The following is a 57671-nucleotide window of genomic DNA, read 5'->3' as shown; positions in this document are numbered from 1 at the left end:
GCGAGGCTGTGCTCGTTGCATTCGCCCGTGGCCGCGAGCGGCTTGCCGATCTTCGCGAGGCCTTGCGCATCGGTTTTTGCGGTGGCGATTTCGTCGCCGTTGCAGTCGGTCACGCGAATGTCGGCGTTGGCGACGGGCTTGCCCTTGTCGAGCGTCGTGACCCACACCACGCTGTTCTCGCGTCCCTGTTTGAAGTGCACGCCGAGATTGGTGACGAGCACCGACGTGCGCACGTACATCGCCTGATTCTTGCCGAGCAGCGACGCGCCGAGCGCGGGCGAACTCATTTCGACGACATAGAAACCGGGTTTCGTGAGCGGAATGCCGACGACCTCGAACGGCCGCAGCGCTTTCGGATCGGTGGCGGGCAGCGTGAGCGTTTCGACGCCGCGCTGATTCGCGAGCATCGACAGCGAACGGATGTCGATTTGCGGATCTCGGGACGACGAGCCGTCGCTATTCGGGATGATGACCGGCTTGATGCCATTGTTCAGCATCTGCGGCATGCGCTCCTCGATCGACGAGCGCGACATCGAAATGCCGTCGAACATGTCGACGGCGCGCATCCATCGGCGAATTTCGGTGTCGGCGTCGAGCTTGAGCTTCGTGATCTGCGACGTGCCCGAATTGAGCCCTTGCACATGCAGGTCTGCTTCGACGTGACGCAGCGTGACGGGCAGCATCGCGGGCATGTCCGGCTCGGCGAATCGCTCGATGATGCCGAACGTGCCCGACGAGAACTTCGCGAGCGGCGGCATCGCGGCGGTCGCGGTCTTGAGCGGAAAGAGATCGGCGTTCGCGAGCGTGCGGCCGCTTACATCCTTCAAATTCACCGGGGCGTCGATGGTGACATCGGCGCGTTCGGGCAGCGGCGCGGCGAACTCGACGGCGCTCACTTCGGCGTCCTTGTCGGACGCGTCGAAACTGGGCGACGCGTTGCCTTTGGGTCCGTGCAGAACGAACTTCTGCGCGTCGGCGCGGCTGATCGGCGCGCTGAAGTTCAGGCGCAGCGGGCGCAGCGGCGTGCATGGCGCTTTCGCGTTCTCGCGCTCGCACGAGAAGCTCGCCGTGAAGGGCTCGCGCACGGTGAAGTCGAAGCGCTTTTCGACATCGCTGGCGATGCCGCTCGGCCCCGTCACGCCCGCGCCGTACACGAGTTGCATCTTCGTCGCCGACGGCAACGTTTGCTGGCACGAGAGCGTGAGCACGCGATCGCTTTCCTTCTCCAGCCGAAAGTGTTTGAGCAGAGCGGCGCGGGTGGCGTCATCGACCGTGCGCACCGGTATCCGGTTGCCGAGCGCGTTCGATTCGCACCAGACATGCTGAAGTACGGAGGCTTGCGTCGCGGGACCGTTCAGGCGCAGCACGAAAGCCTGATTTTCTTCGATGTCGCCGTAGCCGGGCATGACGCGCGTGACGAACGGACCGCCCGTCTGGAACGCGAAGTGGCGCGGGCCGGAAAGCGCATTGCCGGCGACCGACTTGAGGCCGTCCGCGAGATCGAGCGCGCAGGTCACGCCAGGCGGCAGATCGTGCTCGAAGTCGAAGGCCCAGGTTTTGGCGTCGATCCAGCGCGGCGAACCTGCCGTATCCGAAGCGCTTGCGCCGCTACAGGTGAGCTGACCGGGCGCGGGCGCCGCCGCATTGCCGAACGCGATCATCGGTTCGTCGAATTTGGCGACGACCTGCCGCACCTGCGCGACCTTGCCTTGCGGCGACACGCTCGCGATGCGCGCGGCATCGGCTCGATGAAACGCTGCGCTCAGTCCGAGCGCGGCGATCAGCGTGGTTGCGGCCAGAATCCATTTTTTTTGTGACGTTGTAATGCGGCTCATCCACTCGCTCCGAGTTTTCCTCGACGCGAAATTCTACTGGAGCCTTACGTCGATCTTTCCGGCGATGCGAGTTGCTGATGTTTTTCTACACAAACATCGCATCGGATGCGAGCGGGTCAGGTCGGATCGACCTTGTTCAGATGCCGCGAACTTATGCGCCGCCAATAAAGGAACAGGCCGACGCCCGCGACGCCGAGACTCGCCGAATTCGCGATCCAGAAGCCGCGCGCGCCTTGCAGCCATTCGGGCACGCCGCCGCCCACGTCGAAGCCGAGCAGATAGCCGCCGCCGAGCCCGATGCCCCACAGCGCGATGGCGTAGATCACCGTCGGCACGAGCGTCACCTTGTACGCGCGCAGCACGAACGCGGTGGTGATCTGCAGCGCGTCGCACAGGTGATAGAAGAAGATGATGAGCACGAGCGGCATCGCGGCGGCGATGACGTTCGCATCGGGCGTATAAGCTGCAATCACGTGCGGACGCGCCGCTATCAGGATCACGCCGTACACGAGCGCGAGCACGCACGCCATGCCGATGCCGTGACGCGAGATCGAGCGGGCGTCGTCGTAACGTGCGGCGCCGAGCGCCTGCGACACGAGCGTCGACGACGCAATGCCGATCGACAGCGGCGTCATGTACAGCACCGCGCCGAGATTGCCCGCGATCTGATGACCGGCGAGCGTCGTGGTGCCGAAGCGCGAGATGAAGAGCGCCATGAACGTGTAAGACGTGACTTCGATGAGATACGAGAGACCCATCGGAATGCCGAGACGCAAGAGCGCGAGTTGACGCCGCCAGACCGGCCAGCAGAACCGCGAGAAAATGCCGAACGGCCGGAAGAACTCGAACCTGACGAGCACCGTCATGCCGACGATCGCGAGCACCCAGTTGATGAGCGTGCTCGCGAGCGCGCAGCCCGGCCCGCCGAGCGCGGGCACGCCTGCGCCGCCGAAGATGAACCACGTGTTGAGCGGCACCTTGAGCAAGAGTCCGCCGACTTGCAGGAACATCACGAGCCGCGGCTTGCCGACCGCGTTGGTGAGCGAACTGTAGACGCGAAACGCGAGGCTCGCGGGCAGGCCGAAAGAGAGAATGCGCAGATAGTCGACCGTGCGGTCGTGCAGCGCGGGCGGACTTTTCGCCAGCGAGAGCAGCGGCTCGGGGAAGTAGAGCAGCACGAAGCCGACGACCGTGAGCGCGGCGGCGAGCCACAGCGCCTGACGCGTCTCCTCGCCGATCTCGCTTTCGCGCCCTGCGCCGAAGAGTTGCCCGGCGATCGGCTGCAATGCGACGAGAATCCCGGTCAGTCCGATATACACCGAGATATAGACCGAGCCGCCCAGGCCGAGCGCGGCCAGATCCGTCGCGGAGAAGCGGCCGACCATGGCGGTGTCGATCACGCCGAACGCGATCACCGCAAGCTGACCGATCAGCACCGGCCACGCGAGCGCGCCGATCTTGCGCACGTCGTTCAGCATGCCGGGTCGTGGCGGGGAGGTGGGTATCGCGCGCATCGCGTTACTGCGTCCGGCGCAAGCTCTTCGGACGCAGCGGTTTTTTCGCCGGCGGCGCGGGGCGCTCGATGCGCACGTAGAGGCGGAAGCGCTCGTCGCGGTCGGCGACGCGGCGGCCTTCCCACACCAGCTTCCACTGGAACGCGGACATCGACGACGGCTCGCCGTAATCCGCCGGATCCTGGCGCAGGATCACGTCGCAGTCCTCGTCGAACGCGAAATGCATGCCGCCGAAGTAGGCGAAGGTTGCGATCTGCGCGTCGCCCAGGCGCACGGGCGAGATACAGGTGTAGTCGGGCGGCAGATGATCGGCGATCTGCTCGGCTACGTCGCGATAGGTTCGGCTGTAGTTCACCACCGGCAGCCACAGCGTCATGAGCAGCACCCACATGAGCGTAGTGCCCGCGCTCGACAGCACGACGCTGCGCCAGAGCACCTTCGGATGACGCGCTAGCCGCCAGCGCGCGAGCATGAACCAGCAGACCGTCACGGCCACCGCGCACGCGAAGGAAATCAGCTTGAACTCGGGATGAAAGCCGGGCGCGAGACGCGCGAGATTGCGGGCCATCGACGCGGGGAAGCCGAACATGCCGGCCGTCCACACGAGCCACACCAGCGAGCCGATGATGGTGAAGCTCAGCATCGCGAACCAGTCGATCGCGTTGATCGCGCCGCGTTTCAATGTGGGCAGCGCGAAGGTCGCGAGCACCGAAAGCGGCGGCAGGAGCAGCATGAAGAGACGGTTGGTCTCGTGCGCCTGCAGCACGACCAGCACGAGCAGCGGCCCGATGATCGACAAGGGCACCCCGACGTGCGGCGAGCGGCGCAGCCCGCCCCAACTGACGAACGCCCAGAGCGCGAGCGGCCACGCGGGCCATGTGAAGAGCGGCAGGTTCTTGACCGCGTAGCCGAAGATCGATCCGGGCGTGCCGGAGAAGAACGAGAAGCTGTTGCGCCACCATTGACGCAGCCACCATTCGCCGTCGTCGGGGAAGTAGTGCAGCGTCGGCAGCACCCATGCGGCGATCAGCACGATCGCGACCGGCAGGCCGTAGATTAAAAGCGGCGCGGCGCGCACCTGCTTCACGATGATGGTCATCGCGAGCGTGCAGAGCAGGAGCGCGAACACGAGCACCGGCGAGCTGGACAATCCGACCACGCCGATCGCGAGACCCCATACGATGCCGCCGTGGATCGGCTTGTCGAGGCTGCGTACGAGGGCGTAGAGGAGCATCGCGGTGCCGGCGAACTGCGCGAGCTGCGGCGTGGTTTCGTGACCGCGCTCGGCGAGACCGAAGCACGCGAGCAGAATCAGCAGCGCGCCGTCGGCGAGCGTGCGGCCGTAGTCGCGCGGCTCCGGTTCGCCGCCGAAAGCGTATTTGAAGGGCTGGGCTTCGTCGCGCCGGCCCAGCAGATAGGCCGAATACCACACGAATGCACAAGCCAGACAGAAGAGCAGGCCAGTGACGACGCGCGAGGCGTTGCTCGCATCGACCCAGGGGCTCAGCAGCCGAATGGTCGATGCGCCGAGCCAGTACATCAGCGGACCGTCGGCGGTGGGCGCCTTGCCGACGAGGTTCGGCAGCAGCCAGTCGCGCGCGTCGCCGTTGGCCATTGTCCACATGACGCCGAAGCCTGCCGCATCCTCGTTCTTCCACGGATCGCGGCCGAAGAGACCGAACGACGCATACGTGATGCAGATGGCGAGCAACAGCCAGCGCGGCAATGCGCTGGTGGCGGAGGCGGTCAGACGAACGACAGATCGCATGCGAGATGGCTTGATGGAAAACGGTCCGCTGATCTCGCGCAAAGCGAGCCTGGGGCTGGAGCAACCGGCATTGTAGTCGCGCGGCGGCGTTAAGGGCGGTTCATCGATGTTCGCCGCCACCGCGCGCAACGACGATGGTCGCCGCATCAACGACGAAACACCTCGCGAAGGCGCCGGCGACAAAAAAGGGCAGCCAAAGCTGCCCTTTTTGCTGAAACCCGAAGCCCGACTTACTTCTTGGTGGAGAAGCGCGCGAACTTGTTGTTGAACTTCTCGACGCGGCCCGCCGTGTCCATGATCTTTTGCTGACCGGTGTAGAACGGGTGCGATTCCGACGACACTTCGATCTTCGCGAGCGGGTAGCTCTTGCCGTTGAATTCGGCGGTCTCGCGCGTGTGGATGGTCGAACGGGTCACGAACTTGAAGTCGTTCGACATGTCGACGAACAGGACTTCGCGATAATCCGGGTGAATGCCTTCTTTCATGGTCTTTCCTGATATCTGACGGTAGCCAACCCGTTGCACTCGGTTGCAGTGCCGCGCGAGTCACTTGCCTAGGGTCGAAAAACGGCGATTATGCCAGAAAATCAGTCGGTTGACATCTTTTTCGGAGGCTGCGGCGTAGCACAGGCGTCGAGCGCGCCGACGCCCGCCGGGTCCTGCAGATAGTATCGCGCAAGCAGCCGGTAAAGCTCCGGATACTCGGCTTCGAACGCCTGCGGCGTCACGAAAAGCGCTTCGCTGCACACCGCGAAAAATTCCGACGGATGATCCGCCGCGTAAGGATCGATCAGCGAGTCGCGCTCGAACCGGCTCCAGCGCCGCTGCGGCACGGCGTCCACCCGCGCGCAGAACTGGTCGTAGGCGTTGTCGAAGATATCCGACCAGACGGTGCTGTCGAGCGGCGCATGCCAGCGGCGAAAGAGCGGCGGATGGCCATCGGCGACGCCCGTCACCATGTCGATCTTGTGCGCGAATTCGTGGATCACGACGTTGTAGGCGTCCGAGCCGTCGGCCATCTGCGCGTCCTCCCACGAGAGCACGACAGGACCGCCTTCCCACGCCTCGCCGCTTGCATCGTGCTCGATCTCGTGCACGACGCCGTCTTCGTCCTCGACCGTCTTTCTGATGATGAACTCGCCCGGATAGACGATCACGCCGACCCAGCCGCGATACAGATCGAGGTCGAGGTTGAGCACCGGCAGACAGGCTTGCGCGGCAATCGAGACGATCATCCGATCGGTCAGTTCGAGATCGTGCGCGGTCGAGAATTCCTTTTGCGCGATGAAAAGGCTCGCGGTCTCGCGCAGGCGTCCGAGGTCGTCCGCGCTCAGATGGGCGAAGCACGGATATGCGTCGAGCGTGCGCCGCCAGAGGGCGTCATCGATCGCGTATTTGCGCAGCGCGCGCTCACGGCGTTGCGCGCCGAACCAGCGTGAAAAGAGGTTGGCCATGCGTCGAACGGGAGGACCGGAATAGTTGCGAATTGTACGCACGGCGCCAACAAAAAACCGCCTGACGAAGCAGGCGGTTTTCTGTCTTGAAGCAGCGAAGCGGAATCAGCCTCCGCCACGACGCATCATGTCGAAGAACTCGGCGTTGTTCTTCGTCTGACGGATCTTGTCGAGCAGGAATTCCATGGCTTCGACTTCGTCCATGTCGTGGATGAACTTGCGCAGCACCCAGACCTTTTGCAGCAAGTCCGGCTTGATGAGCAGTTCTTCGCGGCGCGTGCCCGACTTGTTCAGGTTGATCGACGGATACACGCGCTTTTCCGCGAGACGGCGTTCGAGGTGCACTTCCATGTTGCCGGTGCCTTTGAACTCTTCGTAGATCACGTCGTCCATGCGGCTGCCCGTTTCGATGAGCGCCGTGCCGATGATCGTGAGCGAGCCGCCTTCCTCGATGTTGCGGGCCGCCCCGAAGAAGCGCTTCGGACGCTGCAGCGCGTTGGCGTCGACACCGCCCGTCAGCACCTTGCCCGATGCCGGCACGACGGTGTTGTACGCGCGCGCGAGACGCGTGATGGAGTCGAGCAGAATCACGACGTCGTGCTTCATTTCGACGAGACGCTTCGCCTTTTCGATGACCATTTCTGCCACCTGCACGTGACGCGCGGCGGGTTCGTCGAAGGTCGAGGCGATGACTTCGCCGCGCACGGAGCGCTGCATTTCCGTCACTTCTTCCGGGCGCTCGTCGATGAGCAGCACGAACAGGATGACGTCCGGATGATTGGCCTTCACCGCATGGGCGATGTGCTGGAGCATCACGGTTTTACCCGACTTCGGCGACGCGACGAGCAGACCGCGCTGGCCCTTGCCGATCGGCGAGATCATGTCGATGATCCGGCCCGTGACGTTTTCCTCGCCGCGCATTTCGCGCTCGAGCGGCAACGGCTTGTTTGGATGCAGCGGCGTGAGGTTCTCGAACATGATCTTGTGTTTCGAGGCCTCGGGCGGCTGCCCGTTGACTTTGTCGACCTTCACGAGCGCGAAATAACGCTCGCCGTCCTTCGGCGTGCGCACTTCGCCTTCGATCGTATCGCCGGTGTGCAGATTGAAGCGGCGGATTTGCGACGGACTGATGTAAATGTCGTCCGTGCTCGCGAGATACGAAGTCTCGGGCGAGCGCAGGAAGCCGAAGCCATCGGGCAGCACTTCGAGCGTGCCGTCGCCGAAAATCGTGTCGCCAGCCTTGGCGCGCTTTTTAAGAATCGCGAACATGAGTTCCTGCTTGCGCAGGCGGTTCGCATTTTCGATCTCGAGGCCATTGGCCATCTCGATCAGTGCAGACACGTGCTGAGACTTGAGCTCGGATAAATGCATACGGATTTCCCGCCGGGGAGAGAGGTGCGACAGAAAGATTTGGGAGAAGAGGTGAGCGGAACCGCTCGAGACTTAATACTTCTTGAACTCTTGTGATTCTAGCATAGCACACGCCACGCGGGCCTCGGGTGGGCTTTGGGCGGGGCTTTCAGCCGATGTTGTCGCGTGACAACATCGGCTGCATTCAGGTCGCGCTTCTCGGTTATGTCGATGCGGCGCTGCGAATGCCAGAGACGAACGTCAGCTAATGCCGACGCCCGCCGATGATGCCGTTACAGGTTGCTGTCGAGGAACGCGGTCAATTGCGACTTGGACAATGCGCCGACCTTCTGCGCGGCAACTGCGCCGTTCTTGAAGAGGATCAGCGTGGGGATGCCGCGCACGCCGAACTTAACCGGCGTCGATTGATGCTCGTCCACGTTGATCTTCGCGATTTGCAGGCGATCGCCATAATCCTTCGCGACTTCGTCGAGGATCGGGGCAATCATTTTGCACGGACCGCACCACTCCGCCCAGAAATCGAGCAGGACCGGTTTATCCGACTTGACGACATCCTGTTCGAAAGAAGCGTCACTGATGTGCTTGATTGATTCGCTCATTGTCTGAATACCTCTATTGTTTCGAGGCCCGCGTTTGAATGCTCGCCACGATACACCAAAACTGAAAAAATTTTCGTCGCCAACGGGCAGATTCGGCCCGCACGTCGTGCGCCACAACGGCCCGCGAACGGCGGCGAATGATCCGAGGAAGGGCAAAATGCACCACATCCGGGTTATTCAAATGTCATCTTAGCCTACTTTGCTATCCGTCGCCGGGTGCCGATAGGGCGCATTTGAGGCCGAAAACACGAAGCGCAAGAGGGCGTCGCGAAGGCCGCGCACTCACCGCGCCTTCCGGGCGTGGACGACCCCGTGGTATGATTCAACGTGACGGGCCTCCTCGCATGGTGGCGCGGTCAACCTGGTCAGGTCGGGAACGAAGCAGCCACAGCCGCTTTCCACCAGTGCCGAGGGTCGGGCTCGTCACCTTCCGCTTTTCTTCCGTCGTCCCTCTCTCGTTTTCCCTGATTCGTCCTCTGTACTGCGCGTCGCCGCGGGCGCGTTTTCGTGCGTGTGGACCCCTCGTTCGTACGCCTTGGCGGCCTTTTGGAGCGGCGTTTGCGCAAGGTCGTTGCTGATACAATTTCGCGCATGACCTATCAAGTTCTCGCACGCAAATGGCGGCCGAAATCGTTCGAGTCGCTCGTCGGCCAGGAGCACGTCGTTCGTGCGCTCACGCACGCGCTCGACGGCGGCCGCCTGCATCACGCGTATCTCTTCACGGGCACGCGCGGCGTCGGCAAGACGACGCTATCGCGCATCTTCGCGAAGGCGCTCAATTGTGAAACCGGCGTGACTTCGAAGCCGTGCGGCGTGTGTCGCGCGTGCCGGGAAATCGACGAAGGCCGCTTCGTCGATTACGTCGAAATGGACGCGGCGAGCAATCGCGGTGTCGACGAAATGGCCGCGCTGCTTGAACGCGCGGTGTACGCACCCGTCGATGCACGCTTCAAGGTCTATATGATCGACGAAGTGCACATGCTCACGAACCACGCTTTCAACGCGATGTTGAAGACGCTCGAGGAGCCGCCGCCGCATGTGAAGTTCATTCTCGCGACGACCGATCCGCAGAAGATTCCGGTTACCGTGCTCTCGCGCTGCCTGCAGTTCAATCTGAAGCAGATGCCGGCGGGGCATATCGTGTCGCATCTGGAGAACATTCTTCAGCAGGAGAACATCGCGTTCGAGTCGCAGGCGCTGCGTCTTCTGTCGCGCGCGGCGGACGGCAGCATGCGCGATGCGCTGTCGCTGACCGATCAGGCCATCGCCTATTCGGCCAATCAAGTGACCGAGGAAGCCGTGCGCGGCATGCTCGGCGCGCTCGATCAAAGCTATCTCATCCGCCTCATCGATGCGCTTGCCGCTGGCGACGGTCCCGGCGTGCTCGCGATCGCTGACGAAATGGCGTTGCGCAGCCTGTCCTTTTCGACCGCGCTGCAGGATCTCGCGAGTCTCCTGCATCGCATCGCATGGGCGCAGTTCGCGCCGTCGTCGGTGCTGGATGAGTGGCCGGAAGCCGCGGATATTCGCCGATTCGCCGACATACTTTTCGCCGAGCAGGTGCAGCTTTTCTATCAGATTGCCACGGTCGGGCGCAGCGAACTGGGTCTCGCGCCCGATGAATACGCCGGCTTCACAATGACGCTGCTGCGCATGCTCGCGTTCGAGCCGGCGAGCGGGCCGGGCGGCGGCCTTGTCGTGAGCGGGCCGACAGGCGCGAAGCCCGCGCGCACCGCGGCGCTCGCGGGCGCAATGGCCGAGCGCGCGATCGCGCCTGCGCCCGCGCCGGTGGCGAAGGCGCCGACGCCTCCTGCGGAAAACGTCGTCGTCGAGGCGAAAGAGACGCCGCCGGTCGTCGAAACGATCGAGCCCGTCCCTGCAAAACCCGCGCCGGTGGCCAGCGCCGCGCGGCAAACCGTGGAGGAAGCCGCGCCTGCAAACTCGCGCGTATCCGAATTCAAGCAGCCCGAGGCCGCGGCGTCGCGCGCGGCAGGCGGCGCACGCGCCGCGCTCGAGGTGCTGCGCAGCGCCGGCATGCGTCTTTCATCGGACCGAGGTGCACGCGCACCGGCTGCGCAAGCGCCGGCCCCGGCAGTGCCCAAAGCCGTCGCGAAACCCGCTGCACAAGTCCAGGTGCCCACGCCTCGCCGCGCACCGGCAGCGCCCGCCGCCTCCGAGCCGAAACCCGCGGCCGGAAAGTCAGGCGTCGTCGTGCCGCCGTGGGAAGACATGCCGCCCGACGACTATCCGCCGGCAGGATCCGAAGACGAATATTTCATGCCGCAGGACGACGGCTTCGTGCCCGCCTTCGACAGCGGTCCCGACGACATGCGCTTCGGCGCCGAGCCAGCCGCGAAGCCCGTAGCGAAGCCCGCGCCCGTCATGGATACGACGCCGCTGCCGCCCGCGGTGCCGCTCGATGCGCTCGGCGTGTCGGTCGAATGGCCCGCGCTCGCCGTCGATCTGCCCTTGAAGGGCGTCGCCTTTCAGCTCGCGTTCAACAGCGAACTGACCGCGTGCGACGCGAATTCTGTCACGCTCGCGGTCGCCGTGCAGATGTACACCGACACCTCCCACGTCACGAAGCTCAAGGCTGCGCTTGCCGAAAAGCTCGGACGCGCGATCGAAGTCAGCGTCAATGTCGCGCCCGTGCGCCGCACCGCCGCCGCGCTCGATGCCGCCGACCGCGCGCGACGCCAGCAGGAAGCCGAGCAGGAAATCAAGCAGGATCCGTTCGTGCAGTCGCTGATCCGCGATTTCGGCGCGAGCATCGTGCAGGGTTCGATCAAGCCGATCTCCGCATCGGGCGCGAACCCGTCATGAATCGACGCCGCGCTTAGCCACTGAATTTCGGGCGCGCGTGTCGCGCTCGCTTTCGCCACACGTTTTCCAGTAAGGAGCCGAACCATGATGAAGAACCAACTCGCCGGGCTGATGAAACAGGCCCAGCAGATGCAGGAAAACATGAAGAAGATGCAGGATCAGCTCGCGCAGATCGAGGTCGAGGGCCAGTCCGGCGCCGGTCTCGTGAAAGTGACCATGACCTGCAAGAACGACGTGCGCCGCGTGCAGATCGACCCGAGCCTGCTTGCCGACGATAAGGACATGCTCGAAGACCTCGTCGCCGCCGCGTTCAACGACGCCGTGCGCAAGGCCGAGGCCACCACGCAAGAGAAGATGAGCGGCATGACGGCCGGCATGCCGATGCCGCCGGGTTTCAAGCTGCCGTTCTAACCGCGCGCGCCGAAGCACATTCGGCGCGTCATGAGGACACATGAAACAACCTTCCGCCCTGTCGGCGCTCGTCGAGGCGCTGCGCGCGCTGCCCGGCGTCGGACCGAAGTCGGCGCAGCGCATGGCGTATCACCTGATGCAGCACGACCGCGCGGGCGCCGAAAAGCTCGGCGCTTCGCTTCTGTTCGCGACCGAGCATCTGAAGCACTGCGAGAAGTGCAACACCTTCACCGAAGCTGAAATCTGCGAAGTCTGCAGCGACGAAGAACGCGACGCGGCCTTGCTGTGCGTCGTCGAGACGCCCGCCGATCAGATCATGCTCGAGCAGACGCTCACGTATCGCGGGCTCTATTTCGTGCTGATGGGGCGCCTGAGCCCGCTCGACGGCATCGGGCCGAAGGAAATCCACTTCGAGCGGCTCATCAATCGCGCCCTCGACGGCGTGGTGCAGGAAGTGGTGCTCGCCACCAACTTCACAAACGAAGGCGAGGCGACCGCACACTATCTCGCGCAGACGCTCAAGTCGAAAGGGCTGAAGGTGACGCGGCTCGCGCGGGGCGTGCCCGTCGGCGGCGAGCTCGAATATGTCGATGCGGGCACGATCGCGCGCGCGATGCTCGATCGCCGCTCGGTCTGAACGTCTGAACGCGACCATCAGCAGGACATTACCGATGACAGAAACCGAAGCTCTCGCGCTCGCGACTCACCGTCACTACAAGGGCGGTCTCTATCGCGTGATCGGCGTCGCGCGGCACTCGGAAACCGAGGAAGCCATGATCGTCTACGAACATCTGTGGCCGCACGAACGCGGCTTGTGGGTGCGTCCGGCCACGATGTTCAACGAGACGCTCGCCGACGGCACGCCACGTTTCAAACCGCTCGACATTCCGCTTTAAAAGAACCAGCAAATAAAGGAGACGCATCCATGAGCGCAACGACGGGACCACTCGCCGGCGTCAAGGTGCTGGAACTCGGCACGCTCATAGCCGGCCCGTTCGCCGCGCGCTTCATGGGCGAATTCGGCGCCGACGTCATCAAGATCGAGGACCCGAACGGCGGCGATCCGCTGCGCAAGTGGCGCAAGCTTTATCCCGAAGTGGGCGGTACGTCGCTCTGGTGGGCGGTGCAGGCACGCAACAAGAAATCGGTGACGGTCAATCTCAAGGCCGAGGAAGGCAAGGAAATCGTGCGGCGGCTCGCGAAGGAAGCCGATATCGTCGTCGAGAACTTCCGGCCCGGTCTGCTCGAAAAGCTCGGGCTCGGCTACGAAGTGCTGTCGGCCGAGAATCCCGGTCTCGTGATGGTGCGGCTCTCCGGTTACGGCCAGACCGGGCCGTATCGCGACCGGCCGGGATTCGGCGCGATCGCCGAATCGATGGGCGGCTTGCGGCACATCACCGGCTACCCGGAACTGCCGCCGCCGCGCATCGGCATTTCCATCGGCGATTCGATCGCAGCGCTGCATGGCGTGATCGGCGCGCTGATGGCGTTGCATCATCGGCAAGTAAACGGCGACAAGGGGCAGGTCGTCGATGTCGCGCTGTACGAAGCCGTTTTCAACATGATGGAGAGCGTGGTGCCGGAATACGGCGTGTACGGCATGGTGCGCGAGCGCACCGGCGCGTCGCTGCCGGGCATCGTGCCGTCGAACACGTATCCGTGCCGCGACGGCAGCATCGTGATCGGCGGCAACAGCGATCCGATCTTCAAGCGCCTCATGAACGCGATCGATCGCGCGGACCTCGCCGACGATCCCGCGCTCGCCTCGAACGACGGCCGGGTGCCGCGCACGAAGGAAATCGACGACGCCATCGCCGCGTGGCTCGCGACGCGCAGCATCGACGAGGCGCTCGCCGTGCTCAACGCCGCCGACGTGCCGGCCGGGCGCATCTACAGCGTCGCCGACATGTTCACCGATCCGCAATACATCGCGCGTCAGATGCTGCAACGCTTTCCGTGGCAGGACGGCAAGGACATCACGTTGCCGAACGTCACGCCGAAGCTCTCGGACACGCCGGGTGAAACGCGCTGGCTCGGTCCGCGACTCGGTGAACACACGGATGAAGTACTTCAAACGCTCGGGTATGATGCCGACGATATTGCGCGGCTGCGGGACGCCAAGGTGATCTGACGCGTTCGCAGACAACAAGAATTCCAAGGAGACAAAGACGATGAAACGCAGAACGTTCATCGCGAGCGGCGCCGCGCTCGCGACCGGGGCGTGGTCGGCCATGCCGCTCGCGTTTGGGCAGGCAAAGCCGGAGCAGGCCAAGGTATCGGTCGCGGTCGGCGGCAAGAATCTCTTCTACTATCTGCCGCTCACGATCGCGGAGCGCCGCAACTACTTCAAGGACGAAGGGCTCGAGGTCGAAATCGCCGATTTCGCCGGCGGTGCGAAGGCGTTGCAGGCGGCGGTCGGCGGCAGCGCGGACGTGGTCTCCGGGGCGTTCGAGCACACGCTCCTGTTGCAGGCGAAGAATCAGTACTTCCGCGAGTTCGTTCTGCAAGGACGCGCGCCACAGATCGTGCTCGCGGTGTCGAAGAAGGCGATGCCGAACTACAAGTCGGTCGCGGACCTGAAGGGCAAGAAGATCGGCGTGACGGCGCCGGGTTCGTCGACGTCGATCATGGCGAGCTTCGTACTCGCGCAGGCCGGGCTGAAGGCGACCGATGTCTCGTTCATCGGCGTGGGCGCGGGGGCGGGCGCGATCGCCGCGCTGCAATCCGGCCAGATCGACGCCATCGCCAATCTCGATCCGGTGATGACCAAGCTCGACCGCGCGGGCGATATCCGCATCGTCTCTGACACGCGCACGCTCGCCGATACCGTGAAGGTGTTCGGCGGCAACATGCCGGCGGGCTGCCTGTATGCATCGCAGAGTTTCATCACGAAGAACCCGAACACGACGCAGGCGCTCACCAACGCGATGGTGCGCGCGCTGAAATGGCTGCAGGCGGCATCGGGCAAGGATCTGATTTCGACCGTGCCGGAAAATTATCTGCTCGGCGATCGCGCGCTCTATCTCGACTCGTGGCAGCACGTGAAGGAAGCGCTGTCACCGGACGGCTTGATGCCCGCCGACGGTCCCGCGACCTCGCTCAAGACGCTGCAAGCCTTCGACGAAACCGTAAAGGGCAAGCCGATCGACTTGTCGAAGACCTGGACGAACGACTTCGTCAAGAAGGCGCTCGTCAGCGTCAAGGTCTGACCGATGTCGTCGACTTCGAAACCCGCGCTCGCGCTGCACGATGTCACCTGCACGTTCTCGTCGCGTGAGAGTCGCAAGGATCCCTACACCGCGGTCCTCAATACGAGCCTCGCGATCGCGCCGGGCGAGTTCGTGTCTGTCGTCGGGCCGACCGGCTGCGGCAAGTCCACGCTGCTCAACGTGTCGGCGGGGCTGCTCGAGCCCTCGTCGGGCACGGTGAGCGTGTTCGGCGAGACGCTTGCGGGCATCAACCGGCGCGCGGGCTACATGTTCCAGGCCGATGCGCTCATGCCCTGGCGCTCGGCGCTCGACAACGTGACGGCCGGCCTCGTGTTCCGGGGCGTGCCGAAGGCGGAAGCCGATGCGCGCGGCGAGGAGTGGCTAAAGCGCGTGGGTCTCGGCGGCTTCGGCGATCGTTATCCGCATCAACTGTCGGGCGGCATGAGAAAGCGCGTCGCGATGGCGCAGACGCTCATCCTCGATCCCGACATCATCCTGATGGACGAGCCGTTCTCCGCGCTGGACATTCAAACACGTCAGCTCATGGAAAACGAGCTGCTCGACCTGTGGGCCGCGAAGCGCAAGGCCGTGCTCTTCATCACGCACGATCTCGACGAGGCGATCTCGATGTCCGATCGCGTCGTCGTGCTGGCGGCGGGGCCGGGCACGCATCCGATCGGCGAATTCGCGATCGATCTGCCGCGTCCGCGCGATGTCGCCGAGATCCGCACGCATCCGCGCTTCGTCGAACTGCATGCGCAGATCTGGGGCGTGCTGCGCGAGGAAGTGTTGAAGGGCTATCAGCAGCAGCTGAAGCCGGCCGCCGAATAAGACAATACGATCATGTGGAACAAGCTGCGCCCGAATCGCGCCAATCTCATCGTGTGGCAATGGTTGCTGCTGCTCGCGTGCTTCGTGCTGTGGTACGTGCTGACGAGCCCGACGCTCCTGCCGCCTTTCTATTTCGACGACGCCAACAAGGCCGCGTTCTTCTTCGGCGAGCCTCAGAAGGTGCTCGTGCGCATCTGGGAGTGGTTCACGGGTGGCGAGATCTACATCCATTTGTGGGTGACGCTGATCGAAACGGTGCTGGCGTTCGTGATCGGCACCGTGTTCGGGCTGGGTGTGGGCCTGTGGCTCGCGCTCGCACCGACGACGAGCGCGCTTCTCGATCCCTACATCAAGGCCGCCAACTCGATGCCGCGCGTGATTCTCGCGCCGATCTTCGCAGTGTGGTTCGGACTCGGCATCTGGTCGAAGGTCGCGCTCGGCGTGACGCTCGTGTTTTTCATCGTGTTCTTCAACGTCTATCAGGGCGTGAAGGAAGTGAGCCCCGTCGTGCTCGCGAATGCGCGCATGCTCGGCGCGAATCGCAGGCAACTGCTGCGGCATGTCTATTTGCCGAGCGCGACGAGCTGGGTGTTTTCCAGCTTGCATACGTCGGTGGGGCTTGCCTTCGTCGGCTCGGTGGTGGGCGAGTATCTTGGCTCGGCGCGTGGCGTCGGCTATCTGATCTTGCAGGCCGAAGGCACCTTCGACATCAACACCGTGTTCGCAGGAATCCTCGTGCTGACCGCGTTCGCGCTGGTGCTCGACGGCCTCGTCGCGCTTATCGAGCGGCGGCTCATGAAGTGGCAGCCGAAGAGCGGGGAAACCGAGAAGCTTTGAAGCGCCGTGCCGGGTCAACTTGCCGGACCGCGTTTGTTTAGAACTTTGTTTATGGCAGGACCCCGCCGATCTCGCTATGATGCTTTGCTGACCAGGCGTCGTACGGCGGTCGCATGAGATTCGCCATGTTTCGGGGTGAATGGACGCCAGCACATCAAGTCGTAACGCAAGCCGGGCGACACTCCGAAGTCGGGCGACATTGCGCGGTACTTGCGCGGCGTCCTTCCGCGCGATCCCGCGAGACCAAGTATGAAACTGCGAACTGACAGTTCGATTGCGGTGGTGCTGCCATCGCCGATCGGTGACAGCCTCATCGGGCTCGTCCTCGTCGACAATCTCATCCGCAACGGATATCGGCCCGTCGTGTTCGGCTGGGTCGCGGAGCAGCTTGCCGACTGGTTTCCGCACGTGAGCGTGGGGCGGCCCGACGCCTGGCGGGGGGCGTTCGATACGGTGATCGAGCTTCGCCCGACCGATTACGCCGCGACGCTGAGCCGTTCCGGCAAGACCGTCTGCCTCGCCGCGCTGCCGGAATACGGCGGCTCGAAGCATATGGTGGATCGCATCGTCGATATCGCGACGAACGTGCTGGGCCTTTCCGATGTGACGCGCTCGAACGGTCTCGTCGTGCCGGCGGACGTCATGCGAGGGCGCTTTTCCAATCGTGTAGTCATTCATCCGACCGGCAGCCATCCCGAAAAGATGTGGAGCCGCAAGAAGTTCATTGCGCTGTCGCGCATGCTCGTGCGTCGTCAGATGCAGCCGAGTTTTCTCGTCGCGCCGTGCGAGCTGGATGCGCGGGGCGAAATCGCCGATGAAGGGTGCGAGGTCAACGCGCTGCCGCGCTTGAGCGAGGTCGCGGCTTGGATCGCCGAGTCGTCGTGGTTCATCGGCAACGATTCAGGTCTCGGACATCTCGCGTCGTGCATCGGCGTGCCCACGCTGTCGCTTTTCATGCGCCAGGGACTCGCGCGCTCGTGGCGTCCCGGCTGGGGGCCGGGCGCGGTCGTGCTGGCGCCGTCCTTCCTGCCCTTCGGCGGGCTTCGCGAGCGCTTGTGGCAACGTCTGCTCACTGTGCGCCGTGTGATGTCCGCGTTTCAAAGGCTGCATGTCAAGCATGCCCGCGCGATGCATCAGTACGCGACGGCCGATTTCGGCGATGCGCAAACCACGCCAGCGACGCGCATTGGCATGTTGCCGGGCGCGCAATCGCGTCGGTTCTAGGCGCGCGTTCCAGGTTGCGAAGTGCGAATAGCGTCAGCCCGACGTTGCGCGTCGCGCAGACGCCGCGATTCTCCTGCGTCGCCACGCGGATGCGCGCATCGCGCGCCGCCTTCGATTGCAGCACGGAGAGACCGGCGTTCGTCGCGCCGGCGCAGATCGCGATGACTTCCTGATCGACGCCTTCCTGATCGAGTACGGAATGCAGCAGCGCCTCGAGCCGCGGCTCGCAGTTGTAGACCGGCACGATGACGCTGGCGTCGCGGCGGGTGCTCGTCATGGCTCGCGTTGAAGAGTGCCGAGAGGGCGCGATGTTAGCAGGCGCGCATCACGGCTCGATCACGATCTTGCCGGTCACGCGCCGGTTCATCATGTCGTCGAGGGCGCGTGGTGTGTCGTCGAGCGAATAGCGCTTCGTGACGACGGGGCGCAGCTTGCCCGCCTTGATCCAGTCGACCATCGTCGCGAATTCCTGATCGGCGAGCGCGTGTTCGCGCTGCATGTGGCCGCCCCAGAACACGCCCACGATGCTCGCGCCTTTGAGCAGCGCGAGATTGAGCGGCAGCTTCGGAATCTCGCCGTTCGCGAAGCCGACGACCAGATACCGCCCGCGCCAGCCGATGCTTCGAAACGCGGGTTCCGCGTACGCGCCGCCGACGGGATCGAAGATGACATCCGGCCCGTTCCCACCCGTCAGCGCCTTGATGCGCTCGCGCAGATCCTCTTTCTCGTAATCGATGACATCGTCCGCGCCATGCTCGCGGCAGAACGCGAGTTTGTCCGCGCTCGACGCCGCCGCGATCACGCGCGCGCCGATGATCTTGCCGATTTGAATGGCCGCAATGCCGACGCCCCCTGCCGCGCCAAGCACGAGCAGCGTGTCGCCGGCCTTCAGTTGTCCGCGATCGACGAGCGCGTGATACGACGTGCCATACGCGAGCGTGAACGCGGCGGCATCGGCGAGATCGACATCGGCGGGCAGGGCGATGCAATCCGCTTCCTTCGCGCGCGCCTGTTCGGCGAACGCGCCTTGCGCGGTATAGGCGGCCACGCGCATGCCGGACGACAGGCGCGTGACGCCCGCGCCCACTTCGCGCACGACGCCCGCGAATTCCGCACCGGGCGTGAACGGCAGCGGCGGCTTGAACTGGTACTTGTCCTGGATGATGAGCACGTCGGGGAAGTTCACGCTCGCCGCTTTCACATCGATGATGACTTCGCCTGTTTCCGGATGCAGGTCGGGTAGCGTTTCGATCGAAAGGGTGTCGGGTAGTCCGTGTTCGTTGCATCGTACGGCGCGCATATCGTCTCCTTGGTCGGGTCTCGTGCAAAGCGTTCAAACCGGCTCAGTGTAGGGCAGCGGCGACGCCGGGAGCGAGCCTCTGAGTCGTCGTCGCGCCACTTTCCTCGGTTACAATCGCCGGATGCGAATCCTACTCAGCAACGACGACGGTTATCTGGCGCGCGGCATCAATGTGCTGCACGAGGTTCTGCAGCCGCTCGGCGAAATGACGGTGATGGCGCCCGAGCAGAACTGCAGCGGCTCGTCCAACTCGCTTACGCTGTCGCGGCCTCTGAGCGTTCATCAGGCGGCGAACGGTTTCAATTTCGTGAACGGTACGCCGACCGATTCCGTGCACATCGCGCTGACGGGCATGCTCGAGCATCAGCCGGATCTCGTCGTGTCGGGTATCAACAACGGGCAGAACGTCGGCGAAGACACGCTGTACTCGGGCACGGTCGCCGCCGCCACCGAAGGCTTCATGTTCGGCATTCCGGCGATCGCGTTTTCGCTAGTCGGCCGCGACTGGCTCCATCTAGAAGACGCCGCGCGCGTCGCTGCCGAGATCGTCGCGCATTTCCTCGAACATCCGATGCCGGGCCATCCGTTGCTGAACGTGAACATCCCGAGCCTGCCGTACGACCAACTCGGCGCATGGACCGTGACGCGCCTCGGCAAGCGTCATCCTTCGCAGCCGGTGATTCGCCAGAGCGATCCGCGCGGCAACCCGATCTACTGGATCGGCCCCTCAGGCGATGCACTCGACGCGAGCGAAGGCACCGATTTCCACGCGGTCGCGAACGGCTTCGTCTCGATCACGCCGCTGCAACTCGATCTGACTCACACGAAGCTCATGGCCGAGACGCGCGAATGGGCGCGGGCCGGGAGCGGTCGCACATGAGCGACGAGCGCGCCAAGCGCTTTCCGCTGGCGCTCGCGGATCTGGTTCGCGAGCCGCGCAAGCCGGCGAATCGTCCGCAGGATTCTCGCGCCAGGCAAGCCGCCGCTTCGGCGCTCAAGCCGACGCCCGCGCAACCCGCGAAGCCGGGACCATCGCGCGCGGCGAACGCGCCGATGAAAAATCCCGCGACGGCGGCGGCATCCGTGAAGCCGGCCAGCTCGGTTTTTCCGGCGCGTTCCGGCGCGAAGCCCGCGCCTGGCGTGGCGAAACCGGTTCCGTCCGCGAGCAAGAACGCGACGACGCATCATGCGTCCCACGCGCCGCGCGCGAGCGCAGTGCGTCCGGCGGCGCGTCCCGCCGAGCGTGAGCTGAGCGCCACCGCTAGTGCGCCGAAAAAAGGCGCGCCCAATGTGGCGCTGGCGAGCACGCAGACGCTCACGTCGGAACGGGTGCGCGAGCGCATGGTCGAACGGCTGCGATCGAACGGCGTGACCGATCCGCGCGTGCTCAATGCGATGTCCGTGGTGCCACGCCACATGTTCGTCGATCCGGGGCTCGCCGCGCAGGCTTACGAAGACGCCGCGTTGCCGATCGGTCATCACCAGACCATCTCGAAGCCGTCCGTCGTGGCGCGCATGATCGAGCTGGTCGCGACGGGGCGGGCGTTGAACAAGGTGCTGGAGATCGGCACAGGTTGCGGCTATCAGGCGGCGGTGCTGTCGCAGGTCGCCGCAGAGGTTTATTCGATCGAGCGTGTGCGTCCGCTGTCGGAGCGCGCGAAGCTCAACCTTCGGCCGCTGCGCGTGCCTAACATCAGGCTGCATTACGGCGACGGCCGCCTGGGCTTGCCCGCGGCCGCGCCGTTCGACGCCATCGTGATCGCCTGCGCGGGCCTCGACGTGCCGCAGGCTCTGCTGGATCAACTGGCGGTGGGCGGCAAGCTCGTCGCGCCGGTCGGATCGCAGGCCGCGCAGTCGCAGGTGCTGACGCTCGTCACGCGCGTGTCGGCGACGCAATGGCGGGAAGAGCAGCTCGATCGCGTCTTTTTTGTACCCTTAAAATCCGGAGTGATTTAACCCGATGAGTATCCTGCGTGCTTTGCAAGAAGGAAGTGCAGGCCAACGCCTGAGCGCGGCGCAGCGCGGCGTGTGCGTGCTGGCGTTGTCCGCGCTGGCGGCGTGTTCCACGCGCATGGACATGGCGCCGGTCGTCGACAGAACGGGCGCGCCCATCGGCACGACGGCGGCCCAGACGCCGGACAACGGTCCGCCGCCGCCGGGCTATTACCGTGTGAAGCCGGGCGACACCCTATATCGGATCGCACTGGAAAACGGTCAGAATTATCACGATATCGCGACGTGGAACAACCTGACCAACCCGAATCAGATCGAAGTCGGCCAGTTGATGCGCGTGGCGCCGCCGGGCGCGAATCTCGCGGCGGCGACGCCCGGCGTGGCCACCGCGCCGATCGTCGGCGGCGGCGTGCAGACGCAGCCGCTCAACGGCGCGAACGGCTACGCGACGCCGCAACCGGGCGCGACCGCGCAGCCGCCGTACTACGGTGCGAATTCGGGCATGGGCGCCGCGCCCGGGACGCCCGGCGCGGCGACGGGCATGGCATCGGCGCCCGGCGTGCCGGCCGTGCCCGGCGCGGATGCGAATGCGACGGCGCCCACGGGTCAGCCGGCATTCATCTGGCCTGCGCGAGGACCGATTCTCGGCACGTTCGACGACGCGAAGAACAAGGGTTTGAATATTGGCGGTGCGGCGGGAGACCCGGTGAACGCGTCGGCGGACGGCCGAGTGGTTTACTCCGGAAATGGGCTGCGCGGCTACGGCAATCTCATTATCATCAAGCATGACGCGACTTTTCTCACCGCGTACGCACATAACCGCGCTTTGATGGTAAAAGAAGGGGACGCGGTAACTAAAGGGCAGAAGATCGCTGAGATGGGGAACAGCGATTCGGACCGCGTGATGTTGCATTTCGAAGTTCGCCGGCAGGGAAAACCTGTTGACCCACTGAAGTATTTGCCGCCGCAATAAAGCGAAACCATCATGCCAAAAACGAAGCGCCGCCTGCCGCAAGCCGAGACTGAGACGATCAGCCGACCTTTGCAAGTGTCGGTGGAGGACGGTGCTTCGACTCATGATGACGACATCGATAACGTCGATGTCGATGTCGACTCCGAAGAAGAAAGCGGCAGCCGGGGAAAGAGCAGCGACGAACCGGGTGAAGGCGCAAACGATTCCGCGCCCGACGCCGACGATTTCCGCTCGCTCCTGCAGGCCGAACTCACGGCCGATACCATTCAGCACTACCTGAATCGCATCAGCGTGAAGCCGCTCTTGACCGTCGAGGAAGAGCAGCGCTACTCGCGGCTCGCGAAGGCGGGCGAATTCGAGGCGCGGCAGGTGATGATCGAGCGCAATCTGCGGCTCGTCGTCAGCATCGCGAAGGGTTATCTCAATCGCGGCGTGCCGTTGCTCGATCTGATCGAGGAAGGCAACCTGGGCCTCATGCACGCGATCGAGAAATTCGATCCGACGCGCGGCTTTCGGTTTTCGACCTATGCCACCTGGTGGATCCGCCAGAGCATCGAGCGGGCGATCATGAATCAGGCGCGCACGGTGCGGCTGCCGGTGCACGTGATCCGCGAGCTCAATCAGGTGCTGCGCGCGAAGCGCCATCTGGAAAAGAATTCCGCCAATTCGAACGACAGCGTCGCACCTGAACGGCGCGACGCGAGCATCGACGATATCGCGTATCTCACCGGCAAGACACCGGAGGAAGTCACCGATATCCTCGCGCTCAACGAGCACACGGCTTCGCTCGACGCACCGCTCGACCTCGATCCGGGCAGTAGCCTTCTCGATCTCCTTTCCGACGACCAGAGCCAGTCGCCGGACGCGGAAGTGCAGCATCGCGAACTCGAATCGCTCACGCGCCTGTGGCTTTCGCGTCTGTCCGATAAACACCGGCACGTGATCGAGCGGCGTTTCGGCTTGAACCATATCGAGCCCGCGACGCTCGAAGAACTCGCCGACGAAATGGGCCTCACGCGCGAGCGTGTGCGCCAGATCCAGCAAGAGGCGCTCGTGCGGCTCAAGCGCTTTTTCGCATCCAACGGCGTTCGCAAGGACGCCGTGCTTTGACGCTTCGGCGACGCTCGGCAGGGCGTCGCGCTCCAGGATTCAATGACACCGATTCTCGTTTTCGACATCGAAACCATCCCCGATGTCGACGGCATACGCCGTCTCGAAGATTTACCCGCCGATCTTTCCGACCGCGAAGTGGCAGAACATGCGTTCGAAGCACGCCGCGAGCGCGTCGGCAACGACTTTCTGCCGCATCATCTTCAGCGCGTCGCGGCGATTTCCTGCGTGTTTCGCGACAACAGCGGCTTTCGCGTGCGCTCGCTCGGCACCACCGCCGACGGCGAGGCCGCGCTCATCCAGTCGTTTTATCGCGTGATCGAGAAGTACACGCCGCAACTCGTGTCATGGAACGGCGGCGGCTTCGATCTGCCCGTGCTCCACTATCGCGCGCTGGTGCACGGCATCGCCGCGCCGCGCTACTGGGATCTCGGTCAGGACGATCGCGAATTCAAGTTCAACAACTACATCAGCCGCTATCACATGCGGCACATCGACCTGATGGATGTGCTCGCGATGTATCAGGCGCGCGCCAACGCGCCGCTCGATGCGCTCGCGAAGCTGTGCGGTTTTCCCGGCAAGCTGGGTATGGACGGCGGCAAGGTCTGGGACGCGTATTGCGACGGCCAGATCGACGAAATTCGCAACTATTGCGAAACCGATGTCGTCAACACGTATCTGATGTACTGTCGTTTTCAGATGATGCGCGGCGGCTTCACGCCCGACGAGTACAGCGACGAAATCAACTTCGTGAAGAACGCCCTCGCGCAGGAATCGTCGCCGCATTGGGCCGAGTATCTCGCGGCGTTCGGGAACTAGGCGCGGCGGCGCGGTGACGTTCGTCTACAATCTCGCCTTTGCCAATTCGTTAGCCAGGAAGTACGCAGGTGTCTGAAGCCGCTCGAAAATCCCAGAATCGCCGCCGCGCCGCGCCGGCGAAGTTCGTCACGCCCGATCCCGATTTCGTCGCGCCCGAGCTCGAAATCGAGTCGCTCGATATGGAAGCGCGCGGCGTAGGCCGCACGGTCAACGAGAACGGCGAGCCGGGCAAAGTCATCTTCGTCGAAGGCGCGCTGCCGGGCGAACGAGTGAGCTATTCGAGCTATCGCAAGAAGCCGAGCTTCGAGCAGGCGCAGGTGGTGAACGTGCTGCGCGAGAGCGTGATCCGTGCGAAGCCGAAGTGCCAGTTTTTCGGCACCTGCGGCGGCTGCTCGATGCAGCATCTCGACGTGCGCGCGCAGATCGCCGTGAAGCAGCGCGTGCTCGAGGACAACCTGCAACATCTGTCGAAATTGCGCGCGGAAACCATGTTCCGGCCGATTCACGGGCCGTCGTGGGGATATCGCTATCGTGCGCGCCTGACCGTGCGGCACGTCGAGAAGAAAGGCGGCGTGCTGGTCGGCTTTCACGAGCGCAAGAGCAGCTATGTCGCCGACATGACGAGCTGCGAAGTGCTGCCGCCGCACGTTTCCGCGATGCTCGTGCCGCTGCGTCATCTGGTGGCAGGGCTGTCGATCCGGGACCGCATGCCGCAGATCGAACTCGCGGTCGGTTCGGACGTGACGGCGCTTGTCTTGCGCATCCTGGAGCCGCTGACCGAAGCCGACGAAGCGCTGCTGCGCACTTTCGCCGACGAGCATGGCGTTCAATGGTGGCTCCAGCCGAAGGGCCCGGACACCGTCTATCCGTTTTATCCGCTCGATCGCGAACTGGCTTACACGCTGCCGGAATTCGATATCCGCATGCCGTTCAAGCCGACCGATTTCACGCAGGTGAATCACCAGATCAATCGCGTGCTGGTGAGCCGAGCGCTCAGCCTGCTCGCCGCGGAAAAGTCGGATCGCGTGCTGGATCTGTTCTGCGGCATTGGCAACTTCACGCTGCCGCTCGCGCGCGTGTCGCGCGAAGTCCTCGGAATCGAAGGCAGCGAGGCGCTGACGAACCGCGCGTTGGAGAACGCGAAGGCAAATGGCGTCGACGGTCATACGTCGTTTGCCTGCCGCAATCTGTTCGAAGTCACGGCAGACGACCTGCGCGCGCTCGGCCGCTTCGACAAGTTCCTCATCGACCCGCCGCGCGAAGGCGCACTCGCCGTGTCGAAGGCGCTCGCGGACATCGCCCAGTCCGGCGACGGGCCGTTGCCGAAGCGTATCGTCTATGTGTCGTGCAATCCGGCGACGCTCGCGCGCGACGCCGGCCTGCTCGTGCACGAAGCGGGTTACCGGATGAAGGGTGCCGGCGTGGTGAACATGTTCCCGCATACGTCGCACGTCGAGTCGATCGCGTTGTTCGAGCGCGATTGAGCAAGCTGGGGCAGCTTTCAGGCACAAAAAACCGGCCCGAAGGCCGGTTTTTGTTGCAGCGACTCGAAACCGCCGATCAGTTGCGATTGCCGCCGAAGATGCCGAGCAGCGCCAACAGGTTCGTAAACACGTTGTACAGATCTAGGTAGATCGCGAGCGTCGCGCTGATGTAATTCGTCTCGCCGCCGTTTACCACGCGCTGCACGTCGAACAGCATGTAAGCCGAGAAGATCACGATGGCGAGCACGGAGATCGTCATCATCAGGGCCGGCAACTGCAGGAAGATGTTCGCGAACGCGGCGAGCAGAATGACGATCACGCCCATGAACAGGAACTTGCCGAGGCCCGAAAAGTCACGCTTGCTGACGGTGGCGATGGTCGCCATCGCGGCGAAGATCACGCCCGTTCCGCCGAACGCCATCATGATGAGCTGCGGCCCGTTCGAAAAACCGAGAATGAAGCTCAAGAGGCGCGAGAGCATCAGGCCCATGAAGAACGTGAAGCCGAGCAGGACGACCACGCCCATGCCGCTGTTCTTGGTTTTTTCGATGGCGAACATGAAGCCGAACGCGATCGCGAGGAACGCGATGAAGCTCATCGCCGGGCTCGTGGCCGCGAACAGCGAGAAGCCCGTCGCGACGCCGACCCACGCGCCGAGCACCGTCGGCACCATCGAGAGCGCGAGCAGCCAGTAGGTGTTGCGCAGCACGCGGTTGCGCACCTCGACCGAGGTGACGCTGCCATTGCGGCCAAAGCCGTAGGGTGATTCGTTCATGGTTTCTCCTTGCTCCAATTGTCTGTCGTTCGGTCTTCCCGCGACATTCGTCACACACGAATGATAATGTGCGCGGACTTAAGCCAGTATTAGGACCACTTTTGGTGCGTCCGCCGCGAAGCGCGGTTTCCATTGCGATGCAACGTTCGACTCCAATATGGCCCCGGCGCGCGCCGAATTCAATAGTTCGAAAGGCTGATTCGGCCGTCCGGACGGTTAAGTCCTCGCTGGTTTTGATCCTTACGGCACCGTAAGGTATCAATCGCAATCATACATTGCTTCGTGCTATAATTGTCGATTCGTCTTAATCCGTAAACTGTTCATTTTTTGGAGTTTTTCATGGCGATCGAGCGCACCCTGTCGATTATCAAGCCGGACGCGGTAGCAAAGAACGTTATCGGCCAGATCTACAGCCGTTTCGAGAACGCGGGTCTCAAGATCATTGCGTCGCGCATGGTTCATCTGTCGCGCGCCGACGCGGAAAAGTTCTACGCCGTGCATGCCGCGCGTCCGTTCTTCAACGATCTCGTGCAATTCATGATTTCCGGCCCGGTCGTGATTCAGGTGCTGGAAGGCGAGAACGCAATCGCCAAGCATCGCGACCTGATGGGCGCGACGGACCCGAAGAAGGCGGACAAGGGCACGATCCGCGCCGACTTCGCCGACAGCATCGACGCGAACGCCGTGCACGGCTCGGACGCTCCGGAAACGGCGCGTCAGGAAGTCGCGTTCTTCTTCCCGGAAGTGAACGTCTACTCGCGTTAATCTTCGCGTCGCACCGCGCGCCGGTCTATTGGCCGCCGCGCGCATCGCGCCTCGACGCAAGAATAGCGGTATGAAAGAAGCAGACATTGGCGCGAACGGTCCCGGACAACATAGTCCGGGCTTCGCAATCTGAAATGGCAGAACTCGACATGACGAGCAGCAGCACCGTCAATCTTCTCGATCTAGACGCCGCCGGGCTGACCGCGTATTGCGCGAGCCTGGGCGAAAAGCCGTTTCGCGCCAAGCAATTGCAGCGCTGGATTCATCAATACGGTGCCGACGACTTCGACGGCATGACGGATCTCGCGAAATCGCTGCGCGAAAAACTCAAGGGCCGCGCCAACATGGCGATGCCCGACATCATCAGCGACCACGTTTCCGCCGACGGCACCCGCAAGTGGCTGATCGACGTCGGCAACGGCAACGCGGTCGAAACAGTGTTCATCCCCGAAGAAACGCGCGGCACGCTGTGCGTGTCGTCGCAGGCGGGATGTGCGGTGAACTGCCGGTTCTGTTCCACCGGCAAGCAAGGCTTTTCCCGCAACCTGACGACGGGCGAAATCATCGGCCAGTTGCGCATGGCGGAGTTCGCGCTGCGCAAGTCGCTCGGGCGCGAAGTCGGCGGTCCGGGCAAGGGCGAGCGCGTCGTCACGAACGTCGTGATGATGGGCATGGGCGAGCCGATGCTCAATTACGATGCCGTCGTGCCGGCCATGCGCCTGATGCTCGACGACAACGCCTACGGCCTGTCGCGCCGCCGCGTGACGCTGTCCACCTCCGGCGTCGTGCCGATGATGGACCGTCTCGCCGCCGATCTGCCCGTGGCGCTCGCGGTGTCGCTGCACGCGCCGAACGATCCGTTGCGCGACATGCTGGTGCCGTTGAACAAGAAGTATCCGCTACACGAACTGATGGCCGCGTGTCAGCGTTATTTGAAGGTCGCGCCGCGCGACTTCATCACGTTCGAATATTGCATGCTCGACGGCGTCAACGACACCGAGGCGCACGCGCGCGAACTGCTCGCCGTAACGCGCGACGTGCCGTGCAAATTCAACCTCATTCCGTTCAATCCGTTCCCGGAATCGGGCCTTACGCGCTCCAAGAACGAGCAGATCAAGCGTTTCGCGCAGGTTCTGATGGATGCGGGCGTAGTCACGACCGTGCGCAAGACGCGCGGTGACGACATCGACGCCGCCTGCGGGCAGCTTGCGGGCGCGGTGCAGGACCGCACGCGTCTTGCCGAACGCATGAGCCGCGCGGGCAGCAAGACTATCGAGGTGCGGGCGGTCTGAACGGCGCGCCGGAACTGAACAAAGCCGCAGTGAAAAGGCGCAACGAGCGTCTGAGTGCGGCACTAAAAGCCGAACATTTTGTTATAAAGCGGTCTGCAATGGCGCTGGAGTTGTATCGTTCACGTGGTTTTTGAACCGGACAATGCAACAGCGTTATATGAAAGAATCGATGCGAGGAATTTGGCATGAGTGAGCCGCAGCACCCGACGCCTTTCGGCAGTCATTCCGGCAACCGGTCCGGCGGTCAGTACGACGGTCAGGCCGGCGCGGAAGGGGCGGCGTCGAATGCGAGCCAGGCTGGGCCTCTGGACTCGATACCGGCCGTTGGCGCGCGTCTCGCGCAGCTTCGCCAGGCGAAGGCATGGTCGATCGACGACGTTTCCGCGCGCCTCAAGGTGTCGCCGACGAAACTGCTCGCGCTCGAAGCCGGCGATATCAGTCAGTTGCCCGATCGCACGTTTGCCGCGGGCATCGTGCGCAGTTACGCGAAGATCCTGGGCGCCGATCCCGCGCCTTTCACGCAGGCGTTCCGGCGCGACGGCGGTGAAATCGAGCAAAATCTGAAAGTGCCGGCCTCGGCGGGCACGGGTCTGCCGCGCGGGCGCGTGTCGGTGTCGCTCGGTAACTCGTCGGGCCGCAAGCGTTCGTGGTTGTGGGGCGTCCTCGCCATCATCGTCGTCCTCGTGGCGCTCGTCATGTGGCACACCGGCGGTGAATCGAGCAACTGGCTCGCGCGCCTGAAAGCGACGACGGGCATGGGCTTGTCGTCCACGTCGACCTCGACATCGAAGGAATCCGCGGGCACATCGTCCGCGCCGACGCCCGACGAGGCAGCCGCGGCGAACACCGGAGAAGCATCGCTGCCCGAAGTGGCCGCTGCGCCCGGCGAGCAGCCGATGCCGCGTCCGCTCGGCACGAACGCGCTGCCGGCTTCGTCTTCGACGCTGTCCGCGGTGCAGGGCGCGAGCGCGCCGGCCGCGGCTGTGCCTGCATCGGCTGCGAAAACCGCGCCGCCTGTGGCGACCGCGGCGTCCGCACCTGCCGTCGCGGGCAGCGGTTCGAGCGCGATCGAATTGAAAGTGAAGGAAGATAGCTGGTTCAGCGTGCGCGGCAAGGACGGCAAGGAGCTCTTTTCCGGCCTCGTCCATGCGGGCAGTACGCAGCGCGTGCAGGGCGAGGCGCCGTTCAAGGTGACCGTCGGCAACGTGAAGGGCGTCGAATCGTTGTCGGTCGATGACGAGCCCGTCGACGCCAAGCGCTATTCGTCCGCACGCGGAAACGTTGCGCGTCTCTCGCTACCTTGAGTCGGCGAGGTCGACCGGTCCACTGCGCGACGGACAAGTCAGGGGCGTCACGGTGCAAGCCGTGACGCCCGTTTGAGGTTCCATCCACGCAATCCGGCGCCGCATCGGCGCCAAAGTTGCCAAAGGGTTTTTCGATGCAATCCGAAGCTCAATCCCTGATCAGCAGCAAGATTTGTTCGGCCGAGCCGGTCTTCGGCGGTCCGTTGACGCGCCGCGCATCGCACGCAGTCGATGTGCGCTGGGGCGGACAGCTCGTAACGATCGGCGGCGACGCGCCCGTGCGCGTCCAGTCGATGACCAACACCGACACCGCCGACGCGATCGGCACCGCCATCCAGATCAAGGAACTGGCGCAAGCCGGCTCCGAGCTCGTGCGCATCACGGTGAACACGCCGGAAGCGGCCGCCGCCGTGCCGCATATCCGCGAGCAGCTCGATCGCATGGGCGTGACCGTGCCGCTCGTCGGCGATTTCCATTACAACGGCCATCTGCTGCTGCGCGACTATCCCGCGTGCGCGGAAACGCTGTCGAAGTACCGCATCAATCCGGGCAACGTCGGTCAGGGCGCAAAGCGCGACACGCAATTCGCGCAGATGATCGAAGCCGCGATCAAATATGACAAGCCGGTGCGCATCGGCGTGAACTGGGGCAGTCTCGATCAGGATCTGCTCGCGCGCATGATGGACGAGAACGCCGCGCGCTCGACGCCGTGGGAACTGCAGAGCGTCATGTACGAGGCGCTGATTCAGTCGGCGATCGGCTCGGCGGAACGCGCTGTCGAACTGGGTCTCGGCCGCGACAAGATCATCCTGTCGTGCAAGGTCAGCGGCGTGCAGGATCTGATCGCCGTGTACCGCGAGCTCGCGAAGCGTTGCAGCTTCGCGCTGCACCTCGGCCTGACCGAAGCGGGCATGGGCTCGAAGGGCATCGTCGCATCGACGGCGGCGCTTTCGGTGCTGCTGCAGGAAGGCATCGGCGACACGATCCGCATCTCGCTCACGCCCGAGCCGGGCGGCGCGCGTACGGGCGAAGTCGTCGTAGGCCAGGAAATTTTGCAGACGATGGGCCTGCGTTCCTTCACGCCGATGGTTATCGCATGTCCTGGCTGCGGCCGCACGACGAGCACGCTGTTCCAGGAGCTTGCCTCGCAGATTCAGACGTATCTGCGCAGTTCGATGCCCACCTGGCGCGACCAGTACCCGGGCGTCGAGAAGATGCACGTCGCGGTGATGGGCTGCATCGTCAACGGGCCGGGCGAATCGAAGCACGCGAACATCGGCATCAGCTTGCCGGGTTCGGGCGAGAATCCGGCGGCGCCCGTGTTCATCGACGGCGTGAAGGTGAAGACGCTGCGCGGCGAGCGCATCGCCGAGGAGTTCCAGCAAATCGTCAGCGACTATGTCGAGCGCACCTACGGGCAGGAAGCAGGCAAGCGCGAAGAGACGTCCACCGCAACCCTTTGAAGACAGATGACTGAACAGAAGAAACGGCTCGAGAAACTGAGCGGTGTGAAGGGCATGAACGACATCCTCCCGCAGGATGCCGCGTTGTGGGATTTCTTCGAAACCACCGTCAAGTCGATGCTGCGCGCATACGGCTATCAGAACATCCGCACGCCGATCGTCGAGCATACGCAGTTGTTCACGCGCGGTATCGGCGAAGTGACCGATATCGTCGAGAAAGAGATGTACAGCTTCACGGATGCGCTCAACGGCGAGCATCTGACGATGCGCCCGGAGAACACCGCGGCGGTCGTGCGCGCGGCCATCGAGCACAACCTGCTTTATGACGGCCCGAAGCGCCTGTGGTACGTCGGTCCGATGTTCCGCCACGAGCGTCCGCAGCGCGGGCGTTATCGCCAGTTTCATCAGGTCGGCGTGGAAGCACTCGGCTTCGCGGGTCCGGATACGGACGCCGAAATCATCATGATGTGCCAGCGTCTTTGGGACGACCTCGGCCTCACCGGCATCCGCCTCGAACTCAATTCGCTCGGTCAGGCGGACGAGCGCGCGGCGCATCGCCAGGAACTGATCGCGTATCTGGAAAAGCACGTCGATTCGCTCGATGAAGAAGCGAAGCGCCGTCTCCATACGAACCCGCTTCGCGTGCTCGACACCAAGAACCCGGCGATGCAGGAGATCGCGCAGAACGCGCCGAAGCTCGTCGATTTTCTCGGCGACGCGTCGCGCAAGCACTTCGAAGGCGTGCAGCGTCTGCTCAAGGCGAACAACATTCCGTTCACGATCAATCCTCGTCTCGTGCGCGGTCTCGACTATTACAACCTCACCGTGTTCGAGTGGGTCACTGACAAGCTCGGCGCGCAGGGCACGGTCGCGGGCGGCGGTCGCTACGATCCGCTTATAGAGCAGCTCGGCGGCAAGCCGACGGCCGCGTGCGGCTGGGCGATGGGCGTCGAGCGCATCCTCGAACTGCTGAAGGAAGAACAGCTCGTGCCGGAAGCCGAAGGTACGGACGTCTACGTCGTGCATCAGGGCGAAAAGGCCGCGGAGCACGCGTTCATCGTCGCCGAGCGTCTGCGCGACACGGGCCTTGACGTCATCCTGCATTGCAGCCCGGACGGCGCGTCCGCGAGCTTCAAGTCGCAGATGAAGAAGGCCGATGCGAGCGGCGCGGCCTTTGCGGTCGTGCTGGGCGAGGACGAACTCGCGCAAGGCATGATCGGCGTGAAGCCGCTGCGCCGTTCGGGCGACGAAACGTCTGACGGCCGAAAGAACGAGCAAGTGAACGTTCCGGCGGAAGACTTGACCGAATACCTAATCAATGCGATGGTTGCAACCGCCGATGACGAGGGTGCCTGAGATTCAGGCGCATTGCCGCGCGCGGCGCTCGTTGAGGGAATTGAAACGCAGGAAGGAATAGCTGGACGATGAGCTATCACGACGAACAAGAATCACTTGAAAGCGTAAAGGCCTGGTGGGCCAAATGGGGTAACACCACGACATGGATCGTGCTCGTGGTGCTCGTTATTGGCGCCGGGTACAACGGATGGAATTTCTGGCAGCGCCGTCAGGCGGCCGAAGCATCGGTGCTCTACGACCATCTTCAGCAGGCGGTCAACGCCAACGATCAGGCGCTGGTCACGCGTGTGGCGACGGACATGGAAGAGAAGTTCGGCAGCACGGGCTACGCGCAGATGACCGCGCTCGCGGCGGCCAAGGCGCTCTACATGGCGGGCAACACGGCAGGTGCGAAGGCGCAACTGCAATGGGCCATCGATCACGCGAAGGACGAGGAATACAAGCAGATCGCGAAGCTGCGTCTCGCGCTTGTTCTGCTCGACGAAAAGAACTACGACGCAGGCCTCAAGCTGCTCGCCGATCAACCGCTCGATGCGTTCAAGGGCGTGATCGCGGATCGCCGTGGCGACCTGCTCGCGGCACAAGGCAAACGCGACGATGCGCGCGCGGCCTATAAGGTCGCGCTCGAAGCGCTGCCCGAGAACGACACGTCCGCGCGTCAACTGGTTCAGTTCAAGCTCGATGCGCTCGGCGGCTGATCCGCATCGTTTCAATCGGTATCGATCGATCTAGCACATCAGTCAATCAAGCCGCCCGCCATAGCGTCGCGATGCAGCGACGCGGCGGCCGGCGCCGAACAACTCAATTCACCCATTCATGTTGCGTCCACCGATGACTTTTTTGAAACGCTACGCCGTGCCGCTCACCTGCGCGATGACCGTCTTGTTGGCCGCCTGCTCGTCGACCAAGGATGAACGTCGCGTGCCGACACCGCTCGCGGACTTCAAGCCGGTGTTGAACGTCAATCAGACGTGGAAGGCGAGCGTCGGCAAGGCGGGCCGCTATCTGTTCTCGCCGGTCGCGGTCGGCGACTACGTCTTCGCCGCGGGCACGAACGGCACCGTCGCCAAAATCGACGCGAAGACCGGTCAGGATGTCTGGCGCATCAAGCTCAAGGACGATCTGTCCGCGGGCGTAGGCAGCGACGGCAATCTCACGGCCGTGGGCGGTCTGAAGGGCCAGGTCGACGTGCTCGGCGCCGACGGCAAGCTGCTGTGGACGGCCACGGCGCCAGGCGAGATCGTCTCGCCGCCGCTCGTCGGCAACGATCTCGTCATCGTGCGCACGATCGACGGCAAGGTCATCGCGTTCAACGCGCAGACGGGCGAGCAGAAGTGGGTCTTCCAGTTGCGCGCCGTGCCGCTGAACCTGCGTGTCGCGGCGGGCATGACGTTCGCCGGCAATCAGGCGGTGCTGGCGGGCTTCCCCGGCGGCACGTTCGCGGCGATCAACCTGCAGACGGGCGATGCCTACTGGCAGGCGCCGGTGTCGTATCCGAAGGGCGTGACCGAAGTCGAGCGCATCAACGACGTGACCGGCGCGCCGGGACTCGTCGGCGCGCAGACTTGCGCGGTGACGTTCCAGGGCCGCATCGGCTGCTTCGATGCCAACTCGGGCCAGCCGGTCTGGGAAAAGAACTTCTCGAGCGATAGCGGCCTCGCACAGGACGAGCAGATCGTCGCGGCGGGGGACGACTGGTCGGTCGTCAACGCGTTCCGCGCGTCGGACGGCTCGCAGATCTGGAAGACGGATTCGCTGAAGAACCGCAGTGTCAGCGTGCCGTACATTCTGGGCCGTGCGGTCGTCGTGGGCGACTACCAGGGCTTCGTGCACTTCCTGAATACGGAAAACGGTCAGCTCATCGGCCGCGCACCGACCGACGGCAGCGCGATCACCGCGGCGCCTGTGCTGGCGGGCAACACGCTCGTCGTTCAGACGCATGACGGCGATCTCTATGGTTTCCGTCCGGGCAACTGAGTGAAAAGCCGGACCCGAGCGTGTGATACGCGCTCGCGGCCCGGGAGCAGCAAGCGCGCCGTCGATGTCCGTCGGCGCGGCAGGCTCGCCGCGACGAGCCGCACGAGAAAGAAGCGGTGCGCCACGCGCGCACCGCGATAAAACCCGCCTGCAAAAGCAGGGTAGAAGAACGAGCGCGTCGCGCGAAGGCGCCGCGCAGATAAGCCTCGAACGAGGCAAGACCGGCGAACGACCGCCGACGATCCGGCCAATCGACACGCCTCGCGTGCGGCAAGCCGAATCCATGCTAATTTTCGACAAGCGCAGCCATTGCGCGGCGTAGCGGAACGCAACGAGACGTTTCTACCGCCCGTTCCGCGTTCGCCTTGCGTTCAACCTTGAACAAAATCAGATGAAACCCGTGATTGCGCTCGTCGGGCGCCCCAATGTTGGGAAATCGACGCTTTTCAACCGGCTGACGCGCTCGCGCGACGCGCTCGTCGCGGACTTGCCGGGCCTCACCCGTGACCGCCATTACGGCGAAGGTCGCGTAGGCGGCGAACGCCCGTATCTCGTCGTGGATACGGGCGGTTTCGAGCCGGTGGCGAAGGACGGCATCCTCCACGAGATGGCGCGGCAGACGCGTCAGGCGGTCGAAGAGGCCGATATCGTCGTGTTCATCGTCGATGGCCGCAATGGTCTCGCGCCGCAGGACAAGGCGATCGCCGATTATCTGCGCAAGACGGGCCGTCCGCTCTTTCTGGTCGTGAACAAGGCCGAGGGCATGAAGTACTCGGCGGTCGCATCCGACTTCTACGAACTCGGTCTCGGCGATCCGCGCGCGATTTCGGCCGCGCACGGCGACGGCGTCGTCGAGATGATCAACGACGCGCTCGACATCGCGTACAAGGATCAGCCGGAAGAATCGGAAGAAGAGAAGGCGCAGCACGGCGTCAAGATCGCGATCGTCGGGCGTCCGAACGTCGGCAAGTCGACGCTCGTGAACACGCTGATCGGCGAAGAGCGCGTGATCGCCTTCGACATGCCCGGCACCACGCGCGATTCGATCTACGTTGATTTCGAGCGACAAGGCCGCAAATACACCTTGATCGATACGGCCGGCCTGCGCCGCCGCGGCAAGGTGTTCGAAGCGATCGAGAAGTTTTCGGTCGTGAAGACGCTGCAGTCGATCGCGGACGCCAACGTCGTGATCCTTCTGCTCGACGCACAGCAGGATATCTCCGAGCAGGACGCGCACATCGCCGGCTTCGTCGTGGAGCAGGGGCGCGCGCTCGTCGTCGGCGTGAACAAATGGGACGGCCTCGACTCTCATGTGCGTGAGCGCACGAAGGCGGACCTGACGCGCAAGCTCAAGTTTTTGGACTTTGCTAAATTCCACTACGTTTCCGCGCTCGAGAAGACGGGCATCGGCGCGCTGATGAAATCGGTCGACGACGCCTATGCCGCCGCGATGGCGAAGCTGCCGACGCCGAAGCTCACGCGCGCGCTGATCGATGCGGTCGAATTCCAGCAACCGCGCCGTCGCGGTCCGGTGCGGCCGAAGCTGCGTTACGCGCATCAGGGCGGGCAAAATCCGCCGATCATCGTGGTGCACGGCAACGCGCTCGACGCCGTTACGGAGACGTACAAGCGTTATCTGGAAGGACGTTTTCGCGAAACTTTTGGACTCGCCGGCACTCCACTTCGCATAGAGTTTCGGTCGAGCCGAAACCCTTACGCGGACAAGGAGTAAGAGCCGCGCGAAGCCTTACGTTTCGGTGCCGTCAGCCATTTGGCCGAGGGGTGCAGAAAACGTAAAACAGCGAAAATCGGCTATAGTGTAGCGATTGTCGGCGGATCTCTTTTTCTTCGTCCACAATATATCCAACCTGCAAAAAAACACGGAGTTTGCTATGAGCAACAAAGGGCAATTGTTACAAGACCCGTTTTTGAACGCACTGCGTAAAGAGCACGTGCCGGTCTCCATCTATTTGGTCAACGGCATCAAGCTTCAAGGAAACATCGAATCTTTCGACCAGTACGTCGTGTTGCTCCGAAATACGGTCACCCAGATGGTCTACAAGCACGCCATTTCGACGGTCGTGCCTGCCCGCCCGGTGAATTTCCACCCGGACGCTGAATCGTCCTAAACCTCGTTGCGGCCGGCGCGAATCTGCCATTTTTAAAGCGAATATTAAGCAACTCGCCGGTCGCTTCAAAAACGTAAATACATTAATTTGATCAACGCAGCGCTCGTCGGCATCGACTTCGGAAAGATCGATTTCGAAGCCAGTCTGGAAGAACTCAGCTTGCTCGCACAAAGTGCGGGCGCTCATCCCGCCGTCACGCTCACCGGCCGCCGCTCGAGCCCCGATGCCAAAATGTTCATCGGCAGCGGCAAGGTCGAGGAACTGCGCTTGCAGTGCGAAGCGAACGACGTCGAACTCGTCATTTTCAATCACGCGCTCGCGCCCGCGCAGCAGCGCAATCTCGAGGTCGCGCTCGAGCGCCGTGTGGTCGATCGCACGAGCCTCATTCTCGATATCTTCGCGCAGCGCGCCCGTAGTCATGAGGGCAAGCTGCAAGTCGAACTCGCGCAACTGCAATATCTGTCGACACGCCTCATTCGCGCGTGGACTCACCTCGAACGCCAGAAGGGCGGTATCGGCTTGCGCGGACCGGGCGAAACGCAGCTCGAAACCGACCGCCGGCTGATCGGCGAGCGCATCAAGGCGCTCAAGTCGCGGCTCGAAAAGCTGCGCCGTCAGCACGGCACGCAGCGGCGTCAGCGCGTGCGCAATCGCACCATGTCGGTATCGCTCGTCGGCTATACGAACGCGGGCAAGTCCACGCTGTTCAACGCGCTCACGAAGGCACAGGCGTACGCGGCCAATCAGCTCTTCGCCACGCTCGACACCACGTCGCGCCGCGTGTTCCTCGGCGAGGAAGCGGGGCATGTCGTCGTGTCGGACACGGTCGGGTTCATCCGCGAATTGCCGCACCAACTCGTCGCCGCATTCCGCGCCACGCTCGAAGAAACCATTCACGCGGACGTGCTGCTGCATGTGGTCGATGCGTCGAGCGCAGTGCGCCTCGATCAAATCGATCAGGTGAACGAGGTGTTGCGCGGCATCGGCGCGGACAACATTCGCCAGATTCTCGTCTTCAACAAGATCGATGCGGTGCCCGAGCTCGCGGCCCGCGACGAGGCGGTTGAAAGGGACGAGTATGGTAATATTTCGCGCGTTTTCTTGAGTGCACGCACGGGTCAGGGGCTCGATGCGCTGCGCGCTGCCATCGCCGAAATCGCCACGGCGGAAACCGGTGAAACCGATGCGGGCCTACCCAGCGTGCTCGCCGAATTTCCCGAATCGCACGAGGCGTCCGAAGCAACGCAATCCACGCAGTCCGGGTCAAACGCCATACACGATACGAACGCGCAGCCGGACGATCACCGGCAGGCCGTCGAACGTGACGATCACAAGGTCCCCGAGCACGGACATTAAGTTGCTTCGGAATTGCATCGACCCGGCATCGACCCCGGCTGTCTAATGGTGAATCACCGAGTGAACGACTACAAAGAGCGGACTATCCGGCAAGCTGAGCATGCCGTCTTTTCGATCAACGATCCGCGCTGGGGGCGGGGCGACGGCAATGGCGTGAAGAACGACTCTAAGCGCCCACAAGACGGCAAGCGCCCGAACGGCAAGGACGAAGGCCCACCCGATCTGGACGAGATGTGGCGCGAATTCAATCGCCGCATCGCCGGCGTGTTCGGCAAGAAGCCCGGCAACGGCGCGCCGCGCGAAAACGGCCGCGGCACGAAGATCGGCCTCGGCATCGTCATCGGCGTCTTGATCGCCATCTATCTCGGCAGCGGCGTGTTCGTCGTGCAGGACGGGCATGTGGGCGTCGTCTCTCAATTCGGCAAGTATCGTCAGACGGTCTCGCAAGGCATTCACTGGCGTCTGCCGTATCCGTTCCAGTCGAGCGAAATCGTCGATACGTCGCAGATCCGTTCCGTCGAAGTCGGGCGAGGCACCGCGCTGTCGCAAGGCAACGTGCGCGACGCGTCGCTTCTGACGAACGACGCGGACATCGTCGACGTGCGCTTCGCCGTGCAGTATCAGATCAAGTCGCCGACCGACTTCCTGTTCCGCAGCGTCAATGCCGACGACAGCGTCACGCAGGCCGCGCAATCGGCGATCCGCGAGATCGCGGGCGGCCTCACGACGGACGACATGCTCTACAAGGATCGCGAAGCATTGCGCGCGCGCCTGATCGAGACGATCCAGCGTTCCCTCGACACCTATCGCACCGGTTTGCAGGTGACGGGCGTCGCGGTGCAAAGCGTACAGGCGCCGCAGCAAGTTCAGTCGGCGTTCGAGGAAGCGGCGCGCGTGCGTCAGGACAACGAGCGCGCCCGCGATACCGCGCAAGCCTACGCGGATCAGTTGCTGCCGCGCGCGAAAGCCGACGCAGCGAAGCTGATCGACGAGGCGCGCGCCTATAGCAATCGCGAAGTCACGCAGGCGCAGGGAGACGCGGAGCGCTTCAAGGAGGTCTACGCGGAATACTCGAAGGCGCCCGCGGTCATTCGTCAACGTATGTACCTGGACACGATGCAGCAGATCTACTCGCGCACCACCAAGGTTTTCGTCGACAACAAGGGCAGCAGTAACGTCGTGTATCTGCCGCTCGACAAGCTCGTCGAGGCCAATCGGCAGCAGGCGAAGGACGCGGCCGAAGGCGCGAGCGGCGCAGTTGCGCCGGGCGCGGCCGCCGCGACAGAAGGGCCTCAGGCGCGCGCACAGAGTGCGACGAGCGCATCGGCGCCGGCGGCGGCCGCCCCGGCCAGCGCGGCAAGCGCCGCCAGCGGTGCGAGCGCGAATGCCGGCGGCGATCCGCTGCGCTCGCGCGACGCGTTCCGCTCCCGCAGCCGGTCGGAAGACCTGCAATAAGGAGCGCGAACATGAACAGAATCTTTGCGCTCGTCGTCGCCGTCGTCATCGTGTTGTTCATCGGGTCTTCGATGATCTTCACCGTCGACGAAAGACATGCCGCCGTCGTCGCCGCACATGGCGAAGGCGATCCGCGTCTCGAAGGCCCCGGTCTGCACTTCAAACTGCCGCCGCCGTTCCAGGCGCTCACACTCATCGACACCCGCACGCTCACCATCGACGAATCCGGCGCCGACCGCTTTTCGACCGCGGACAAGAACGAAGTGCTCGTCAACACGGTGATCAAGTATCGCGTCGCCGATCCGCTGAAGCTCTTCGAAAGCAACGAGAAGAACACGCAGACGGCCGAGGAACGCATCACCGCGCTCGCGCGCACGGCGCTCGCGAGCGCTTTCGCGAAGCGTCCGCTCACCGAAGCGCTCGGCAGCCAGCAGGCAATCGAAACCGACGCGCAGAAGAGCGTGGAAGGCGCGGCCGCGGCATTCGGCGTGCAGCTCGTTGACTTGCAGATGACGCGCATCGACTTTCCTTCGGCGGTGGCCGATTCGGTCTACAAGCGCATGATCGCAGCACGCCAGCAGGCCGCGGCGAACGAGCGCGCGAAGGGCACGGCGGAGGCCGACAAGATCCGTGCCGACGCGGAGCGCACACAACAGGCCATCGTCGCGGACGCCTACAGCCAGGCGCAGTCGATCAAGGGCGAAGGAGACAGCAAGGCGGCGGCCATAGCGGCCGATGCGTACGGACGCGATCCGCAGTTTTACCAGTTCTATCAGAGCCTCGAAGCGTATAAGAAGACGTTCAAGCCGGGCGACGTGATCGTCGTCGACCCGAGCAGCGATTTCTTCCGCTTCATGAAGAGCCCGACCGGTGGCGCGACGGATACGTCGGCCCCGGCAACGGCGAAGCGCTGATCCCGTGCGCCGCGCGCCGGAGCTTTCCGGCCGCGCGGCAACAAAAAAATCCCTTGGACATGGCCGAGACGTTCCTGCTCGCTCTTGCGTTGATGCTGATTATCGAAGGCATGTTTCCCTTCGTCTTCCCGACTGCGTGGCGCGATACCTTTCGCCGCATCGCGGAGCGGCCGGCGCACCATGTCCGCATCGGCGGACTGATAGCCATGGTGCTCGGCCTGATTCTGCTTCTGATCGCGACGTGAGCCTCGTCCGGCAGGCCGCCGCCATTTCGCCTATCTTGTCCTTATCCTTTCGTCCCTGACCGTTCAAGTCCGTGAGCGCCGCGCGAGCCGCGCCGAGCCTTCTCGTCCCGTAGGAAACGTATCGATGTCCACCTGGTTACTTCCCGAGAATATCGCCGACGTCTTGCCGTCGGAAGCCCGCAAGATCGAAGAGCTGCGCCGCCGCCTGCTCGACCGTTTCCGTTCGTACGGCTACGAACTCGTAATGCCGCCGATGCTCGAGTATCTCGAATCGCTTCTGACGAGCGGCGGAAGCGACCTGAATCTGCGCACCTTCAAGCTCGTCGATCAGTTGTCCGGACGCACGCTTGGCCTGCGCGCGGACATTACGCCGCAGGTGTCGCGCATCGATGCGCATCTGCTGAACCGGCAGGGCGTGACGCGTCTGTGCTATGCGGGTGTCGTGCTGCATACGCGTCCGCGCGGGCTGCATGCGACGCGCGAGCAGATTCAGATCGGCGCGGAAATCTACGGACACGCGGGCCTCGAAGCGGACCTCGAAATCCAGCAACTGATGCTCGACTCGCTGCATCTCGCGGGTCTGACGAAAGTGCGTCTCGATCTGTGCCACGCGGGCGTGCTCGCCGCGCTACTGGAGCTCGAGCCGGCGGCGGCATCGCTCGGCGAAGCGCTTTGCGACGCACTCGCGAGCAAGGACGTGCCGCGCCTCAACGAACTGACCGCGCATCTCGGACAGGTGCCGCGCGAAGCGCTGCGGGCGTTGCCGTCGCTCTATGGCGACGCTTCGGTGCTGCAGATCGCGCGCGGCCGTCTGCCGAACCTGCCGGTGATCGCGCGCGCGCTCGACGATCTCGCGTTCCTCGCGGGTCAGGTCGATGGCGCGGAACTGATGATCGACCTCGCCGACCTGCGCGGCTATGCGTATCACAGCGGCGTGATGTTCTCCGCCTATGTCGATGGCGTCCCGAACGCGGTCGCGCGCGGCGGCCGCTATGACGATGTCGGCTTGGCCTACGGCCGCGCGCGGCCCGCGACGGGCTTCTCGCTCGATTTGCGGGAAGTGGCGCGCATCTCGCCCGTCGATGCACGCGGCAGCGCGATCCTCGCGCCGTGGAAGCATGACGAACCTCTGCGCGCGGCGATTCTCGCATTGCGCGACGTGGGCGAAGTGGTGATCCAGGCGCTGCCCGGCCACGACCACGATCTGGACGAATTCGCGTTCGACCGCGTGCTCGTCGAGCGCGACGGCAAATGGACCGTCGAAACGCGCACCTGAAGCGGACGACGAATACAGTCGCTTGATCGGCAAGGGAATTTGCTTAGCCGATTCCAATCACGCGACGGTGACGAAATCGCGAAAGGCGTCCCGAAAAATTCGGAACCTTTCCCGAACATAGGTAAAATACGTTTTTAACCAGCTAACGAATCAACATGTCTGCCAGTGCAGTGAATGTGAACCCGGGGCGCAACGTCGTCGTGGTGGGCACCCAGTGGGGTGATGAGGGCAAAGGCAAGATCGTCGACTGGCTGACGGACCACGCCCAGGGCGTCGTGCGCTTCCAGGGCGGTCACAACGCCGGCCATACGCTCATCATCGGCGGCAAGAAAACCATTCTGCGCCTCATTCCCTCGGGCATCATGCGCGCGGGCACGGCATGCTACATCGGCAATGGCGTCGTGTTGTCGCCGGAAGCGCTCTTCAAGGAAATCGACGAACTGGAAGCCGCTGGCGTCGACGTCTGCAAGCGCCTGTTCATTTCCGAAGCCGCCACGCTCGTTCTTCCGTACCACGTCGCCATCGACCAGGCGCGCGAAGCCAAGCGCGGCGCCGGCAAGATCGGCACGACCGGCCGCGGCATCGGCCCGGCGTATGAAGACAAGGTGGCCCGTCGCGGCCTGCGCGTGCAGGACCTCTTCGATCGCGTGGTGTTCGAAGAGCGTCTGCGCGAGGCGCTCGACTTCCACAACTTCGTGCTGACTCAGTACCTCGGCGCGAAGGCCGTCGATTTCCAGGAAACGCTCGACACGATGCTCGGCTACGCCGACCGCCTCGCGCCGATGGTCACCGACGTCTCCCGCCGTCTCTACGACGAAAACCACGCCGGCCGCAATCTGCTGTTCGAAGGCGCGCAAGGCACGCTGCTCGACATCGATCACGGCACGTATCCGTACGTCACGTCGAGCAACTGCGTCGCGGGCGCGGCGACCTCGGGCGCCGGCATCGGGCCGCAACGTCTGAACTATATTCTCGGCATCACCAAGGCGTATTGCACGCGCGTCGGTTCGGGCCCGTTCCCGAGCGAACTGTACGACGCGGATAACGCGCAGCGTCAGGATCAGGTGGGCCTGAATCTCGCGACCGTCGGCAAGGAATTCGGCTCGGTCACCGGCCGTCCGCGCCGCACCGGCTGGCTCGATGCCGCCGCGCTGCGCCGTTCGATCCAGATCAACGGCATTTCGGGCCTGTGCATGACCAAGCTCGACGTGCTCGACGGTCTCGACGAAGTGAAGCTCTGCACGGGCTACACGCTCGACGGCAAGCTGATCGACATCCTGCCGCGCGGCGCATCGGAAGTGGCGCGCTGCGAGCCCGTGTACGAAACGTTCGGCGGCTGGAAAGAAAGCACCATCGGCATCACGCAATGGGACGGCCTGCCGGAAAACGCGCGCAAGTACTTGACGCGCGTGCAGGAAGTGGCGGGCGTGCCGATCGACATGGTGTCGACTGGACCGGACCGTGACGAAACCATCCTGCTGCGTCATCCGTTCAAGGTTTGAGCGCTTAAAGAGCCTCGACCAGAACCGGACGCTGTAAAGAATGTGGCCGCTCCCTGCGGCCACATTTCGTATATAACCTAAGCATTTGAAAGAGCCTCACCATGATCGCGATGACGGACCCGCGCAACGACGACAAGAACCTCTGGGTCGGCTGGGATGAATATCACCGGCTGATCGAACTCCTGGCACTGAAGGTGCACGAGTCGGGCTGGAAGTTCGACAAGATTCTGTGCCTCGCGCGCGGCGGCCTGCGCGTGGGCGATCAGCTGTCGCGCATCTACGACCTGCCGCTCGCCATTCTCGCGACGAGCTCGTATCGCGAAGCGGCGGGCACGGAGCAGGGCGATCTCGACATCGCGCAGTACATCACCATGACGCGCGGCGACTTGTCCGGCAACGTACTGCTCGTCGACGATCTGGTCGATTCGGGCGTCACGCTCGCGCGCGTGCAGGAGCATTTGAAGGAGCGTTATCCGGGTATCACGTCGGTGCGCTCGGCCGTGCTCTGGTACAAGGCGTGTTCCAAGGTCAAGCCGGACTATCACGTTCAGCATCTTGAAACGAATCCGTGGATTCATCAGCCTTTCGAGGAGTGGGACACGGTGCGTCCGCACAACTTGGGCGCGTGGATCAAGCGCGGCACGCAAAACGGCCGCGGATGATCGCCGACGCCTGATCGTTTCGCATGACAGACGCCGTTCGCCTGGCACGAAGCCGGGCGCAACGGCGTTTTTGTTTTCGCGAGACGGCGGGCCGAACGCCGAAGAATCGTGACGAGCACTCCCGCCGACGCACGCAAGGCGCGATGCTACACTCTCACTCGCGTCTCTCGTGGCGCTGGAGCAACACGCGAGAAGACGTCTTCGCGTGCAACGTTAGATAGAATGGCGTTCGTTTTTTTCCGCCTTGGACGGATATCTCGCTTTTATGACTAACACGACTCACGCGCACGAGCATAAACAGCCAATGCACTCGCTTGCGCTCGCCGCCATTGGCGTCGTTTTCGGCGACATCGGCACGAGTCCTCTCTACTCATTGAAGGAAGCCTTTAGCCCGTCGCACGGCATCGGCTTGTCGGAAGCGTCGATTCTCGGTGTCATCTCCTTGCTCTTCTGGGCGATCGTCATGGTGGTCGCCGTCAAATACGTGCTCTTCGTCATGCGCGCCGACAACAACGGTGAAGGCGGCGTGTTCGCCATGACGACGCTCGCGCTGCGCAGCGTGAGGGAGGCCGGCAAAATCTCGGGCGTGCTGATGATGCTCGGCATCTTCGGCGCGTGCATGTTCTACGGCGATGCGGTCATCACGCCGGCGATGTCGGTGCTCTCGGCGGTCGAAGGTCTCGAGATCGCCGCGCCCAAGCTCACGCCCTACGTACTGCCGATCACGATCGTGATTCTCATCGCGCTCTTCTGGATTCAGCGCCACGGCACGGCGGTGGTCGGCAAGCTCTTCGGCCCGATCATGGTCGTGTGGTTCGCGACGCTCGCGGTGCTCGGCGCCGCGCATATCGTGATGGAGCCGCGCATCATCGTCGCGCTCAATCCTTACTACGCCTTCTCCTTCATGGCGCAGCACGTCCTGCAGGCGTATATCGTGCTCGGCTCGGTCGTGCTCGTGCTGACCGGAGCGGAAGCGCTGTACGCGGACATGGGTCACTTCGGCGTGAAGCCGATTCGCTACGGCTGGTACGGCTTCGTGATGCCGTCGCTGTTGCTGAACTATTTTGGTCAGGGCGCGTTGCTGATGCACTCGCCGCAGGCCATCGAGAATCCGTTCTTTCTGCTCGCGCCCGACTGGGCGTTGCTGCCGCTCGTGATTCTGTCGACGGTCGCGACCGTGATCGCATCGCAGGCGGTCATTTCCGGGGCGTACTCGCTGACGAGCCAGGCGATCCAGCTCGGCTACGTGCCGCGCATGAAGATCCTGCATACGTCTGAACTCGCGATCGGCCAGATCTATATTCCGCTCGTCAACTGGATGCTGCTTTTCATCATCCTGTGCATCGTCATCGGCTTCAAGAGCTCCGAGAATCTCGCGGCCGCGTACGGTCTCGCCGTCACCGCGACGATGCTTACAACCACCATTCTCGTGTCGGTCGTGATGGTGAATCTGTGGGGCTGGAACCGCTGGCTCGTCGGCGGGATGATCGCCGTGTTCCTGATGATCGACATCGGCTTCTTCGGCGCGAGCCTGCTCAAGATCGAGCAGGGCGGCTGGCTGCCGCTGTGCATCGGCGGCGCGCTCTTCTTTCTCTTGATGACCTGGTACAAGGGCCGCATGATCGTGAAGGATCGCACGGCCGCGGACGGTATCCCGCTGATGCCGTTCCTGCAAGGCCTGCTCGCGCATCCGCCGCATCGCGTGTCGGGAACGGCGATCTATCTCACCGGCAGCGATTCGCTCGTGCCCGTGAGCCTCCTGCACAACCTGAAGCACAACAAGGTGCTGCACGAGCGCACCATCTTCATGAACTTCAAGACGCGCGACATTCCTTATGTCGACGATGCGCATCGTCTCGAAGTGAAGGACATCGGCGGCGGTCTGTTCCTCGTGAAGGCGGCATACGGCTTCAACGAGACGCCGGATGTGAAGGCCGTGCTCGAACAGATCACGCGCACGCACGCGATGACCTTCGAACTCATGGACACGTCGTTCTTCATGGCTCGCGAAACAGTCGTGCCGACTGAGCTGCCGGGCATGTCGGTGTGGCGCGAGCGCGTGTTCGCGTGGATGCATCAGAACGCGGCAAAACCGACCGATTTCTTCAGTATTCCCGCGAATCGCGTGGTCGAGTTGGGAACGAAGATCGAGATTTGACGCTTCGTTTTGCGAAGTGCAAAAAAACCCCACGTCGCAAAACGTGGGGTTTTTGTTTGCAGCGTGAAGCGTCAGCGTTTCAGTTTTGCGAACGCCGCGGCCATCGCGCTGGCCGGTTCAGGTTCGCGACGCTGCTGCGGACGCTGGCCCGATCGACGATCCTGCGAACCACGCGATTGCGCGCCGCCCGCGCTGCCGCTTGTTGAAGAGGCAGCGGCGGCGTCGTCGTCGAGACGCATCGTGAGTGAGATGCGCTGGCGCTTCACATCGGTCTCGATCACCTTCACCTTGACGACCTGGCCGGCCTTCACGACTTCGTGCGGATCCTTGATGAACTTCGTGGACATGGCCGAAACGTGCACGAGCCCGTCCTGATGCACGCCGATATCGACGAACGCGCCGAACGCCGCGACGTTCGTCACGACGCCTTCGAGGATCATGCCCGGCACGAGGTCCGAGATTTTCTCGATGCCTTCCCGGAACGTCGCCGTCTTGAACTCGGGGCGCGGATCGCGGCCAGGTTTTTCGAGCTCGGCGAGAATGTCGCGCACGGTCGGCAGCCCGAAACGATCGTCGACGAATTCGGTGGGCGAGAGGCCCGTCAACGCTTCGCGCTTGCCGAGCACGTCGCCTATATGCTTCTTGATCTTCGCAAGAATGCGTTCGACGACCGGATACGCTTCCGGGTGCACCGACGAGCGATCGAGCGGGTTTTCGCCGTTGTTGATGCGCAGAAAGCCGGCCGCCTGCTCGAAGGTCTTGTCGCCGAGACGCGGCACCTTCTTAAGATACGCGCGCGATGGGAACGGCCCGTTGGCATCGCGATAATCGACGATATTGCGCGCGAGCGTCGCATTCAGCCCCGACACGCGCGCGAGCAGCGCGACCGACGCCGTGTTCGCATCGACACCGACGGCGTTGACGCAATCCTCGACGACCGCATCGAGCGAGCGCGCAAGTTCGCGTTGATTGACGTCGTGCTGATACTGGCCGACGCCGATCGCCTTCGGCTCGATCTTCACGAGCTCGGCGAGCGGGTCTTGCAGCCGCCGCGCGATCGACACCGCGCCGCGCAGCGACACATCGAGCTCGGGAAACTCCTTCGCGGCGAGCTCGGACGCCGAATACACCGACGCGCCCGCCTCGGACACGACGATCTTCTGCAGCTTCAGATCTGGATGTTTCGCGATGAGCTCGCTCGCGAGCTTGTCGGTTTCGCGCGACGCGGTGCCGTTGCCGATCGACACGAGTTCGGCCTGCGTCGCGTGCGCGATGCGCGCGAGCTTCGCGATGGAGCCGTCCCAGTCGCGGCGCGGTTCGTGCGGATAGATGGTGTCGGTTGCGAGCAGCTTGCCGGTGCGATCCACGACCGCGACCTTCACGCCCGTGCGCAAGCCCGGATCGAGACCGATCACGGCCTTAGGGCCGGCGGGCGCGGCGAGCAACAGATCCTTCAGATTGCGCGCGAACACGCGAATGGCTTCATGCTCGGCTTCTTCGCGCAATTGCGTGAGCAATTCGGTTTCGATATGCGGCTGCACCTTGACGCGCCAACACCAGCGGCACACGTCGGAGAGCCATTTGTCGCTGGCGCGCCCGCGATTGGCGATGCCGAAATGCTGCGCAATCATCGCTTCGCACGGATGCGGAATTTGCGCGTCGAGTTCCTCGCCGAGACCGAGCTTGACGCTCAGCACGCCCGCATTGCGCCCACGGAACAGCGCGAGCGCGCGGTGCGACGGCACGGTGCGGATCGTCTCGCTGTAGTCGTAGTAGTCGCGGAATTTCTCGCCTTCCTCGCCTTGCTTGCCGTCCACCACGCTCGACGTGACGAGGCCCTGGTTGAACAGGTGGTCGCGCAGCTTGCCGAGAATGTCGGCGGTTTCGCCGAATCGCTCGGAGAGAATGTCGCGCGCGCCGTCGAGTGCGGCCTTGGTGTCGGCGACACCTTTGTCCGCATCGACGAACTTTGCTGCTTCGGCTTGAGGATCGAGCTTGGGATCGGCGAAGAGCGCCTGTGCGAGCGGTTCGAGACCGGCTTCGCGGGCGATCTGCGCACGCGTGCGGCGCTTGGGCTTGTAGGGCAGATAGAGGTCTTCGAGCACCTGCTTGCTGTCCGCGCCTTCGATGGCGCCGCGCAGCTCGGCGGTGAGCTTGCCTTGCTCGTCGATGCTTTGCAGGATCGTCGCGCGGCGGTCTTCGAGTTCGCGCAGATACAGCAGGCGTTCTTCGAGCGTGCGCAACTGGGTGTCGTCGAGATTGCCGGTGACTTCCTTGCGATACCGGGCGATGAACGGGACAGTCGAGCCTTCGTCGAGAAGCTCCACGGCGGCCGCGACCTGACGCGGCTGCACGGTGAGTTCGGAGGCAATGCGCTGTACGATCTTGAGTGCTACGGTTTCCGTCATGTTTCTGCGCTGTCTGCGGCTCGCCGGCGGATTCTGCACCGCGTGCGCAGGCTCGCGAAAGCGAGGCGCCGCGGGCGGGTGACCGTGCAACGAGCCAGGTTCGGACCGGGTTGCTGGAGCGGGGCATTTTGCCATAAATGGCGAAGCGCTCCGGCGCGCGGTGATAGAATTTGGACATCGCACAAGCCGTTTCGCACCTGATTCTTTATCACGTTGCCGTCCATCCATTTGCCCAACTTCCGCCTTCCAAACGTGCCGTCCGTCGTGGCTGTTTCGCTGCTGTGCGCGGCAGGCGCACTCGCGTCGCAGCACGCGTTTGCTCAAACCGCCAGGCCGATCGATCCCGGCACGTCCGTGAGCGCGCGTCCGCTGGATGCGGCGCCGTCGAGTGCGCAAACCGCCGATGACGCGCTGAAAGACGATTTCGCGCAGCGCCAAAAGGTGCTCGACCGTCGCACGGAAGAAAACAACTACCGTTACGGCGTGAAGCAGCACGACTGCTACAGCAAGTTCTTCGTGAATCACTGTATCGACAACGCGCGCAACGAAATGCGCGAAACGCGTCAGCAGATCCGCCAGGAACAACTCGCGCTCGACGACGAACAGCGCGCCGAGCGGGCAAAGCAACGCGACCAGCAGACGGCCATCAAGCGGGCGCAATACGAAGCGGAAGCGCCGCAGCGCGCCGTGAACGAAAAGGCGAGCCAGCAGGCCTACGAGGACAAGCAGCGTAAAAACGCGCTGGCGGCCGCCCAGCGCAGCGCCGAGGCGCCGCAGCGCGCGGCCAATCAGGCGGCGTACGATCGCAAGCAGGCGGATTACCAGAAGCAGCTCGACGACGCGCGCGCTCGCGGCGTGCAGGACGCACAGGATCGCGAACTGAAGGCGCAGCGCTACGAGCAGAAGCAGCAGGAAGCCGCGCAGCATCGCGCGGAAGTGGAAGCGCGTCAGAAGGAAGCCGCCAGAAAGGCGCAGGAAAAGGCGCAACAGCAGGAGCAGGAACGCCAGGAACAACTGAAACTGCAGCAACAACAGCAGCAAGGTAAATAGGGCAGACGGGCTCGCCTGGCGGGCCCGCGCAAAGAGGATGAAAGGAGGCGAGCATGCAGCAGCGCTTGAATGAATCCACGCGCGCACCCCGACAACCCGCCATGGATGCCGCTGTGCTGCGCGATCGCATCGCGCAATTGCAGGAAGAGCATCACAGCCTGAACACGCTGATCGACAAGCTGTCCGGCACCGACGATCTCGAGCTGAGGCGCCTGAAAAAGCGCAAGCTCAAGGTGAAGGACACCATTCTCTTGCTGCAATTGCAGCTGGACTCGGACGCGCACTGAACCCAGCGCGCCGGACGCGGGCTCGTGCTGGCGTCGGCGCCTCGCGTGCGCGGCCGCGCCGAAACCCGCAGGATTTAGCACGCCTTGAACTCACCCGCACAATCCAGCGACGACGCCAGCGCGCCGCTCGCGCTGACCGACAAACGCGGCGTCGAGCTCGACGCCATCTTTTCCGCGCAAGGCTTGCTGGCGCGCGCGATCGACGGCTATCGGCCGCGCGCGTCGCAGATTGAAATGGCGCGCTCGGTCGCGGCTGCGATGGAAGCATCCGGCCGCGCCATGCCCGAGCCCGCGATGTTCGAGGCGCAGCGCCGCCCCGCGCGCAAGCTCGGCCCCTCCGACAAACCGTACGCGCCAGACGAGCAAGCAACCGACGACATTGGCATCGCGACGGCGAAAGCGGCGATCGACGGCGGCGAGAACACGCTCATCGTCGAGGCCGGAACGGGCACCGGCAAGACTTATGCGTACCTAGTGCCGGCCATGTTGTGGGGCGGCAAGGTCATCGTGTCGACGGGCACGAAGCATCTGCAGGATCAGCTTTTCCAGCGCGACATCCCGACCGTGCGCGACGCGCTCGCGGTGCCGGTGTCCGTCGCGATGCTGAAGGGCCGCGCGAACTATCTGTGCCACTACTACCTTGAGCGCACCGCCGACAACGGCCGCCTGCCGTCGCGCCAGGATACGTCGCATTTGCAGGAGATCGTCCGTTTCGCGAAGATCACGCGAACCGGCGACAAAGCCGAACTCGCGAGCGTGCCGGAGAATTCGCCCGTCTGGCCGATGGTCACGTCCACGCGCGACAACTGCCTCGGTCAGGAATGCCCGCATTACAAGGAATGCTTCGTGATGCAGGCGCGCAAAGAAGCGCAGCAGGCGGACATCGTCGTGGTGAATCACCATCTCTTCTTCGCCGATGTGATGCTGCGCGATACCGGCATGGCCGAACTGCTGCCGACGGCGAACACGATCATCTTCGACGAGGCGCATCAGTTGCCCGAGACGGCGACGCTCTTCTTCGGCGACACGCTCTCGACGACGCAACTGCTCGAACTCGCGCGCGATACCGTCGCCGAAGGACTCTCGCACGCGCGCGACGCCGCCGACTGGACCAAGCTCGGCGCGGCGCTGGAGCGTGCGGCCCGCGATGTGCGGCTCGCGTTCAAGGAAGATTCGGTGCGCCTGTCGCTCGGGCAGTTGCCGGACGGTCATCCGATTTTCGAGGCGCTCGACACGCTGGAGACGCATCTTTCGGCGCTCGCCGCGATGCTGTCCTCGCATGCGGAGCGGGCGGAATCGTTGCAGGCGCTGGTTCGCCGCGCCCGCGAGTTGCAGGACCTGCTCGCGGGCTGGACGACGCCGCCGACGTCGCTCGAACGCGCGGTCGTCGCGGACGAGGACACGGCCAAGAAGGCGGCCAGGGAAGAGCCGAACGAGATGGTGCGCTGGATCGAAGTGTTCTCGCACACGGTGCAGTTGCACGAGACGCCGCTGTCAGTTGCGCCGATCTTCGCGAAGCAGCGCGCGGGCGTACCGCGCGCGTGGATTTTCACGTCCGCGACGCTGTCGGTGCGCGGCGACTTCACGCATTACGCGGCGCAAATGGGCCTGAACGCGCGCCGTTCGATGACGCTGCCGAGCCCGTTCGATTACCCGACGCAAGGTTTGCTGTACGTGCCGCGCAATCTGCCGCAGCCTTCGTCGCCGCAATTCACCGATGCCGTATTCGAGGCAGCGCTGCCGGTGATCGAGGCGGCGGGCGGCGGCGTCTTCGTGCTGTGCACGACGCTGCGCGCGGTGGAACGCATCGCGACGCGCCTGCGCGACATCATCGAACGACGTGGCTGGGACAATCCGCTGCTCGTGCAGGGCGACGCGAGCCGCACCGAACTGCTCGATCGTTTCCGCGCCTACGGCAATGCGATCCTCGTGGGCAGTCAGAGCTTCTGGGAAGGCGTCGATGTCCGCGGCGATGCGCTGTCGCTCGTCGTCATCGACAAGCTGCCGTTCGCGCCGCCTGACGATCCCGTGCTCGCCGCGCGGCTCGACGCGCTGACGAAGAAAGGACTGAGCCCATTCGCTGTGCATCAGTTGCCGCAGGCGGTCATCACGTTGAAGCAGGGTGCGGGGCGCCTGATTCGCGCGGAGACGGATCGCGGCGTGCTGATGATCTGCGACACGCGCCTCGTCGACAAGCCTTACGGTCGGCGCATCTGGCAAAGCCTGCCGCCGTTCAAGCGTACGCGCGAACTGGACGTGGTGCGTGAATTTTTCAGCGATGCGGCGAAGTGGAAAACTGAGCTGGCGGAGTAACTGTCGGAATCCTGAATTTCGATCGACGTAAAAAAACGGCCGGTTATAAACCGGCCGTTTTTTTGTTGCCCGCGTGTCTTACCAGATCTGATACCAGGGCTTGTCGGTGCCCGCGCGGCGTTTGCCTGTCACATACGGGCTGTCCGGGAACGTCGCGGCGAGCACGCGTTTGGTGTCGTCGGCCAGTTGCGGCTGATCGAGCCTCTGGTACGACAGCATCATGATGTGCAGCGCGTCTTCCGTCGCCGGCGCATTCCTGTACTCGCGAATCGCGAGTTGCGCGCGGTTGATCGCGGCCACATACGCGCCACGGCGATAGTAATAATCGGCGGCATGTACTTCGTGCGATGCGAGCGCGTTCACGATATAGCGCATGCGCTGCGCTGCGTCGGGCGCGTACTTGCTTTGCGGATATTTGTCGACGACGACCTTGAACGCGTCATAGGACTCGCGCAGCGACTTCGGGTCGCGCTCGCTCATGTCCTGACCGGAGAAGCGGCCGAAGAGGCCCAAGTCGTCGTTGAAGTGGATCATGCCTTTGAGATAGTACGCATATGCGATCTCGGGATGATCCGGGTGCAGCTTGATGAAACGGTCGATAGCCTGATCGGCGTTGGCCGTTTCGCTATCCTTCCAGTTGCAGTACGCGACGTTGATCTGCGCCTGCTGCGCGAAATGGCCGAACGGATCGCGGCCTTCGAGCGCTTCGAAGTACTTGGCGCACTTGCCCCAGTCGCTGCCGGATAGCGCGTCCTGAGCCTCCGTATATAATTTGTTGTTGTTCCACAATGCCGTTTCGTCGGTCTTCTCGGGAAGGCCGTGACAGGCCGTAACGATGGCGACGCTCGCGGCCAGCGCCAGATACTTGATCGATTGACGCATCGAGAGATGAATGGTGTTGAAGGCTCGCATCAGTGCTTGCTGTTCCTGGCTTATTCTCGCTGTTCTGGCTGTGTTTCCGGCGCGGCTTCCAACTCATGCCGCCGAATCTCGTTCAAATGACCCGCTCAAGTACACGTCGTACCAAAGACCAACTCAAAGATTATAGCCCATGCGCCACCGGCGACGATTCGGCTTCGGCCGATTCGACCGGGAACGCGGGCCGCGAAGCGCCGCGCGAGGCGCGCGTGCCCGACGAACTCGCGGGCGATCGGCTCGACAAGGTGCTCGCCAAAATCTTTCCCGAATTCTCGCGCAGCCGGCTGCAGGGCTGGATCGAGGAAGGGCGCGTGCGGATCGACGGCGCGAATGCGAAGGTGCGTCAGCCGGTGCCGCTCGGCGCGACGATCACGCTCGTGCCCGATCTCCTGCCGGAGCAACTCGCTTTCGCGCCCGAGCCGGTGCCCCTGCATATCGTGTATGAGGACGAGTCGCTCGTCGTCATCAACAAGCCCGCGGGCATGGTGGTGCATCCGGCCGCGGGCAACTGGAGCGGCACGCTGCTCAATGGCCTCCTGCATCGTTACGGCGATGCCGCCGCGGGACTGCCGCGCGCGGGCATCGTGCATCGGCTGGACAAGGAAACGTCCGGACTGATGGTCGTCGCCCGCACGCTCGAGGCGCAGACCGACCTGGTGCGCCAGTTGCAGGCGCGCACGGTCAAGCGCCGCTACGTCGCGTTCGTGTGGGGCAACATGCCCGACGAAGGCACGATCGACGCCCCGATCGGTCGCGATCCGCGCGAGCGCACCCGCATGGCGGTAGTGAAGACCGCGTCCGGCAAGCCCGCGCGTACGCATTTCCGCACCATCGACCGGACGACGTGGCACGGTCAGCCGGTCAGCGCGATTCACTGCGATCTGGAAACGGGCCGCACGCACCAGATTCGCGTGCATTGCGCGCATGTCCAGCATCCGCTGCTCGGCGATCCGGTGTACGGACACGCGCGCGGCAAGCGGTCCGTGAGGCCGCTGCCTAACGATTTCTCCCGTCAGGCGTTGCACGCGTGGCGGCTCGGCCTGATTCATCCCGCGGCCGGCAAGGAAGTGCACTGGCGCGCGGACGTACCCGAGGACATCGCGGCGCTCGCAGCGGAACTGGGCTTCGGACAGGACGAGGAAGTCGAGTTCGATGAGGACGAAGGCTTCGCCGAGGCCTACGACACGGGCGAGGGCGACGAAGACGACTGGGACGACGAAGAGTACGAGGACGACGAAGCATGACCCACGACGCCGCCAGGCTGCAATCGAAAGACTGCGTAGTGCCGCAATGGAACGTATCGCCGCGCGTGCGCGCATTCGTCACGACGCGCGCGGGCGGCGTGAGCGACGCGCCCTACGATGGCGGCAGGCCCGGCGCGGGCGGTCTCAATCTCGGCTTTTCATCCGGCGACGCGCCCGAAGCGGTGAAGGAGAACCGCCGCCGCGCGCTTGCATCGACGGGTCTGCGCCACGCCGCCTGGCTGGAACAGATCCACGGCACGCAGGTCGAGGATGCTCACGCGGTCATCGAACGCTTGGCGGCAGGCGAGCGCACGCGCGCCGACGGCAGCGTGACGGACCGCGCGGGCGTCGTGTGCGTCGTGATGACGGCCGATTGCCTCCCCGTCCTCTTCTGCGACGACGACGGCCGCGCGGTCGGCGCGGCGCACGCGGGCTGGCGCGGTCTTGTCGGCGGCATCGTCGAGAAGACGGGCGAGCGCGTGGCGACGCTGGCGGGCGTGCCGGCATCGAAGCTCAATGCGTTTCTCGGGCCGGCCATCGGGCCGGAAACGTTCGAAGTGGGCGAGGAGGTGCTCGATGCCTTCGTCGCGGCAGCATCGGCAAATCGCCGGGACGCGACAAAAGCCGCGTTCACGCCCACGGGCGGCGCGCCGGCCAAATACTTCGCGGATATTTACGCACTTGCGCGCCTGCGTCTCGCCGATATCGGCATCGATGCCGCGCGGATTCATGGCGGCGCGCATTGCACCGTCACGGAAAAAGAGCGCTTTTATTCGTATCGACGCGATCGTGTAACCGGTCGAATGGCCGCGATGATCTGGCTTACCGATTGACACTCGGCAATCGTATTCGAAAACACCCTACGACCATTTTCTGCCGCGGCGATATTTCATGCGAAATGCAATATTTCGCATGGGGGAAAACGATAATTAAAAAAATATCGCACTGCGGCAAAATCGGGACGAAGCATTGACATGCGTGACATCCTAGAGCAAGAATGTTCCTGGAATTCATTCAATCGGGGCACGGCGTAGCAAGGCTCAACTTGCCGCGCGCATAAGGCGCACCAACACTTGCGCGCTGGTCGAAGAAAGCCCGGCGATGCCTGCGTTAGCAATCCAAGTCTTGCGAGACTCACAGGTCAAAAGCGGGTATGGCTTCCAAATCTACTTCCTCATCTTCCCGCTCCCGTACCGCCGACAGCACCTCGGCCGAGGCGTCATCCGCCGATACGACTGGCGTACAGCAGGCGTTCGATCAATGGCTGAACGCGTGGCGCAGCGTGGCCGACCCTGCGCAATGGTCGAAATTCACTCAACAGACGAATACGGCAAACGACGCGGCGGCATCGCCGTTCGCCGCATTCGCTGCCTTCGCCAACGGTTTTCCAAACGGATTTCCATCCGCTGCATTCCCGACGGCATTTCCGGCGCCGGGCGCCATGCCGCAAATGCCCGACTTCACGAAAATGAGCGGCATCGCGGAATTCGCGAAGCTCGCGAGCAGCATGCCGGGCTTCGGCTCTTCGATGCAGGGATTGCCCACGCTGCCGAAGATTCCGACCGCCGCGATCGCGCCCGAGCGTCTTCATCAATTGCAGAGCAATTATTCGCGCGATGCCGCCGAACTGCTCAAGCAGGCAAGCGCGCAGAGCATCGATCCAACAGCGCTGAAAGACCGGCGCTTCACCGATACCGCATGGCAAACCACGCCCGCGTACGCGTTCACCGCCGCGTGGTATCTGCTCAACGCGCGCTATCTGCAGGAACTCGCGGATGCCGTGCAGAGCGATCCGAAAACGCGTGAGCGCATCCGCTTCGCTGTGCAGCAATGGGCCGCCGCGGCCGCGCCGAGCAACTTCCTCGCGCTCAATCCCGATGCGCAAAAGACGCTCATCGAGAGCAAGGGCGAAAGCCTGCGCCAGGGCATGTTGAATCTGCTGAACGACATGCAGCGCGGCAAGATTTCGCAGTCGGACGAATCGCGCTTTCTGATCGGCAAGAACATCGCGTCGACGGAAGGTTCGGTCGTCTACGAAAACGAACTCGTGCAGCTGATTCAGTACAAGCCGCTCGCGCCGAACGTGTACGCGCGGCCGCTCCTGATCGTGCCGCCGTGCATCAACAAGTTCTACATCCTCGACCTGTCGCCGGAAGGTTCGCTCGTGCGCTTCGCGCTCGAAGAAGGGCATCAGGTGTTCATCCTGTCGTGGCGCAATGCGGATCAGTCGATCGCGCACAAGACGTGGGACGACTACGTCGAGCAGGGCGTGCTCGAGACGATCGGCGTCGTGCAGGAGATCACCGGCGAGGACAAGATCAATACGCTCGGCTTCTGCATCGGCGGGACGATTCTCGCGACCGCGCTCGCGGTGGCCGGGAAGCGCGGCGAGGAACCGGCCGCATCGATGACGCTGCTCACCGCGATGCTCGATTTCTCCGATACGGGCGTGCTCGATGTCTTCGTCGACGAGGCGCACGTGCAGATGCGCGAGCAGTCGATCGGCGGCAAGGGCGGCGCGCCTGCCGGTCTCATGCGCGGCATCGAGTTCGCCAACACGTTCTCGTATCTGCGTCCGAACGATCTGATCTGGAATTACGTCGTCGATAACTACCTCAAGGGCCGCACGCCGCAAGCGTTCGATTTGCTCTTCTGGAACAGCGATTCGACGAACCTGCCGGGCCCGATGTGCGTCTGGTATCTGCGCAACACGTATCTCGAAAACAAGCTTAAGACGCCGAACGCGCTGACGGTGTGCGGCGAGTCGGTCGACCTGTCGCGTCTCACGCTGCCGACCTTCATCTACGGTTCGCGGGAAGACCATATCGTGCCGTGGAAATCGGCGTATGCGTCCGCGCCGGTGCTCGGCGGTCCGCGGAAGTTCGTGCTCGGCGCGTCGGGGCATATCGCGGGCGTGATCAATCCGCCGTCGAAGAACAAGCGCAGCTTCTGGACGATCGACAGCAATGACGGAAAACTGCCGGAGAACCCCGATGCATGGTTCGAGGCCGCGGCGGAGCATCCCGGAAGCTGGTGGCCGACCTGGTCGAAGTGGCTTGCGCAAAACGCGGGCGAGCGGGTCAAGGCGGGCGCGGCGCTGGGATCGAAGACTTACCCGGTAATCGAGGCCGCACCCGGCCGTTACGTACTGGAACGCGACTTCTGAGCGGCGCGCGCGAGCGCACGGATCCGTTCGGAGCCGCATTAACATTCGATGCCAAAAGGAAACTGAAATGACTGACGTAGTGATCGTATCGGCCGCGCGTACGGCGGTAGGCAAGTTCGGCGGCTCGCTCGCGAAGATCGCG

Annotated in this window: 50 protein-coding genes and 1 other RNA gene (1 of these 51 running past the window's edge); 39 read left to right on the top strand and 12 right to left on the bottom strand. The window is 63.7% G+C overall.

Features of this window, described 5'->3' with window-relative positions:
- The 7 genes from NCS28_RS07890 to trxA all read right to left on the bottom strand — a co-directional run.
- A protein-coding gene (locus NCS28_RS07890; protein WP_250513301.1) for an Ig-like domain-containing alpha-2-macroglobulin family protein crosses the window boundary here: on the bottom strand, positions 1 to 1835 show its start. 4159 nt of this gene lie to the left of the window's left edge; 1835 of the gene's 5994 nt are visible here — the first part of the coding sequence; the start codon lies at positions 1833 to 1835; its stop codon lies beyond the left edge, outside the window.
- Positions 1836 to 1951: 116 nt separating this feature from the next.
- Positions 1952 to 3313, bottom strand: a complete 1362-nt coding sequence (locus tag NCS28_RS07885) for an MATE family efflux transporter (RefSeq protein WP_250513300.1) — start codon at positions 3311 to 3313, stop codon at positions 1952 to 1954.
- Between the two features lie 40 nt (positions 3314 to 3353).
- Complete coding sequence (locus tag NCS28_RS07880; RefSeq protein ID WP_250513299.1) at positions 3354 to 5117, bottom strand: ArnT family glycosyltransferase; 1764 nt, start codon at positions 5115 to 5117, stop codon at positions 3354 to 3356.
- A gap of 230 nt (positions 5118 to 5347) precedes the next feature.
- Entirely contained in the window at positions 5348 to 5602 is a 255-nt protein-coding gene (locus NCS28_RS07875) for a type B 50S ribosomal protein L31 (protein ID WP_250513298.1), read from the bottom strand.
- 101 nt (positions 5603 to 5703) lie between these two features.
- Positions 5704 to 6570: a M90 family metallopeptidase gene (locus NCS28_RS07870; RefSeq protein WP_250513297.1), complete on the bottom strand. Its 867-nt coding sequence runs from the start codon at positions 6568 to 6570 to the stop codon at positions 5704 to 5706.
- Positions 6571 to 6675: 105 nt separating this feature from the next.
- Positions 6676 to 7941 carry a transcription termination factor Rho gene (rho, locus tag NCS28_RS07865; RefSeq protein WP_035501035.1) on the bottom strand — a complete coding sequence of 422 codons (1266 nt, stop codon included), beginning with the start codon at positions 7939 to 7941 and terminating at the stop codon, positions 6676 to 6678.
- Between the two features lie 272 nt (positions 7942 to 8213).
- A complete protein-coding gene (gene trxA, locus NCS28_RS07860; RefSeq protein ID WP_008349330.1) occupies positions 8214 to 8540 on the bottom strand; it encodes a thioredoxin TrxA in 327 nt (108 codons plus the stop codon).
- Positions 8541 to 8869: 329 nt separating this feature from the next.
- Here trxA and ffs point away from each other — a divergent pair.
- From ffs to NCS28_RS07810, 10 genes are all read left to right on the top strand, one after another.
- An RNA gene (gene ffs / locus NCS28_RS07855) (signal recognition particle sRNA small type) lies at positions 8870 to 8968 on the top strand.
- Between the two features lie 163 nt (positions 8969 to 9131).
- On the top strand, positions 9132 to 11363 hold the full coding sequence (locus tag NCS28_RS07850) for a DNA polymerase III subunit gamma/tau (protein ID WP_250513296.1): 2232 nt from the start codon (positions 9132 to 9134) through the stop codon (positions 11361 to 11363).
- Between the two features lie 84 nt (positions 11364 to 11447).
- Positions 11448 to 11774, top strand: a complete 327-nt coding sequence (locus NCS28_RS07845) for a YbaB/EbfC family nucleoid-associated protein (RefSeq protein WP_008349334.1) — start codon at positions 11448 to 11450, stop codon at positions 11772 to 11774.
- Positions 11775 to 11814: 40 nt separating this feature from the next.
- The gene (gene recR / locus NCS28_RS07840) at positions 11815 to 12411 is read left to right on the top strand and encodes a recombination mediator RecR (RefSeq protein ID WP_250513295.1); all 597 of its coding nucleotides are present in this window, start codon (positions 11815 to 11817) and stop codon (positions 12409 to 12411) included.
- Positions 12412 to 12445: 34 nt separating this feature from the next.
- Positions 12446 to 12670, top strand: a complete 225-nt coding sequence (locus NCS28_RS07835; protein ID WP_250513294.1) for a DUF1653 domain-containing protein — start codon at positions 12446 to 12448, stop codon at positions 12668 to 12670.
- Positions 12671 to 12699: 29 nt separating this feature from the next.
- On the top strand, positions 12700 to 13905 hold the full coding sequence (locus NCS28_RS07830) for a CaiB/BaiF CoA transferase family protein (RefSeq protein ID WP_250513293.1): 1206 nt from the start codon (positions 12700 to 12702) through the stop codon (positions 13903 to 13905).
- A gap of 40 nt (positions 13906 to 13945) precedes the next feature.
- A complete protein-coding gene (locus NCS28_RS07825; protein WP_250513292.1) occupies positions 13946 to 14983 on the top strand; it encodes an ABC transporter substrate-binding protein in 1038 nt (345 codons plus the stop codon).
- A gap of 3 nt (positions 14984 to 14986) precedes the next feature.
- Positions 14987 to 15814 (top strand): ABC transporter ATP-binding protein, encoded by an 828-nt coding sequence (locus NCS28_RS07820; protein WP_250513291.1) that lies wholly within the window; start codon positions 14987 to 14989, stop codon positions 15812 to 15814.
- 12 nt (positions 15815 to 15826) lie between these two features.
- Positions 15827 to 16651: an ABC transporter permease gene (locus NCS28_RS07815; RefSeq protein ID WP_250513290.1), complete on the top strand. Its 825-nt coding sequence runs from the start codon at positions 15827 to 15829 to the stop codon at positions 16649 to 16651.
- Between the two features lie 249 nt (positions 16652 to 16900).
- Entirely contained in the window at positions 16901 to 17875 is a 975-nt protein-coding gene (locus NCS28_RS07810; RefSeq protein ID WP_250513289.1) for a glycosyltransferase family 9 protein, read from the top strand.
- Here NCS28_RS07810 and NCS28_RS33340 read toward each other — a convergent pair.
- Together NCS28_RS33340 and NCS28_RS07805 are read right to left on the bottom strand one after the other, a co-directional pair.
- Complete coding sequence (locus NCS28_RS33340; protein ID WP_350029779.1) at positions 17763 to 18152, bottom strand: glycosyltransferase family 2 protein; 390 nt, start codon at positions 18150 to 18152, stop codon at positions 17763 to 17765. The genes NCS28_RS07810 and NCS28_RS33340 overlap by 113 nt on opposite strands.
- A 48-nt stretch (positions 18153 to 18200) precedes the next feature.
- Complete coding sequence (locus NCS28_RS07805; protein WP_250513288.1) at positions 18201 to 19175, bottom strand: NADPH:quinone oxidoreductase family protein; 975 nt, start codon at positions 19173 to 19175, stop codon at positions 18201 to 18203.
- Between the two features lie 121 nt (positions 19176 to 19296).
- Here NCS28_RS07805 and surE point away from each other — a divergent pair, with 121 nt between their 5' ends.
- From surE to rlmD, 6 genes are all read left to right on the top strand, one after another.
- Positions 19297 to 20055 carry a 5'/3'-nucleotidase SurE gene (surE, locus tag NCS28_RS07800; RefSeq protein ID WP_250513287.1) on the top strand — a complete coding sequence of 253 codons (759 nt, stop codon included), beginning with the start codon at positions 19297 to 19299 and terminating at the stop codon, positions 20053 to 20055.
- Complete coding sequence (locus NCS28_RS07795; protein ID WP_250513286.1) at positions 20052 to 21131, top strand: protein-L-isoaspartate(D-aspartate) O-methyltransferase; 1080 nt, start codon at positions 20052 to 20054, stop codon at positions 21129 to 21131. The genes surE and NCS28_RS07795 overlap by 4 nt, the downstream gene beginning before the upstream one ends.
- A 4-nt stretch (positions 21132 to 21135) precedes the next feature.
- Positions 21136 to 22101, top strand: coding sequence for a peptidoglycan DD-metalloendopeptidase family protein (locus tag NCS28_RS07790; protein ID WP_250513285.1), 966 nt, complete (start codon positions 21136 to 21138; stop codon positions 22099 to 22101).
- Positions 22102 to 22113: 12 nt separating this feature from the next.
- Positions 22114 to 23211 (top strand): RNA polymerase sigma factor RpoS, encoded by a 1098-nt coding sequence (gene rpoS / locus NCS28_RS07785; RefSeq protein ID WP_250513284.1) that lies wholly within the window; start codon positions 22114 to 22116, stop codon positions 23209 to 23211.
- A gap of 42 nt (positions 23212 to 23253) precedes the next feature.
- Complete coding sequence (locus tag NCS28_RS07780) at positions 23254 to 24030, top strand: 3'-5' exonuclease (protein WP_250513283.1); 777 nt, start codon at positions 23254 to 23256, stop codon at positions 24028 to 24030.
- 68 nt (positions 24031 to 24098) lie between these two features.
- Complete coding sequence (gene rlmD, locus NCS28_RS07775; RefSeq protein ID WP_502801166.1) at positions 24099 to 25514, top strand: 23S rRNA (uracil(1939)-C(5))-methyltransferase RlmD; 1416 nt, start codon at positions 24099 to 24101, stop codon at positions 25512 to 25514.
- Between the two features lie 76 nt (positions 25515 to 25590).
- Here the strand turns inward: rlmD and NCS28_RS07770 are convergent, their stop codons facing one another.
- Positions 25591 to 26289 carry a Bax inhibitor-1/YccA family protein gene (locus NCS28_RS07770; protein ID WP_250513282.1) on the bottom strand — a complete coding sequence of 233 codons (699 nt, stop codon included), beginning with the start codon at positions 26287 to 26289 and terminating at the stop codon, positions 25591 to 25593.
- Between the two features lie 339 nt (positions 26290 to 26628).
- Here NCS28_RS07770 and ndk point away from each other — a divergent pair, with 339 nt between their 5' ends.
- The 17 genes from ndk (at position 26629) to NCS28_RS07685 (ending at position 46143) form a co-directional block, all read left to right on the top strand.
- Complete coding sequence (gene ndk / locus NCS28_RS07765; RefSeq protein WP_250513281.1) at positions 26629 to 27054, top strand: nucleoside-diphosphate kinase; 426 nt, start codon at positions 26629 to 26631, stop codon at positions 27052 to 27054.
- Between the two features lie 149 nt (positions 27055 to 27203).
- On the top strand, positions 27204 to 28346 hold the full coding sequence (rlmN, locus tag NCS28_RS07760; RefSeq protein WP_250513388.1) for a dual-specificity RNA methyltransferase RlmN: 1143 nt from the start codon (positions 27204 to 27206) through the stop codon (positions 28344 to 28346).
- A gap of 185 nt (positions 28347 to 28531) precedes the next feature.
- The gene (locus tag NCS28_RS07755) at positions 28532 to 29650 is read left to right on the top strand and encodes a RodZ domain-containing protein (RefSeq protein ID WP_250513280.1); all 1119 of its coding nucleotides are present in this window, start codon (positions 28532 to 28534) and stop codon (positions 29648 to 29650) included.
- Between the two features lie 134 nt (positions 29651 to 29784).
- Positions 29785 to 31113: a flavodoxin-dependent (E)-4-hydroxy-3-methylbut-2-enyl-diphosphate synthase gene (gene ispG, locus NCS28_RS07750; protein WP_250513279.1), complete on the top strand. Its 1329-nt coding sequence runs from the start codon at positions 29785 to 29787 to the stop codon at positions 31111 to 31113.
- Between the two features lie 6 nt (positions 31114 to 31119).
- A complete protein-coding gene (gene hisS / locus NCS28_RS07745) occupies positions 31120 to 32469 on the top strand; it encodes a histidine--tRNA ligase (protein ID WP_250513278.1) in 1350 nt (449 codons plus the stop codon).
- Positions 32470 to 32537: 68 nt separating this feature from the next.
- The gene (locus NCS28_RS07740; RefSeq protein ID WP_250513277.1) at positions 32538 to 33167 is read left to right on the top strand and encodes a tetratricopeptide repeat protein; all 630 of its coding nucleotides are present in this window, start codon (positions 32538 to 32540) and stop codon (positions 33165 to 33167) included.
- 133 nt (positions 33168 to 33300) lie between these two features.
- Complete coding sequence (bamB, locus tag NCS28_RS07735) at positions 33301 to 34446, top strand: outer membrane protein assembly factor BamB (protein WP_250513276.1); 1146 nt, start codon at positions 33301 to 33303, stop codon at positions 34444 to 34446.
- 391 nt (positions 34447 to 34837) lie between these two features.
- Positions 34838 to 36178, top strand: coding sequence for a ribosome biogenesis GTPase Der (gene der / locus NCS28_RS07730; RefSeq protein WP_250513275.1), 1341 nt, complete (start codon positions 34838 to 34840; stop codon positions 36176 to 36178).
- Positions 36179 to 36338: 160 nt separating this feature from the next.
- Positions 36339 to 36575: an RNA chaperone Hfq gene (gene hfq, locus NCS28_RS07725; RefSeq protein WP_006999489.1), complete on the top strand. Its 237-nt coding sequence runs from the start codon at positions 36339 to 36341 to the stop codon at positions 36573 to 36575.
- Positions 36576 to 36662: 87 nt separating this feature from the next.
- Positions 36663 to 37931 (top strand): GTPase HflX, encoded by a 1269-nt coding sequence (hflX, locus tag NCS28_RS07720; RefSeq protein ID WP_250513274.1) that lies wholly within the window; start codon positions 36663 to 36665, stop codon positions 37929 to 37931.
- A gap of 60 nt (positions 37932 to 37991) precedes the next feature.
- A complete protein-coding gene (gene hflK, locus NCS28_RS07715; RefSeq protein ID WP_250513273.1) occupies positions 37992 to 39386 on the top strand; it encodes an FtsH protease activity modulator HflK in 1395 nt (464 codons plus the stop codon).
- Positions 39387 to 39397: 11 nt separating this feature from the next.
- Entirely contained in the window at positions 39398 to 40300 is a 903-nt protein-coding gene (hflC, locus tag NCS28_RS07710; RefSeq protein WP_250513272.1) for a protease modulator HflC, read from the top strand.
- A 59-nt stretch (positions 40301 to 40359) separates the two neighbouring features.
- The gene (locus NCS28_RS07705; RefSeq protein ID WP_502801165.1) at positions 40360 to 40545 is read left to right on the top strand and encodes a DUF2065 domain-containing protein; all 186 of its coding nucleotides are present in this window, start codon (positions 40360 to 40362) and stop codon (positions 40543 to 40545) included.
- A 124-nt stretch (positions 40546 to 40669) separates the two neighbouring features.
- Positions 40670 to 41821 (top strand): ATP phosphoribosyltransferase regulatory subunit, encoded by a 1152-nt coding sequence (locus tag NCS28_RS07700; protein ID WP_250513270.1) that lies wholly within the window; start codon positions 40670 to 40672, stop codon positions 41819 to 41821.
- A gap of 155 nt (positions 41822 to 41976) precedes the next feature.
- Positions 41977 to 43323 carry an adenylosuccinate synthase gene (locus tag NCS28_RS07695; RefSeq protein WP_250513269.1) on the top strand — a complete coding sequence of 449 codons (1347 nt, stop codon included), beginning with the start codon at positions 41977 to 41979 and terminating at the stop codon, positions 43321 to 43323.
- 101 nt (positions 43324 to 43424) lie between these two features.
- Positions 43425 to 43985, top strand: a complete 561-nt coding sequence (locus NCS28_RS07690; protein ID WP_250513268.1) for a phosphoribosyltransferase — start codon at positions 43425 to 43427, stop codon at positions 43983 to 43985.
- Positions 43986 to 44250: 265 nt separating this feature from the next.
- On the top strand, positions 44251 to 46143 hold the full coding sequence (locus NCS28_RS07685; protein WP_250513267.1) for a potassium transporter Kup: 1893 nt from the start codon (positions 44251 to 44253) through the stop codon (positions 46141 to 46143).
- A 71-nt stretch (positions 46144 to 46214) separates the two neighbouring features.
- Here the strand turns inward: NCS28_RS07685 and NCS28_RS07680 are convergent, their stop codons facing one another.
- Positions 46215 to 48551 carry a Tex family protein gene (locus NCS28_RS07680; protein WP_250513266.1) on the bottom strand — a complete coding sequence of 779 codons (2337 nt, stop codon included), beginning with the start codon at positions 48549 to 48551 and terminating at the stop codon, positions 46215 to 46217.
- 264 nt (positions 48552 to 48815) lie between these two features.
- Between NCS28_RS07680 and NCS28_RS07675 the strand changes: the two genes are divergently transcribed.
- From NCS28_RS07675 to yoaA, 3 genes are all read left to right on the top strand, one after another.
- Positions 48816 to 49601, top strand: coding sequence for a flotillin family protein (locus NCS28_RS07675; RefSeq protein WP_250513265.1), 786 nt, complete (start codon positions 48816 to 48818; stop codon positions 49599 to 49601).
- A gap of 101 nt (positions 49602 to 49702) precedes the next feature.
- Entirely contained in the window at positions 49703 to 49888 is a 186-nt protein-coding gene (locus tag NCS28_RS07670; protein WP_250513387.1) for a DUF465 domain-containing protein, read from the top strand.
- An 84-nt stretch (positions 49889 to 49972) separates the two neighbouring features.
- On the top strand, positions 49973 to 52201 hold the full coding sequence (gene yoaA / locus NCS28_RS07665) for a DNA repair helicase YoaA (protein ID WP_250513264.1): 2229 nt from the start codon (positions 49973 to 49975) through the stop codon (positions 52199 to 52201).
- 78 nt (positions 52202 to 52279) lie between these two features.
- Here the strand turns inward: yoaA and NCS28_RS07660 are convergent, their stop codons facing one another.
- Positions 52280 to 53113, bottom strand: a complete 834-nt coding sequence (locus tag NCS28_RS07660; RefSeq protein ID WP_250513263.1) for an outer membrane protein assembly factor BamD — start codon at positions 53111 to 53113, stop codon at positions 52280 to 52282.
- A gap of 86 nt (positions 53114 to 53199) precedes the next feature.
- Between NCS28_RS07660 and NCS28_RS07655 the strand changes: the two genes are divergently transcribed.
- From NCS28_RS07655 to phaC, 3 genes are all read left to right on the top strand, one after another.
- Positions 53200 to 54363 carry an RluA family pseudouridine synthase gene (locus NCS28_RS07655; protein ID WP_250513262.1) on the top strand — a complete coding sequence of 388 codons (1164 nt, stop codon included), beginning with the start codon at positions 53200 to 53202 and terminating at the stop codon, positions 54361 to 54363.
- A complete protein-coding gene (gene pgeF, locus NCS28_RS07650; protein ID WP_250513261.1) occupies positions 54360 to 55196 on the top strand; it encodes a peptidoglycan editing factor PgeF in 837 nt (278 codons plus the stop codon). The genes NCS28_RS07655 and pgeF overlap by 4 nt, the downstream gene beginning before the upstream one ends.
- A gap of 320 nt (positions 55197 to 55516) precedes the next feature.
- On the top strand, positions 55517 to 57529 hold the full coding sequence (gene phaC, locus NCS28_RS07645) for a class I poly(R)-hydroxyalkanoic acid synthase (RefSeq protein WP_250513260.1): 2013 nt from the start codon (positions 55517 to 55519) through the stop codon (positions 57527 to 57529).
- Positions 57530 to 57671: the final 142 nt, after the last annotated feature.

The organism is Caballeronia sp. INDeC2, assembly GCF_023631325.1.
Taxonomy (GTDB): domain Bacteria; phylum Pseudomonadota; class Gammaproteobacteria; order Burkholderiales; family Burkholderiaceae; genus Caballeronia.
Note: the sequence above shows the minus strand (reverse complement) of the source record. Positions and strands in the feature narration are given on the sequence as shown.

Excerpts from the sequence above, each read along its gene's own strand:
- NCS28_RS07885 (WP_250513300.1), bottom strand. The coding sequence starts at position 3,313 with ATGCTGAACGACGTGCGCAAGATCGGCGCGCTCGCGTGGCCGGTGCTG.
- NCS28_RS07880 (WP_250513299.1), bottom strand. The coding sequence starts at position 5,117 with ATGCGATCTGTCGTTCGTCTGACCGCCTCCGCCACCAGCGCATTGCCG.
- NCS28_RS07875 (WP_250513298.1), bottom strand. The coding sequence starts at position 5,602 with ATGAAAGAAGGCATTCACCCGGATTATCGCGAAGTCCTGTTCGTCGAC.
- NCS28_RS07870 (WP_250513297.1), bottom strand. The coding sequence starts at position 6,570 with ATGGCCAACCTCTTTTCACGCTGGTTCGGCGCGCAACGCCGTGAGCGC.
- rho (WP_035501035.1), bottom strand. The coding sequence starts at position 7,941 with ATGCATTTATCCGAGCTCAAGTCTCAGCACGTGTCTGCACTGATCGAG.
- trxA (WP_008349330.1), bottom strand. The coding sequence starts at position 8,540 with ATGAGCGAATCAATCAAGCACATCAGTGACGCTTCTTTCGAACAGGAT.
- NCS28_RS07850 (WP_250513296.1), top strand. The coding sequence starts at position 9,132 with ATGACCTATCAAGTTCTCGCACGCAAATGGCGGCCGAAATCGTTCGAG.
- NCS28_RS07845 (WP_008349334.1), top strand. The coding sequence starts at position 11,448 with ATGATGAAGAACCAACTCGCCGGGCTGATGAAACAGGCCCAGCAGATG.
- recR (WP_250513295.1), top strand. The coding sequence starts at position 11,815 with ATGAAACAACCTTCCGCCCTGTCGGCGCTCGTCGAGGCGCTGCGCGCG.
- NCS28_RS07835 (WP_250513294.1), top strand. The coding sequence starts at position 12,446 with ATGACAGAAACCGAAGCTCTCGCGCTCGCGACTCACCGTCACTACAAG.
- NCS28_RS07830 (WP_250513293.1), top strand. The coding sequence starts at position 12,700 with ATGAGCGCAACGACGGGACCACTCGCCGGCGTCAAGGTGCTGGAACTC.
- NCS28_RS07825 (WP_250513292.1), top strand. The coding sequence starts at position 13,946 with ATGAAACGCAGAACGTTCATCGCGAGCGGCGCCGCGCTCGCGACCGGG.
- NCS28_RS07820 (WP_250513291.1), top strand. The coding sequence starts at position 14,987 with ATGTCGTCGACTTCGAAACCCGCGCTCGCGCTGCACGATGTCACCTGC.
- NCS28_RS07815 (WP_250513290.1), top strand. The coding sequence starts at position 15,827 with ATGTGGAACAAGCTGCGCCCGAATCGCGCCAATCTCATCGTGTGGCAA.
- NCS28_RS07810 (WP_250513289.1), top strand. The coding sequence starts at position 16,901 with ATGAAACTGCGAACTGACAGTTCGATTGCGGTGGTGCTGCCATCGCCG.
- NCS28_RS33340 (WP_350029779.1), bottom strand. The coding sequence starts at position 18,152 with ATGACGAGCACCCGCCGCGACGCCAGCGTCATCGTGCCGGTCTACAAC.
- NCS28_RS07805 (WP_250513288.1), bottom strand. The coding sequence starts at position 19,175 with ATGCGCGCCGTACGATGCAACGAACACGGACTACCCGACACCCTTTCG.
- surE (WP_250513287.1), top strand. The coding sequence starts at position 19,297 with ATGCGAATCCTACTCAGCAACGACGACGGTTATCTGGCGCGCGGCATC.
- NCS28_RS07795 (WP_250513286.1), top strand. The coding sequence starts at position 20,052 with ATGAGCGACGAGCGCGCCAAGCGCTTTCCGCTGGCGCTCGCGGATCTG.
- NCS28_RS07790 (WP_250513285.1), top strand. The coding sequence starts at position 21,136 with ATGAGTATCCTGCGTGCTTTGCAAGAAGGAAGTGCAGGCCAACGCCTG.
- rpoS (WP_250513284.1), top strand. The coding sequence starts at position 22,114 with ATGCCAAAAACGAAGCGCCGCCTGCCGCAAGCCGAGACTGAGACGATC.
- NCS28_RS07780 (WP_250513283.1), top strand. The coding sequence starts at position 23,254 with ATGACACCGATTCTCGTTTTCGACATCGAAACCATCCCCGATGTCGAC.
- NCS28_RS07770 (WP_250513282.1), bottom strand. The coding sequence starts at position 26,289 with ATGAACGAATCACCCTACGGCTTTGGCCGCAATGGCAGCGTCACCTCG.
- ndk (WP_250513281.1), top strand. The coding sequence starts at position 26,629 with ATGGCGATCGAGCGCACCCTGTCGATTATCAAGCCGGACGCGGTAGCA.
- rlmN (WP_250513388.1), top strand. The coding sequence starts at position 27,204 with ATGACGAGCAGCAGCACCGTCAATCTTCTCGATCTAGACGCCGCCGGG.
- NCS28_RS07755 (WP_250513280.1), top strand. The coding sequence starts at position 28,532 with ATGAGTGAGCCGCAGCACCCGACGCCTTTCGGCAGTCATTCCGGCAAC.
- ispG (WP_250513279.1), top strand. The coding sequence starts at position 29,785 with ATGCAATCCGAAGCTCAATCCCTGATCAGCAGCAAGATTTGTTCGGCC.
- hisS (WP_250513278.1), top strand. The coding sequence starts at position 31,120 with ATGACTGAACAGAAGAAACGGCTCGAGAAACTGAGCGGTGTGAAGGGC.
- NCS28_RS07740 (WP_250513277.1), top strand. The coding sequence starts at position 32,538 with ATGAGCTATCACGACGAACAAGAATCACTTGAAAGCGTAAAGGCCTGG.
- bamB (WP_250513276.1), top strand. The coding sequence starts at position 33,301 with ATGACTTTTTTGAAACGCTACGCCGTGCCGCTCACCTGCGCGATGACC.
- der (WP_250513275.1), top strand. The coding sequence starts at position 34,838 with ATGAAACCCGTGATTGCGCTCGTCGGGCGCCCCAATGTTGGGAAATCG.
- hfq (WP_006999489.1), top strand. The coding sequence starts at position 36,339 with ATGAGCAACAAAGGGCAATTGTTACAAGACCCGTTTTTGAACGCACTG.
- hflC (WP_250513272.1), top strand. The coding sequence starts at position 39,398 with ATGAACAGAATCTTTGCGCTCGTCGTCGCCGTCGTCATCGTGTTGTTC.
- NCS28_RS07705 (WP_502801165.1), top strand. The coding sequence starts at position 40,360 with ATGGCCGAGACGTTCCTGCTCGCTCTTGCGTTGATGCTGATTATCGAA.
- NCS28_RS07700 (WP_250513270.1), top strand. The coding sequence starts at position 40,670 with ATGTCCACCTGGTTACTTCCCGAGAATATCGCCGACGTCTTGCCGTCG.
- NCS28_RS07695 (WP_250513269.1), top strand. The coding sequence starts at position 41,977 with ATGTCTGCCAGTGCAGTGAATGTGAACCCGGGGCGCAACGTCGTCGTG.
- NCS28_RS07690 (WP_250513268.1), top strand. The coding sequence starts at position 43,425 with ATGATCGCGATGACGGACCCGCGCAACGACGACAAGAACCTCTGGGTC.
- NCS28_RS07685 (WP_250513267.1), top strand. The coding sequence starts at position 44,251 with ATGACTAACACGACTCACGCGCACGAGCATAAACAGCCAATGCACTCG.
- NCS28_RS07680 (WP_250513266.1), bottom strand. The coding sequence starts at position 48,551 with ATGACGGAAACCGTAGCACTCAAGATCGTACAGCGCATTGCCTCCGAA.
- NCS28_RS07670 (WP_250513387.1), top strand. The coding sequence starts at position 49,703 with ATGGATGCCGCTGTGCTGCGCGATCGCATCGCGCAATTGCAGGAAGAG.
- NCS28_RS07660 (WP_250513263.1), bottom strand. The coding sequence starts at position 53,113 with ATGCGAGCCTTCAACACCATTCATCTCTCGATGCGTCAATCGATCAAG.
- NCS28_RS07655 (WP_250513262.1), top strand. The coding sequence starts at position 53,200 with ATGACCCGCTCAAGTACACGTCGTACCAAAGACCAACTCAAAGATTAT.
- pgeF (WP_250513261.1), top strand. The coding sequence starts at position 54,360 with ATGACCCACGACGCCGCCAGGCTGCAATCGAAAGACTGCGTAGTGCCG.
- phaC (WP_250513260.1), top strand. The coding sequence starts at position 55,517 with ATGGCTTCCAAATCTACTTCCTCATCTTCCCGCTCCCGTACCGCCGAC.